The following is a 57,671-nucleotide window of genomic DNA, read 5'->3' on the forward strand; positions in this document are numbered from 1 at the left end:
ACCTCGAGGTCGACCTGTACTGGGTGGTGGACGGCGGGGTGGACCCCGTCGACTTCGTCCACTCCACCGGTGGGCGGGTCCGCCAGTACCACGTGAAGGACCGGAGCGCCTCGGGTGAGTGGGCGGACCTGGGCACCGGCACCATCGACTTCGGTCGGATCTTCCGGGAGACGCGGACCGCGGGCGTTCGGGAGTTCGTCGTGGAGCACGACAACCCGTCCGACCCGCTGACGACCGTGCGGGTCGGCTACGAGTACCTGCGGGATCTCCGGTTCTGAGCCGGCGCCGGCCGCCGGTGGTCGGTCCGCTTCGGACCGACCACCGGCGGCGCTTGCCCCACCCGGGGACGCGCCTGCGCCGTCCGGGTGAAGCACACGGTGACAGGTCCGGCAGTACACCAAGGCTGTAGTTCCCGGGTCCGCCCAGCGCACGACCGGTACCGCAGAGCAGCTTCCCCGCCGGGACCGACGCCCCGCACCCCCCGGATGGGGCAGGATATGGCCCGATGGATACCGGGCACAGGAGTTCACTCAGGTCACGCTGCGCGAGGGCCGTCCGGGCCCACGCCCCGGCACTCGTCGGTCTCTCGCACAGTATCCACGCCGAGCCCGAGCTGGCCTTCGCCGAGCACGAGAGCGTCCGCAAGATCACGACGGTGCTCGCCGACGAGGGTTTCGAGGTGCGTGGCCCCGTCGCGGGGCTGGACACGGCGTTCACCGCGAGCTTCGGGCACGGCGACCTCGTCGTCGGGCTGTGCGCCGAGTACGACGCCCTGCCCGAGGTCGGGCACGCCTGCGGGCACAACGTGATCGCGGCGGCGGCAGTCGGGGCGGCGCTCGGCCTCCGGGACGTCGCCGACGAGCTCGGCATCACCGTCCTCGTCATCGGTACCCCCGCTGAGGAGGTCGGAGGGGGCAAGGTGTTGATGCTGGAGCGGGGCGTCTTCGACCCGGTCGCCCTGGCGTTGATGGTGCACCCGGGACCCGAGGAGACGGTGACCCGCCCCAGTCGGGCCATCGCGGACCTGGAGGTGCGCTACACGGGACGGGAGTCGCACGCGTCCTCGGCTCCCGAGCGCGGGATCAACGCCGCGGACGCCCTCACCGTCGCGCAGGTCGCCATCGGGCTCGCTCGTCAGCATCTGGAACCCGGCCAGCAGGTCCACGGTATCGTGACGCACGGCGGTGCGGCGCCCAACATCGTGCCCGCCAGGACCTCCGCGGTGTTCAACCTGAGGGCACCAGAGGTGGAATCGCTGGCTCGTCTGAGCGGTCGTATCGAGGACTGCCTCCGGGCCGGTGCCGTCGCGACCGGGGCTGGGTACGAGACCTCCGAGATCTCCCCGGTGTACGCGGAGCTGCGTCCGGACGACTGGCTGGCGGAGGCGTACCGCGAGGCCGTCGTCGACCTGGGCCGAGCCCCGCTGAGCCCGGCCGAGGAGCGATCCCGGGTCTCGGGGAGCACCGACATGGGCAACGTCACCCACGTCGTGCCAGGGATCCACCCGACCCTGGCCCTCGACTGCGGGGACGCGGTGAACCACCAGCCGGAGTTCGCGGCGGCCTGCGTCTCGCCGTCCGCGGACCAGGCGGTGCTGGACGGAGCGGTCGCGATGGCGTGGACCGCGGTGGCCGCCGCCACCGACAGCGAACAACGGACAAGGCTGCTTGCCGACGTGGCGGGTCGGGCTGCCGCTTCGAGGAAAGTCGCCGCGACAGGAGGTGCGGCATGACTGTGGTGGATTCGGGTCATGAGATGACGGGAACGAACACCAGGACCGCCCAGGCGAGGCCGTCGAGGACGGACCCCGGCACCAGGGGCCAGCCGGCGGCGCGCGGTGCTTTCGCACCGGGCCACGCGCCGCTCGGCGAGCCGATTGGACCAGGGACCGACTCGGGCAGCACCATGACGGCTGTGGCGGACATCGGCGCCGGACGCGGGCCGGACTGGCTGGACTCCTGGCTGGGCCGGCACGGTGCGGACGTGGTGGCGTGGCGGCGGGCGATCCACGCCAACCCGGAACTGTCCCGGCACGAGACGAACACGACCGCCTTCCTCGTCGAACGCCTCACCGCCGCCGGCCTGCGCCCCAGGGTGCTGCCGGGCGGTACCGGTCTGATCTGCGACATCGGCAGCGGACGGCACTGCGTGGCACTCCGAGCCGACCTCGACGCGCTACCGCTGGCCGAGGCGACCGGCCTGCCGTTCGCCTCCGAGAACGAGGGGATCTCCCACGCCTGCGGCCACGACGCCCACACCACCGCCCTGCTCGGGGCGGCGCTGGCCCTGGCCAACGCGCCGTCCCTGCCCGGGCGGGTGCGCCTGATCTTCCAACCCGCGGAGGAGGTCATGCCCGGCGGCGCGCTGGACGTGGTGGCGGCGGGCGGGCTGGACGACGTGGACGAGATCTTCGGCCTGCACTGCGACCCCCGACTGGAGGTGGGCAGGGTCGGGCTGCGGGTCGGCGCGATCACCTCCGCGGCCGACCTGCTCGAACTGCGGTTGACCTCGCCCGGCGGTCACACCTCGCGTCCCCACCTGACGGCCGACCTGGTGCACGCGCTGGGCACGGTGATCACCGGGCTGCCCACCCTCCTGTCACGGCGCATCGACCCCCGGTCGGCCACCGTGCTGGTCTGGGGGGCGGTGCACGCCGGCAAGGCACCGAACGCGGTGCCGCAGGACGGCGTGCTGCGCGGGACCCTGCGGACGGGTGACCGCGACGTGTGGGCCGCGCTGGAGCCCATGGTGCGGGACCTGGTCGGCGCGCTGCTCGCGCCGACCGGGGTGACCTACGAACTCCGCCACCAGCGCGGCGTCCCGCCGGTGGTCAACGACGAGGACAGCACCCGGGTCCTGGACGCGGCCGTCCGGGCCGCCCTGGGTGAGGGCGCGGTGTCCACCACCCAGCAGTCCTCCGGCGGTGAGGACTTCGGTTGGTACCTGGAGCACGTCCCCGGGTCCTTCGCCAGGCTGGGCGTGTGGCCGGGGGTAGGCCCCCAGCGGGATCTGCACCAGCCGACGTTCGACCTCGACGAACGGGCCCTGCTGGTCGGCGTCCGCGTCCTCGTGCACGCGGCGCTGACGGCCATGACGGACTAGCGGGGCACGGGCGGGCGCACCGGGCGGTCCCCGGTGCGCGCTGGCCCCGCTCCGGTGCGTCCGGGGTGACCACCCGGGCGCATGCGTCCGGTCACGTCGGGGCTCGGCCCGCGCGAGCGCGGGGTGGGGCGGCGGTCCTCGCCGCGCAGGGGACGTGCTCCGCCGCCCGCCCGACGGGCGGTCACACCGCCCCCCGCCGGTCCCGGGCCGGTGCGACCGAGGGGATCAGGGGCCGAGACCGGTGCAGGGTCTCGTGCGGATCTCGTTGGCGTACTCCCCGGGAGCCCCGGCCGCCTCGGCGGCGTCGGCCACCACCCCCAGGTAGCGCGCGGAGGGCAGTCCCCCCTCGTAGGCGTCCAGCACGTAGAACCAGGCCAGGACCGAACGGTTCAGGGTGTCCACGCGCAGCCGGATCTTCTTGTGCAGCCCCAGTTCGCAACCCTCCCACCGGTCGAGGTTGCGCTCGTCCTCGGGCGTGACGTCGTAGAGCACCACGAAGACCTGGGAGCCAGGGTCCTCGACGATGGTGGCCAGCGCGCCCTCCCAGCCGATGTCCTCCCCACCGAAGGTGAGCCGCCAGCCCACGAGCCAGCCGGTGTCCGCCAGCGGCGAGTGCGGAGCCCGTTCCAACATCTGGGCTGGATCCATGTTGGAGGCGTACGCGGCGTAGAGCGGCACCCTGACAGGGTAGCCGTTCGGTGTGGGCACGCTGTCGGGCGCGGGCGTTGATCCGATGCCAGGATCGTGCTAGCGGCAGGGCCCGGACCAGGGCCATCGTTCGCCACGCCGGTGGACAGCGTACGGTTGCGGAGTTCGACGAATGTTCGCTTTTCTACGAAGGAGGACCTGGTGACCCGCGTCGTGATCATGGGGGGCGGCCCGGCCAGCTGGGAAGCGGCCTTGGTCGCAGCACAGCATGACGCAGAGGTCACGGTGGTCACCCAGGACAGCCTCGGTGGCGCGTGCGTGCTGTACGACTGCGTGCCGTCGAAGACCTTCATCGTCTCCGCCGCCGCCCGTTCCGCGGCGAAGAGCGCGGGCGAACTCGGCATCAACACCGGCGAGGGCCATGCCGACGTCGATCTCCCGGTGGTGCACGGCCGGGTCAAGGGGCTCGCCCTCGCCCAGTCCGCCGACCTGGAGACCCGCCTGCGCCGGGACAACGTGCGGGTGGTGCGCGGCTACGCCCGCTTCACCGACGAGCACCCCGGGCTGGCCACCCACCGCGTCGCGGTGGAGACGGAGGACGGCCAGGACGAGGTGCTGGAAGCCGACGTCGTGCTGATCGCCACCGGGGCCACGCCCCGCGTCCTCCCGGGAGCCGAACCCGACGGGGAGCGCATCCTCACCTGGCGGCAGATCTACGACCTCCCGGAACTCCCCGAACACCTGGTCGTCATCGGATCCGGTGTCACCGGCGTCGAGTTCGCCTCCGCCTACACCGAGATGGGCGTCAAGGTCACGATGGTGTCCAGCAGGGACCGCGTGCTCCCGCACGAGGACGCGGACGCCTCGGCCGTCCTGGAGGACGTGTTCGCGGAGCGCGGCACCGAGGTCGTGAAGCACGCCAGGGCGGAGCGGGTGGAACGCGTCGACGGCGGTGTCCGGGTGCACCTCCAGGACGGGCGTGTCGTCGAGGGCAGCCACGCCCTGATGACCGTCGGTTCGGTGCCCAACACCACCGACATCGGCCTGGAACGCGTGGGCATCACCCCGGGACGCGGCGGTTTCATCCCCGTCGACCGGGTCTCGCGGACCTCGGTGTCCAACGTCTACGCCGCCGGTGACTGCACCGGTGTCCTCCTGCTCGCCTCGGTCGCCGCGATGCAGGGCAGGACCGCCATGTGGCACGCCCTGGGCGGGGGCGTCCAGCCGCTGCGGCTGAAGACGGTGGCCGCCAACGTCTTCACCAACCCCGAGATCGCCACCGTCGGCATCGGTACCGGCGCCATCAACTCGGGTGAGGTGCCGGCGAGGAGCGTGATGCTCCCGCTGGCGACGAATCCGCGAGCGAAGATGGAGGGGCTGCGCCGCGGGTTCATCAAGTTGTTCTGCCGGCCGGCGACCGGGGTGGTCATCGGCGGGGTCGTCGTCGCCCCGTCCGCGAGTGAGCTGATCCTGCCGATCGCGATGGCGGTGCAGAACCAGCTCACCGTGGACGACCTCGCCTACACCTTCTCGGTGTACCCGTCGCTCTCCGGCTCCATCACCGAGGTGGGCCGGCAGCTGATGCGGCCCGCCGACGACCTGAACTGAGCCTGGGTCTCACTCCTCGTCGCCGCCGGCCCAGTCGAAGGTCCTGGTGACGGCCTTCTTCCACTCCCGGTAGCGGGCCTCCCTGGTCTGCTCGGCCAGCGAGGGGTCCCACTGGGTGTCCTGGATCCAGTTGCGCCGGATGTCGTCCTCGCTGTCCCAGAAGCCCACGGCCAGACCAGCGGCGTACGCGGCGCCCAGCGCCGTCGTCTCGTTCACCTTGGGTCGGATGACGGGCACACCGAGGATGTCGGCCTGGAACTGCATCAGCAGTTCGTTGACGACCATCCCGCCGTCGACCTTGAGGGACTTGAGCGCGACACCGGAGTCGGCGTTCATCGCGTCGATGACCTCGCGGGTCTGGAAGGCGGTGGCCTCCAGCACGGCTCGGGCCAGGTGCCCCTTGTTGACGAACCGCGTCAACCCCACGATCGCGCCCCGGGCGTCGGAGCGCCAGTAGGGCGCGAAGAGGCCGGAGAAGGCGGGCACGAAGTAGGCGCCGCCGCTGTCCGGCACGGTCGAGGCGAGCCGTTCGACCTCCGGAGCGGAGCCGATGAGCCCCAGGTTGTCCCGCAGCCACTGGACCAGCGAGCCGGTGACGGCGATCGAGCCCTCCAGGGCGTAGACGGTGTCCCGCTCACCCAGTTTGTAGCAGACGGTGGTCAGCAGCCCGTTCTGGCTCATCACCTTGTCGGTGCCGGTGTTGAGCAGGACGAAGTTGCCGGTCCCGTAGGTGTTCTTCGCCTCGCCGGGGGAGAGGCACGCCTGACCGAAGGTCGCCGCCTGCTGGTCGCCGAGGATGCCCGCGATCGGCAGCCCGTTCAGCGCTCCCCGCTGGCTGATGCGCCCGTACTCCTCGGAGGATGAGCGGATCTCCGGGAGCATCGACAGCGGGACACCCAGCTCGCCGGCGATCTCCTCGTTCCAGCTCAGGCTCTCCAGGTCCATCATGAGCGTGCGGGACGCGTTGGTCGGGTCGGTGACGTGGAGGCCGCCGTCCGGGCCGCCGGTGAGGTGCCACAGCACCCAGGTGTCCATGTTGCCGAACAGCAGGTCGCCAGCCTCGGCCCGCGCCCTGGCACCCTCGACGTTGTCGAGGATCCACCGGATCTTCGGCCCCGAGAAGTAGGTGGCCAACGGCAGTCCGGTCCGTTCCCGGTACCGCTCCTGGCCGCCGCCGAGCCGCCCCAGCTCCTCGATGATCCGATCGGTGCGGGTGTCCTGCCAGACGATCGCGTTGTAGACGGGACGACCGGTCCGGCGGTCCCAGACGACCGTGGTCTCCCGCTGGTTGGTGATGCCCACGGCGGCGATGTCCGAGGCGACGAGGTCCCCGTTGGCCAGCGCGCCAGCGCACACCTGCCGGGTGTTGCGCCAGATCTCCTCCGGGTCGTGCTCCACCCACCCGGCCCTGGGGAAGATCTGTTCGTGTTCCCGCTGGTCGACGGCGACCACCGCTCCGGAGTGGTCGAACACCATGCACCGGGTCGACGTGGTGCCCTGGTCGATCGCGGCTACGTAGTTGGCCATGCCTCGCGTGCCTCCTCGTGGTTCCGGCCGTTCGAGAGTCGTGGTGCCCGGGGCACCGTCGCCACGTCACGTCGGGACGCGACCGTCGTCCTGGTCATGCCCCTCGGGTGGTCGGGCCACACCTCGGGCGGGCGCTGGGGTCAGATCGGCAGCGCCAGGTACAGCAGGGCCGCGAGCGACGCGCCCACCAGCGGACCGACGACCGGCACCCAGGAGTAGCCCCACTCCGGGCTGCCCTTCCCCCTGATCGGCAGCACCGCGTAGGCGATGCGGGGTCCGAGGTCCCTGGCGGGGTTGATGGCGTACCCGGTCGGCCCGCCGAGGGAGGCGCCGATCCCGATCACCAGGAAGGCGACGCCGGCGTAACCGAGGGCCGAGTTGCCCAGGACCGGGACGCTGCCGGTCCCCACCTCCGCACCCGGGCTGAGCAGGATCCACATCAGCAGCACGAAGGTGCCGATCACCTCGGTGACGGTGTTCCACGGCCGGTTCTCCACCGCCGGCTGGGTGGAGAAGATCCCCAGGGTCCCCTTCGGGTCGTCGTGGGTGTCGAACTGGAGCTTGTAGGCGGCCCAGGCGATCACCGCGCCCAGGAAGGCGCCGATGAGCTGGGCCACGACGTAGACCGGCACGACCGACCACGGTGTGTTGCCCGCGATCGCCTGGCCGAGGGTCACCGCCGGGTTGATGTGGCCGCCGGATGGGTCGGCGATGCTCGCTCCAGCGAAGACGGCGAAACCCCAGCCGATCGCGATGAGCAGCCAGCCCCCCTCGCGGCCCTTGGACCGGCGGAGCACGACGTTCGCCACTACCCCGGCACCCAGGATGATCAACACCGCCGTGCCAAGCAGCTCCCAGATGAAGATCTCGCCATTGCTGATCGGATCCATCGGTGGCCTCCCCGCGTCGGCAACAGTATGGGTCGGTGGTCAGGCCTTCGCACCCGTGCCGGGCCGGGCGACGGTGCCGCAACCTGTGGGTGCACGGGAGGTTACTGTGCGGTAGCGGAAGTGTCCACACTCAACGATCATGGGTGCTGTCGGTCGCGGTGAGCGGCCCGAACGGGCACAGTAGGTGCACGGCATGGTGGATGAGCCCACTCGTGGGCTCATCCGATCGGAGTAGCGTTGACGGAGTCCCGACGTGGACGCCCTGACAGCGGAGGAGGCGGATCCGGTGGCAGACGAACACGGTGCGCACCAGCGGGGCGGGGGGCCCGGCCGTCGGCCGTCCGACGCCCAGGCCGTGGTGCCGCCCGGCGCGTTGAGCCCGGCGGAGCGTGACCGCAGCTGGTCGCGCCTCGGTGACGAGGACTTCGACGTCGTCGTCATCGGTGGCGGGGTCACCGGCGCCGGGGTCGCGCTCGACGCGGCGACCCGGGGGCTGCGGGTGGCGCTCGTCGAGGCCCGGGACCTCGCCTCCGGCACCTCGAGCAGGTCGAGCAAGCTCTTCCACGGCGGTCTCCGGTACCTGGAGCAGCTGGAGTTCGGCCTGGTGCGCGAGGCGCTGCGGGAACGGGAGCTCATGCTCACCCGGCTCGCCCCGCACCTGGTCAAACCGGTCAGCTTCCTCTACCCGCTGAGCCACCGCGTGTGGGAACGGCCCTACACGGCGGCCGGCCTGCTCCTGTACGACACCATGGGCGGCGCGCGGTCGGTTCCCGGGCAGAAGCACCTCACCAGGGCTGGAGCGCTCCGCCTGTTCCCCGCGCTGCGGCGGGACGCGCTCATCGGCGGGATCCGCTACTACGACGCCCAGTCGGACGACGCCCGGCACACGATGACCCTGGCCAGGACCGCCGCGCAGTACGGCGCCGTGGTGCGGACCTCCACCCAGGTCACCGGTTTCGTCCGGGAGGCCGACCGGGTGGCCGGCGTGCACGTCCGCGATGTCGAGTCGGGAGCCGAGACCTCGGTCACCGCGAACGTCGTGATCAACTGCGCCGGTGTGTGGACCGACGAGCTCCAGCGCCTCTCCGGCAGCCGGGGCCGGTTCCGCGTGGAGGCCAGCAAGGGCGTGCACATCGTCGTCCCCCGGGACCGGATCGTCGCCGAGTCCGGCCTGATCCTGCGCACCGAGAAGTCGGTGCTCTTCGTCATCCCGTGGCGCAACCACTGGATCATCGGCACGACCGACACCGAGTGGAACCTCGACCTGGCCCACCCGGCCGCGACCCGGGCGGACATCGACTACATCCTGGAACACGTCAACTCGGTGCTGGCGACCCCGCTGACCCACGACGACATCGAGGGCGTGTACGCCGGTCTGCGCCCGCTCCTCGCGGGGGAGAGCGAGGACACCTCGAAACTCTCCAGGGAACACGCCGTCGCCAGGCCCGCTCCTGGTCTGATCGCGATCGCGGGCGGGAAGTACACCACCTACCGCGTGATGGCGGCCGACGCCGTCGACGCGGCGGCGGCCGACCTGCCGAACCGCATCCCGGCCTCCATCACCGACAAGGTCCCGCTGTTGGGCGCCGACGGGTACCACGCGTTGGTCAACCAGGCGGACCAGCTCGCCGCACGGCACGGGCTGCACCCCTACCGCGTCCGGCACCTCCTGGACCGTTACGGCTCGCTGGTGCACCAGGTCCTCGCGGAGGCGGCCGACGACCCCGAACTGCTCAAACCCGTCCCTGGGTCGCCCGACTACCTCCAGGTCGAGATCGTCTACGCCGCCAGCCACGAGGGCGCGCTGCACCTGGAGGACGTGCTCACCAGGCGCACCCGGATCTCCATCGAGTACCCGCACCGGGGGGTGGAGTCCGCGGAGGCGGCGGCCCGGCTGATGGGCCGCGTCCTGGGCTGGGACGACGAGACCGCGCGGGAGGAGGTCCGCGTCTACGTCGCGCGGGTCGAGGCCGAGCGGGACTCGCAGACCGAGCCGGACGACCAGACGGCGGACGCCAGGAGGGCGGCCGCTCCCGAGGCCAGGCCACGACTGGAGGCCACCGCCTGACGGTCCCGCCGCCCCGGCCCCGTCACGGCGTGGACCAGGGGGCACCGACCACGTGCCCGTCCGAGGGCAGTCCGGCGGCGGCCTGTCCTCGGACCTCGGACAGCATGTCCTCGACGTGCTGGACCAGGCGGCGGGAGTCCACCGGCGACACCACCGACCAACTGGAGCCGTCGGGAGCTCCCCGTCGGGTCTGGAGGTACCGGCCCTTGGGGGTGTCGAAGAAGGCGATGACGCGGTCGAGCCGTCGCCGGCTGCCCCAGCTGTCCCGGCGGGCCACCCCGAACTGGCCTCGGTCCCCCGCCTCCCGGACCATCTCGGCGAGGGTGCGGGCGTCCTCCTCCCGCACCCCGCCGCCGCACAGGGCGGTGCGCAGGGCGTCAGCCGAACCGCCGGCCCGGGCGGCCGCGCTGTCCAGTTGCTCGGCCCGCAGGGTCACGGAGTGACCCGGCCCGGCGGGGCGGGCGGGTGCGGTGCCGACGGCGGCCCTGGCGAGGCCGCTCCCCTCCACCGCGCGCAGGGTCACTCGCTTGTGCTCGAGGACCGCCAACGCCCCTCGGCCCCTGGTGGCCGCGGCGAGGACCCGGACCCTGCGTTCCCCGAGCCAGAGCCGGCCGTCGACCTCCACGTCGGGTCGTTCCAGGCGGCGCAGCAACGAGCGCAGCTCCCCGTGGACGGCGCCGGGGCAGCCGAGGCCGCGCTGTCCGAGGTCCCGCCACGCCGCCTCCTCCAACCAGGACCGTTCCTCGAACGTCCGGCCCGGCGAGTCCACCCTGATCACCAGTGGCTGGTCACCGAGCCCCAGGTGCTGCCACAGCACGTCGAACTCCAGCGCGCTCAGCGCGAACGGATCGTCGGAGTGCCGGGCGAACACGTCGAGTAAGGCCATCAGGCGGTGCCTCCGCCGATCACGGGCGCGGCGACCCGGTGGTCGCGGCCGTAGAGGTCGACGGTCTCGGTGGCGCTGGGGTCGCTCGGGGGGACGTGGGAGTCGGGCTCGCGTCCCGTGTTCGGGGTCGGGGCACCGGGCCGCACGGGGAGCCGGGGGAGGTGGGCCGGGCGGCGCGCGGTCGCGCCGCCGGGCTCCCGGAACGACGACGGTGTCCCCTGGGGGGCCGGGCGCGCGGGCCGGGCGCCCGGCCCCGGCGTCCGCAGGGAGAGCAGGGGCCGCCCCGGGGCAGTCCCGTCCCCCCGGACCAGGTCGGGGGCCTGCACGACCACCTCGGGTGGCGGGCGGAACGTCGCCAGCATCGTCGTGGCACTCGCCGTGCTCACCTCGTAGGTGGTCATCACCTCGAACGCCCGGGACTCCGCGTCCCGCCGCGCCGACTCCTGCTCCTCGTAGTCGGACTGGCCGCCGAACAGGGCGCGGAGGTTGTCCAGCAGCCCGGGTTCCTCGGCGGTGACCTGGACCGGCGGGGGCATGTCCGCGCGGGCCTTGCTGACGTTCTCCGCCTGCGCCTCGGCGGCCTTGCGCATCAGGTCGGCCAGGTCCCTGGCCTCCCGCGCCCAGTCCCGCAGCGGTCCGAGGCCGTTCCGCGCGCTCTCCGCGGCCGCGCCCTGCCAGGAGGTGGTGGAGCGGAGCAGCGCCTCGCGGACGTCCTCGTCGATCTCGCCCAACGCGTTCGCCATCGCGGCCCACCGATCGCCGGCGGTGTGGGAGGCGTCCGCGCCGGGGCCGGAGTGGAGCTGTTCGTACAGCTCCTCGTGCGTGTAACCGTTCCAGCGGTGCTCGCCGCTCATGTTCAGCACCCCCACGGGTAGATCAGCAGTACGTGTCCCAGGTAGCGGAGTTGTCCCCCTCGATGACCTGGTACTGCTCGTTGGCCATCCGGAGGGAACCGGCGGCGGACTGGAGTTGGTCGCGATACCCGCACAACGCCTCGAACGCCGCCGCACTGCTGCCGAAGGAACGTTCGTTGAAGCGCTCCGCGGCGTTCTGGCTGACCGGGTCGCCGGCCCACGGAATGATCCTGAGGTCGTTGAAGGCGTGTTCGATCTGCGGACCGAGCTGGTCGAGCGCGTGCTGGAGTGAACTGATGAGTTCCGGAATCGCCTGCGGCTCGATTTCCAGGTGGTCCCCACCGCCCGGAACCGTCGCGTCCTCCCCGGAGGGCGGCGGTCCGGAGTGGCCAGTGGGACCGGGCCCGTCGTCGGGACTGTGGCTGGATGGCACGACAACCTCCCTACCTGCGACCGTGCTGAAGCTTAGCCCGCCGTGATGACGTTGTGGAGTTACCCGATCGCGGACAGTGCGTCATTCAGTAAAACAGTCGGCTGCCCGGAACCCAATTCCCGCTGACGAGTGAAGGATGAGTTCGGTGTGTAGCGGGCCTGCTCCGTGCAGGGGGTTCGTACTGACGTGATCCGGCGAAGCTAACCCGATGGTGGAGCAGTTTCGTGTTCCTCCGCCGCGACACCGGACCGTTCGCGCAGATTCGCGGTGACGATTTCCGCCACCCGCTCGGCCCCGGCGCAGAGCTGGTCGAGACCGGGAGGTGGGCTCGCTCCGTCGTCCCGGTAGAGGACGTCGAGGAACTGCCCCTCCGCGACGTCGACCTCGACGTTGCAGACGCCCTCCTGCCCGGGGGTCCGCACCACGAGCGCCGGGAAACCGGCTGACGAGACGTGGTCCACCTCGACCTGCGCGGTGTCGTCCGTCCACACCCCGACACCCTCGATGGTGACCAGCGCGAGGCGGGCTCCCACCAGGTTCTGCGCGCTCCGCAGGCTGCACGTCGCGGCCTCGCCGAAGCCGTTCTCCACCCCGGGGACCGGAGGGCGGTCGATGCCCAGTTGGATCCGGTCCTCCCGGCCGAGCAGCGCACACGGGTCGACGCCGTCGAGCGGCATCTCGGCGGGGCGTGGCGGCGGTGGGGGGACCGACGGGGAGGGCAGTGGGGCCAGCAGGTGCGACGGTGGCTCCCGGAGGGCGGCACGGCCACCGGCCTCCGCCACACAGCCAGTCGTGAGCAGGACGGCGGCGACGGAGCCGACCAGCCGTCGTCCGGAGGTGAACCCGCGCATGGCCGTACCGTAACCCACGGAGCGGATGGAGTCAGCTACGCACGGTGCCGCCGGCTGGGAGCCGGTCCGGTTCCGGCCGCCGAACCGGTGGCGGTGATGCACCAGGGGAGTGCGCGCGCGGCACCCGCCTCGTCGCACCAGGACGGGCTGGTCGGCCGGCCCCGTCGGAACCCGATGGCCTCCGCGAGGGCGTCGGCCTCCGCCGTGGGTCGTATCCACAGCAGACCGAGTTCGAGGCCCGCGAACGCGAAACCGACCACGGCGGTGAGCGCTCCGCGCGACACGTCCGGGTCCGAGGCGCCGGGCCCGGTCCACCACCGCAGCTCGGCGGAAGCCGTCGCCGAGGAGCGATCCGCCCGGGCGGGAACCAGGATCACCTCGGCGAGCAACGCCCCGCTGGTCGGCTCGGCCACCGCCCACGAGATCAGCTCGTCGCGGCGGCCCTGCTCGTGGCGGCGGGACACGTAGGCCCCCGCGCCGTCACCGTCGAGGGGGGAACCGATCCCCATCACCGCTCGGGCCACGGGGTCGCCCGAAGCCGCGACCAGCGCCGGGCGGTCGTCGAGCCCACCGTCCGCGCGCAGCGACCGCAGGTAGGCCACGCCAGCGTTGATCTCCACCTCGTCCACGGGAGGAGGGTAGGGCCGGGCGGTGCTCCGCGCGGACCCGCCACCACGGCAGGGGGCCGAGGGCCGCTCCACGAGGGCGGTCGCGCGGGCCGCGCGGTTCTCCGGGATCCCCGCCGGAGCTCACCACCGGGGCGGGTGCGGGGGGTGCCCTGGCGAGCCAGCGGGGGGAGCGCTCCAACCCGGATGGGCGGCACCCGGCGCGCCAGGCGCCGGGTGGCCGGGGTGCCAACCGGGCGGGGTGGCCGGGGCGGCTGGCGGGTCGAAGGACGGGGCCGGACCAGCGGCGCCGTGCGGCGGACCGGCCGGGGAGCTGGGGGCGCCGGCGATGCCCGGCGGCGGAAGCGGCGCGGCGGGCGGCGGCCCCGACGAGGTTCCCGGGGTGCGCGGTGTGTGGTAGCCGTCCCCACCGTCGTTCCACACGAACTGGGGAACCCGTTCCAGGAAGTCCACCAGGTAGTCCAGCATCGACGTGGCGCGCGGCAGGTCCAGCGTCCCGCTCTCCCAGGTCACCAGGTCGACGTTCTCGAAGCGCAGCGGGAACCGGACGGCCCGCGCGTCGGCCAACATCCACTCCATCGTGCGCGGGTGCAGGACGTCGTAGGCGAACTTGTCGTCCACCGTGTTGATCCGGAAGGTGCGGTTGAAGTCCTCGCTCTCCAACCGCAGGTCGTGCCCGCCGAAGAGGTTCAGCAGCCGGTGTCCGAAGTGTTCCCGGCCGATCTGCAGGGAGGGCCACGGGATGCGGCGTTCCGCCGAGGCGCAGGCCACCAGGTTGGTGATGGTCACGGTGCGCCGGTTCTTCCCCGAGCCCCGCTTCTCCTTGTAGACGTACTGGAACGCCGCGACGCGCCAACCCCGGTGGCGTCCGACGAGGACGTGCCTCGCCGCGCGCCCGAAGCCCCTGTTGAACGGCGGCCCCTGGAACCTCCCGACCCAGCGTTGGTCGTCGGGCTGGTAGACCCAGCCGTGCTGGGCTGCCCAGGCGCTCAGCTCGGCCGCCAGTCGGCGGTCGCGTCGTCGCTGGACGATCGCCGCGATCGCGCTTCCGACGGCCACCAGCGCCATGATCACGAGCTGCGGCATCCCGGGCTCCCCTCGTCACCGGCCGGACGACGATCTCCGTCCGCCGTATCCCCCGACCGGTGGGTACCAACGGCTTCGGCACGGCGTCAAGCGGAACGGGGGAATCAGGGGGTGTCGGGTGACGGCCGTCGCGGACGCGGGCCGGGGCGGGGAGGCGAGCGAGGAACCGGGCGGAGGCCCTTCGGGGGCCGGACGCGAGCCGGGAGCGGGTCCCGCCTCAGCGACGGGGTCGCAGCACCAGGGTCACCACCAGGGGGAGCAGCAGGACCACCGGGTTGCGCACGACGAAGGCGATCGCCAGGCCGGCGACCCAGCAGAACCCGATCGTGGACACGGTCCCGAAGTCGAGGGTCCCGCCGTGGCGCCGCGGTTCCACATCGCCCCGTGGACGGGGTGGCGGGCGTAGGAACTCGGGACGGGGTTCCGGCAGGTCCACGAAGAGCCTGGCGAGGTCCCCGCGCGTCACGGCGGAGGACGCCCGCGCGGCGCGGTCCCCGTAGTCCTCCGCCCCCAGGCGCCCGGCACTGAGGTGTTCACCGAGCAGCCGCACCGCCTCGGCTCGTTCGGCGTCCCCGATCCGGACGTCTGGTGACGGGAAGTCCTCCACGAACGCCGATGTTACGTTCGCCGGCGCGGTGGAGCGGACGTCGCCCCGCGCCCGTCGCCGTGGCGGCCCGGGCGACGGGACGACGTGCCACCGGTCAGTCGAGGTCGCTGGTGAACCCGTGGAGGGGATGCGCCAGCTCGTCCAGGCGGTTCCGCAGGGCCGTCGCCGGTTCTCCTGCCGGCGTGCTGAGCAGCTCGACGACCCAGTCCGCGTCCTCGGCGTCGTCCTCGCCGGCCAGCAGCTCGCGGTGCACGGTCGCTGGTCGCCAGCCCTCCTCGGCCAGGCCGTCCGCCAGCAGCTCGGCGTCGGCGCGGTCGGGCAGGACCACCAGGACCCCGCCGGTCAGTCCTTGATCTCGCACAGCACGGTGCCCTGGCTGACGGTGTCGCCGGCGCTGGTCGTCAGCCCGGTGATCGTCCCCGCCCGATGCGCGGTGACCGGGTTCTCCATCTTCATGGCCTCGAGGACCGCGACCAGGTCGCCGGCCGAGACCTGGTCGCCGTCGGCGACCGCGAGTTTGACGACGGTCCCCTGCATGGGGGCGGTGACCGCGTCCCCCGACACGGCGACGGTCCGACCACCACCACGGCGACGCGGCGCCGGTTTCGTCGCGGCGGCACCCGAACCACGGCCGGGCCCGGCCGTGAGACCAGCCGGGAGGGACACCTCGAGCCGGCGACCACCGACCTCGACGACCACCGACTCCCTCGGCTCGTCCTCGCCCGCCGAGGCGCCTCCGGAGGTGAAGGGCTCGATCGTGTTGTCGAACTCCGTCTCGATCCACCGGGTGTGCACGGCGAAGCCGTCCTCGGCGGTGAAGGCCGGGTCACGCACCACCGCGCGGTGGAAGGGGAGCACGGTCGCCATCCCCTCGACCTCGAACTCGTCCAGCGCGCGACGGGCCCTGGCGAGTGCCTCCGCCCTGGTCCGACCGGTGACGACGAGCTTGGCCAGCAGCGAGTCGAACTGCCCGCCGATGACGCTGCCGGACTCGACGCCGGCGTCGACCCGGACACCGGGTCCGCTCGGGGGCACGAACCGGGTCACGGTGCCGGGAGCGGGGAGGAAGTTCCGCCCAGCGTCCTCGCCGTTGATCCGGAACTCGATCGAGTGGCCGTGTGGCACCGGGTCGGCGGCGAGCTCGAGCGGCAGGCCCTCGGCGATCCGGAACTGCTCCAGGACGAGGTCGATGCCGGTGGTCTCCTCGCTCACCGGGTGCTCCACCTGGAGGCGGGTGTTGACCTCGAGGAAGGAGATCGTGCCGTCCGTGCCGACCAGGAACTCCACGGTTCCCGCACCGTGGTACCCGGCCTCGAGGCAGATCGCCCTGGCGGCCTCGTGGATGGTGGAGTGCTGCTCCTCGGTCAGGAAGGGCGCGGGCGCCTCCTCGACGAGCTTCTGGTGGCGGCGCTGGAGCGAGCAGTCCCGGGTGCCGACCACCACGACGCGGCCGTGCTGGTCCGCGAGGACCTGGGCCTCGACGTGGCGCGGCCGGTCGAGGTAGCGCTCCACGAAGCACTCGCCCCGGCCGAAGGCCGCCTCGGCCTCCCGGACGGCGCTGTCGAACAGCTCGGGGATCTCCTCGAGGGTCCTGGCGACCTTGAGACCACGACCGCCACCGCCGAAGGCCGCCTTGATGGCGACGGGCAGGCCGTGTTCGGTCGCGAAGGCCACGACCTCCTCGGGCCCGGAGACCGGGTCCTTGGTGCCTGGCACCAGCGGCGCGCCGGCCTTCGTCGCGAGGTGCCGGGCGGTGACCTTGTCCCCCAGGTCCCGGATCGCCTGCGGCGTCGGGCCGATCCAGGTCAAGCCGGCCTTGGTCACGGCCTCGGCGAAGTCGGCGTTCTCGGAGAGGAAACCGTAGCCGGGGTGGACCGCGTCGGCGCCGCTGCGCTCGGCGGCGTCCAGCAGCTTGTCGACGGACAGGTAGCTGTCGGCCGCGGTGTCCCCGCCGAGGGCGAAGGCCTCGTCCGCCAACCGGACGAACGGAGCGTCCCGATCCGGGTCGGCGTACACCGCCACGCTGCTCAGACCGGCGTCCCGGCAGGCCCGGATCACCCTGACGGCGATCTCGCCGCGATTGGCGATCAGCACCTTGCGTAGGGGACGGATCTCGACACTCGACCCGGTTCCGGTGCCGTGTTCGGCTGCCAACTCGGGCACGCTCAACCTCCTCGCCTGGCACGTCGTCGCCGACGGCCGGCCCGACCAAAGTTTGCTGGGGCCCTGGCCGTCGCCGTTACGGCGAGTGGCGGACCGAAGGACGCGTCCGGGCACAAAACCCCTGATCGATGCTCGCTGCCCGGAGGGGCGATCGGTCATGGCGAAGCCCTACCAAAGGCGGGGCCCGTTTCTGTCGCTGCCCGACAGCTCCCCGGGTGGCACGGGCCCGAACGGTCCGCCGAACGCGAACCGGATCACCCATTTGGCGATGGATGATCCGGTTCACGGGTGGCCGTTCGGTGCTCAGCCCGTTGCCGGGGAGCGCCCCTCACCGGCTGGTACCGGGGATTGCCCGCTGGACGACCCCCCGTCGTGGGCACCGGCCGGCGCGGTCTCCTCGGCCAGCGGCGGTGCGGTGGGGTCGAGCAGTGAGCTGTCCCGGGAGAGCAGGGTCTCCCGGTCGAGAAGCCCCTCGCTCCGGGCGACGAGGACCGGGACGACGATCTGACCGGCGACGTTGGTCGCGGTCCTGATCATGTCCAGGATCGGGTCGATGGCGAACACCAGGGCGACCCCCTCCAACGGCAGGCCGACGGTGCTCAGGGTCAGGGTGAGCATCGTGAACCACCCCGTCACGCCGGCCGTCGCCGACGAGCCGACCACCGCGACGAGGACGATGAGCAGGTAGTCCGTGGGGGTGAGCGTCACACCGTAGAACTGGGCGATGAAGATGGTCGCGATGGCCGGGTAGATGGCGGCGCACCCGTCCATCTTGGTGGTCACGCCCAGGGGCACCGCGAAGCTCGCGTACCGCGAGTCCACGCCGAGGTTGACCGCGGTCCGGGTGCTCAGCGGGAGCGTCGCCCCGGAGGAACGGGAGACGAACGCGAACTGGAGGACGGGCCAGGCCTTCCGGAAGAACAACAGCGGGCTGACCCCGGCGACCAGTCGGAGCAGCAGCGGGTAGACGGCGAGCAGCACGACGAAGCACGCGACGTAGACGGAGACGCCGAGGCGCAGCAGGGGGGCCAGGGTCTCCCCGACGCCGTAGGTGGCGACGGCGCGGCCGATGAGCCCGAGGACGCCGAGCGGCGCGAGCAGCACCAGCCACCACAGCACCTTCTGCACGATCTCCAACGCGGACCGGTTGAAGGCGATGAAGGGAGCGGCCTTGTCCTTCAGCGCGTAGGCGGCGATGCCGGTGACCACGGAGATCACGACCACCTGGAGCACCGCTCCGTCGGCGAACGCGGCGAAGAGGTTGTTCGGGACCAGGCCCGTCAGGAAGTCCAGCCAGGAACCGGGCTGCCGCTCGGCCAGCGACTCCACCGTCTCGGGATCGGGCTGGATCGCGACGCCCTCCCCCGGGCGGCTGAGCAGGCCGGTCGCCAGTCCGATGAGCACCGCGATGAGCGAGGTGGCGGCGAACCACAGCAGGGTCTTCCCGCCGAGGCGGGCGACCGCTCCCGGGCCCCGCCCGAGGTCGCGGAGGTTCGCGATGCTCACGACGATCGCCGTGAAGATCAGCGGGACCACGGTCACCTGCAACGCGCTCACGTAGGAGGAACCGAGGGTGGCCAGGGTGGTGGTCAGCCAGTCCCACTCGAGGGACCTGGCGGCCAGGCCGAGCAACAGGCCGAGCAACAGGGCGGCGAGCACCTGGATGGCGAGGCTGGGACGGAGGGATCTGCGGCGGACGGTCGCCTCGGACATGGGAGGACTCCTGGACGAGTGCGGGCGGTCGGGTGCTGAGTCGGATCAGCGACCCGGACAGGTGGCACTCGCCAACCGGCAGTAGTCGACGTGGCGACGGCGGGTCAGCAGGGGAGTCCTGTATCGGCTTCGCATAGCGGGGGCTGTAACCCGATCGTGTGAAGATCTCTTCCCGTTCCGCGCCGATTGTGGTTGCGGTCACCGCCGTCCGACACCGCCGCTCGGACCAGCGGGGCATGAGTTCTCCATCACCCGGTCGTGGCCGCGCGGGCGTTCACGCCGTCCGCCCCCACCTCGCCCGGGCGTGACGGCCAGGGCCGCGAACGACATCCAGGGGGGCCGGAACGGGCCTCGACCCCATCGGACAGCGGTCGGGCACGTGGCGGAGCCGCCCTCGATCCGGGCACGCGGCGGAGCGCGGGCACCCGGTGCTCACGGCTGGCGGGGGAGGGGTGGATCCGGTCGGAGGCGGGGACGGGGCTGGCAGGCCGGCGACGGGGCACCACGGCCGGTGGTGACAGCCCCCGCCGTCAGCCTCCGAGACGGGCGTCGGGGGGCGGGGCCGGCCGTCGGGCGGCCCGCGAACCGGTGCCGACGACCGTCGTCACCGGGCGCCGGCGGAGCCGGTCACCGCCTCGGAGACGCGGGTGCTCGCCGACCACAACATCCACTCCAGCGGCCCCCGGCGGAACACCAGCGACCACCCGACCGCCACCACGGCCGTGATCAACACGAACAACCCCAGCGCCGGCCACCGGTCGCCCTCGTCGAGGGGATGCGCGGCGGCCAGCGCGACCAGGTGGGCGCCGTAGACGGTCAGCGGCATCGACCCGATCGCCCGGAGGGGGGTGAGTGCCGCCGCGACCACCCCCCACCGGCAGAGCAGGAGACACCCGCCCAGCACCAGCAGACCGACTCCGGTCGCCCCCACGACCTCGAAGGGAGTTCCCGAATGCGGGGAGGAGACCAGCAGCCACGCGGGGTCGGCGCTGGGCACGGTGCCGAGCATGCCCCACTGGACGAGCTGGTCGAGACGGGCGGCGAACTCCTCGGTCGGCGGCGTGCCCAACCCGTACTGGTCGAGGAGGAGTCCACGCAGCCGGTCCGCGTTCCCCGAGGCCGATATCCAGACCGACAGCCCGTACCCGGCCACCGCCAGGCCCGCCCCGACCAGCGACAGCGTCCTGGCGACCCGGGTGGAGGAGAGGTCCAGCCGCCCCACCGCGACGCCGGCGAGCACGAACGGCATCCACGTCAGCGCCGGGTAGGACCCGGTGACCAGCAGCGCGGGCAGCCCGTCGGGATTCGACCACTCCAGTGACTCGAACACGTGGTACTCGTACGGCTGGTCGCTGGGCGCCCACCGGGACCGCAGCCAGAAGGACACCAACGGTCCGAGGACGGCCCAGGCGGCCGCGACCGCCCAGAGCGCGGCCGGTCGGAGCCAGAGCAGCGGCAGGGCCAGCGCGAAGTACACGGCGTAGTAGCAGAGGATCACCAGCACCGGGGTGCCCAGCGCGCCCAGCACCAGGCCGATCAGGAACAGCAGCAGGGCTCGGACGGCGAGCCTGACGACGACGGCACCGCGGTCCCCACCCGCCGCGGGGGTGCGGCCGCCGCTGAGCAGGGCGAGCGAGACGCCCGCGAGCAGGGCGAACAGCGCCGCGGACCGGCCGTGGAACACCTCGAGCACCACGGCGCCCTCCGCGCCGTCCCTGGGGTGCGGGCCGATGTGCGCGGCGAACATCCCCAACACCGCGAGGGCGCGCGCCACGTCGAGACCGAGAACCCGCGACGTGGGGCCGCTGGCCCTCGCCCGGCGTTCGCCGGTCAGCTCCACAGCGCCACCACGTCGACCCCGGCGGCGGCGAGGAGTTTCCTGGTCAGGGGCAGGCTGATCCCGACGACGTTCGACGGGTCCCCCTCCACACCCTCCACGAACCACCCGCCGCGACCGTCGAGGGTGAAGGCCCCGGCGACCTGGAGCGGTTCGCCCGTGGCCAGGTAGGCCTCCAACTCGGCCTCGGTCGGCTCACCGAACCGGACCGTGGTCCCCGCGATGCCCTCCAGCGACTGGACCCGCCGACCGTGTTCGACGCGCACCACCGCGTGGCCCGTCAACAGCTCGGCGCTGCTCCCGGACAGGGACTTCCACCGTTCCCTCGCGCGCTCGACCGAACCGGGCTTGCCCACGGCCGTCACGCCGTCCGGACCCGTCACCGCCAGCATCGAGTCACAGGCGACGACGACGGAATCCGGGTGCTCCGAGGCGATCTCGGAGGCGACCGCGTCCGCCTTCGCCCTGGCCAGCTCCACGACGACCCGAGCCGGGTCCGGCCGGGACATCCCCGCGATGAGCGCGTCCTCGTCGACGCCGGAGACCCGGACCACCGGATCGACACCGGCGGCCCGCAGCACACTGCGTCGGGCGGGTGAGGCCGAGGCGAGAATCAGCTGCACGGGTCGAGCGTAGAGGGGTGCCGCGACCCGCCAGGGCCAGGGGCGGCACCAACTCCGGGGGCGGGAACGGCGCCGGATCGCGATGCCCGGCCACCGTTCCCCGCGCTCGACGGCCTCCGGCCGGCTCGCGCCCAGCGGCCCGTCACCCCCGGGGGAGCGTGGAACGCCGCCACGCCCCGGGCCCGGGGCTCAGGGGTTGGCGGAAGGAGGCGGAGCGCTCCGCCCAGGGCGACCGCTCCCGCCGGCCGCCCTCGGCCGGACCGGCCGAGGCCAGTGAGGCCACCACGCTGGTCAGCGCCGCCAGCTCGACGTCGTCCGGGGTGCCCCGGACGATCCGCAGCAGCGGACGCGCCGGCTGGCCCTCGTCGTTCGTGCTCATGCGTTCACCTCCGTTGACCGTCGGCCCGCCAGGGTCAGAGCGGGATGTTCCCGTGCTTCTTGGGGGGCAGCGCCTCCCGCTTGTCCCGCAGCATCCGCAGGGACCGGGCGATGTACCCCCGGGTGTGGGACGGTGGGATCACCGAGTCCACGTAGCCCCGTTCCGCGGCCACGTAGGGATTGCACAGGGTGTCCTCGTACTCCTGCTGGAGACGGGCTCGCACCTCGGCGATGTCCTCTCCCCGGTTCGCCGCCTCGACCAGGGTCCGGCGGTGCAGGATGTTGACCGCGCCCTGCGCCCCCATCACCGCGATCTGGGCGGTGGGCCACGCCAGGTTCATGTCCGCGCCCAGGTGCTTGGAGCCCATGACGTCGTAGGCGCCCCCGTACGCCTTGCGGGTGATCACGGTGATCTTGGGGACCGTGGCCTCCGCGTAGGCGTAGAGCAGCTTCGCCCCGCGTCGGATGATGCCGTTCCACTCCTGGTCCGTGCCTGGCAGGAAGCCGGGGACGTCGACGAAGGTCAGCACCGGGATGTTGAAGGCGTCGCAGGTCCGCACGAAACGGGCGGCCTTCTCGCTGGCGGCGATGTCCAGCGTGCCGGCGAACTGGGTGGGCTGGTTGGCGACCACTCCGACGCTGTGCCCCTCGACGCGGCCGAAGCCGATCACGATGTTGGGTGCGAACAGCTCCTGGACCTCGCAGAAGTCACCCATGTCGAGCACGCGGGTCACGACGTCCCGGATGTCGTAGGGCTGGTTCGGCGAGTCCGGGACGAGGGTGTCCAGCTCCAGGTCGCTCTCGGTGAGCGTGTCGGCGACCGGGCCCTCGCCGGTGTCCTCCCCCTCGAAGACCGGGGCGTCCGACAGGTTGTTCGAGGGGAGGTAGCTCAGCAGCGCCTTGACGTAGGAGATCGCGTCGTCCTCGTCCTCCGCCAGGTAGTGGGCGTTGCCCGACCGCGAGTTGTGCGTCTCCGCGCCGCCCAGTTCCTCGAACCCGACGTCCTCACCGGTCACGGTCCGGATGACGTCCGGGCCGGTCACGAACATGTGCGAGGTCTTGTCGACCATCACGGTGAAGTCGGTGATGGCGGGGGAGTACACCGCACCGCCCGCGCAGGGCCCCATGATCAGCGAGATCTGGGGGATGACGCCCGAGGCGTGGGTGTTGCGCCGGAAGATCTCGCCGTAGAGCCCCAGGGAGACCACGCCCTCCTGGATCCGCGCGCCCCCCGAATCGTTGATCCCGACGATCGGGCAGCCGGTCTTCATGGCGAGGTCCATGATCTTGACGATCTTCTCGCCGAGCACCTCGCCCAGCGAACCGCCGAAAATCGTGAAGTCCTGGGAGTAGACGCACACCTTTCGGCCGTCGACGGTGCCGAATCCGGTGACGACACCGTCGCCGAGTGGGCGGTTCCGCTCCATGCCGAAATTGGTGGACCGGTGACGAGCGTGCTCGTCGATCTCCACGAAGGACCCCGGGTCGAGCAACATGTCGATCCGCTCACGGGCGGTCTTCTTGCCCTTCGCGTGTTGCTTCTCCACCGCTCGGGCCGAGCCGGCGTGCACCGCCTCGTGGCTCCGGCGGTAGAGGTCGGCGAGCTTGCCCGCCGTGGTGTGGATGTCCGGCTCGGCATCCGGCACTTCCCCGATCGGCTCCGTCGCGCTGCTCATGAGGAGGCAGCCTAGCGTTGTCGGAGCCACTTCTCCGCACCCTTGCCCGGACTCCTCCTGCCAGGACCGCACCCCATACCACCTGCCGCGATGCGGTAGTTCTGTGGAACTGGACCAAGAACGGACCGCTCGCTTTGTCGTCCACGCACGGGTCGGTGCTGAGCGGTTCGCGCGGGGGCCGCGGGGGCCTGCCCGTACCACCCACCGGGGGTGCGGCGCTCGTCGGGCCGAGGTGGGGGCCCGGGCCGTGCCGCCGGGAGGGCCGGCGCCGCGCCCGCGGCGGCCGGCGGGTCGCGCGGCCGCGGCCTCGGGGCCTGGCGGCGTGGCCGGGCCGACGGCACGCGGCACCGCGGTAGCGGATTCAGGACCCGCGTTTCACTCGGAAGTGGGGGAAAGGGGAAGTTGGCGCGTCCGGTTGTCGCGGAAGGCGAATGGTGTCGTACGAGCGGAAATCGGCCGGCGGACCACCACCCCCCGGGGACGACGACACCGGGACGGTGCTTTTCGATTCCGGGTCCGGTGCCGTTCCGGGCGGAACCAGGAAAAGGCGGGAGCGGGAACGGGACAGGCGGCGTCGGGTGGCGGCCCGCCCCGACCCCAGCGTGACGAGGCGGGCCCGGCGCGCCGAGCAGCGCCAGGGCCTCGGATGCGGGACGCCCGTCCCGGGGGCCGGCCCGACCGGTGGGCGGCCGGTCGTTCGTAGGCTGGTGCGGTGCGCGCTCGACTCGACAGACCCCCGCTCGACGCGGTCCGCCTCCACCACGAGCTGGTGGACGGCGGCCCGTTCACCTCCGTCGACGTGGTCGGGGTGACGGGGTCGACCAACGCCGACCTCGTGGACGCCGCCCGGCGGGGCGCTCCTGACCGGAGTGCGCTGCTGGCCGAGGAACAGCGGTCCGGGCGCGGCCGGCTCCGGCGGGACTGGGAGTCCCCGCCCCGGGCGGGTCTCACCCTCAGCGTGCTGTTCCGGCCGGCGGACGTGCCGGGAACGGCGTGGGGCTGGTTGCCGCTGCTCACCGGCCTCGCCCTCGTGCGGACGGTGCGTGAGCGGTGCGGGGTCCGGGCGGCCCTCAAGTGGCCGAACGACCTGCTCGTCGGGGCGGAGGGCGCCAAGTGCGCCGGCATCCTCGCCGAGGTGGCGGTGCCTCCGGCCGGCCCGGGGGGAGCGAGGGCCGCATCGGAGGGGCAGCGGCCCGCCGTGGTGGTCGGTGTCGGGCTCAACGTCACCCAGGAGGCCGAGGAGCTGCCCAGCCGTCCAGGCGCGGTCCCGGCGACGTCGTTGGTGCTCCAGGGGGCCACCGAGACCGATCGCACCACCCTCGCCTCGGTGTTCCTCCACGAGCTGGCCTCGGCGGAACGGCGGTGGCGGGATCACGCGGGAGACGTCCGCCGGTCCGGTCAGCTCGCCGCCTACCGCGAACGGTGCGCGACCCTCGGCACCCGGGTGCGGCTCGACCTGCCCGGAGGCGGGCACCTGACGGGAGTCGCCGAGGACGTCGACGACCTGGGCCAGCTGGTGCTGCGCACCGACGACGGCGCGCGCGCCCACTACCCGGCCGGGGACGTCCACCACCTGCGGGCCGAGCAGGGGCCGGGCGGTGCCCCCACCGGGGGTGGGACGTGACGGAATCGGGTCGGTTGCCGTCCCGCGCGGGCTGGCGCGCCGGTACGGTGATCAGGTCGGCAGCGGTACGGGCAGAGCGGGGAGGGATCCGTGGGATACCCGGAGAACATGCTCACCGACGACGAACGGGTGGTCATCCACAAGCATCCGCACTGGAAGACGCTCGTCTGGCCCACCATCGCCTTCCTGGTCATCGTGGGGGGTGGCTCCTACCTCGCCGCGCTGGCCCAGGACCTCTCCTGGAACCAGATCGCCTGGATCTCGCTCGCGGTGCTGGGGGGCGTCCTCATCCTCTGGTTGTTCGTCACCCCCCTCGTGCGGTGGCGCAGCACCCACTTCGTCGTCACCTCGGAACGGGTCATGGTGCGGGAGGGGGTCCTGCACCGCACCGGCATCGACATCCCGCTGTCCCGCATCAACAGCGTCCGCTTCCAGCACAGCCTGATCGACCGGGTCCTCGGGTGCGGCACGCTCATCATCGAGTCCGCGTCCGAGGAGCCCCTGGAGTTCGACGACATCCCGAGTGTCGAGCGGGTGCACGGCCTGCTCTACCACCAGATCAACGACGATGACGACGGCGACTACTACTACCGGTCCCGTCCGCAACGCGACCCGGACTAGCGGCCCTGGAGCAGGCGCCGCCGACACGGTGAGGAGCCCAGCGTTGAGCACCCGCACCCCCGGCCTGCCCCAGACCGTTCCGGCACCCGAGGAGGAGGGCCTGCCCCCTCGGGTCACCATCTGGGAGGTGGGGCCCAGGGACGGCCTCCAGAACGAGTCCCGCCCGGTGGACCTCGCCGTCAAGCTCGAGTTCCTCGAGAGGCTGGCGGCGGCCGGCCTGCCCGTCGTGGAGGCCACCAGCCTGGTCCACCCGAAGTGGGTTCCCCAGCTCGCCGACGCCGAGGAGCTGCTGGCCCGCCTTCCCCGCCGACCCGGTGTCCGGTACCCCGTGCTGGTGCCCAACGAACGCGGGCTGGACCGCGCCCTGCGGGCCGGGGTCGAGGACATCGCCGTCTTCGCCAGCGCGACCGAGACCTTCGCGCGGCGGAACCTGAACCGGTCCTTCGACGAGCAGTTCGCCATGCTCGAACCGGTGGTGGCGCGGGCGGTCGCCGAGGGGGTCCGGGTGCGCGGCTACCTGTCGATGTGCTTCGGCGACCCGTGGGAAGGGGCGGTCCCGCCGGAACGAGTCGTGGCCTCGGGCGCGCGCCTGGCGGAGATGGGAGTGGACCAGCTCTCCCTCGGGGACACCATCGGGGTCGCGACGCCCGGCCACGTGCTCGCCGTGCTAGCCGCCTTCGAGCGCGCCGGAACTCCGGCGGTGACGCTCGCCGTCCACTTCCACGACACCTACGGCCAGGCCCTGTCGAACACCCTGACGGCGCTGCGCGCCGGCGTCCGGACGGTGGACTCCTCGGCGGGTGGGCTCGGGGGCTGTCCCTTCGCGGGGTCGGCCACCGGGAACCTCGCCACCGAGGACCTGGTGTGGATGCTCGACGGGCTCGGGGTGCGCCACGGCGTCGACCTGCCCGCGCTGGTCGAGACCAGCAGGTGGATGGCGGAGCGGCTCGGCCGCCCCAGCGTCTCCCGGGTGGTCGCGGCGCTGGCGCCCTGAGAGCCGGTCGGCGTTGCTGATCAACGGACCGCCGGGGTGGACGTGAAAAAGTTTCCCTATTCCGTCGGAACCGGGGGAGCCCTGCCGCCGTCAAAGCCGGAACCTGCCAGACCGGTACCCCGTGCCGTCGGCCACCCCGGAGGCGACCTTGGCCCACATGGACCACCAGGCCGACGTGAACGCGCTGCTGGCCGACTACCGGCGCAGCCGGGAGCAGCTGGGCACCGTGCGCCGTGATCTCGTGGCGATCCGCGAGACCGCGAGCAGCCCGGACCGGACGGTCACGGCGACGGTCGGCTCCCAGGGCGCGTTGCGGGACCTGACGATCAGCCCGGACGCCTACCGGCGGCACCGGCCGGACGAGCTCGCGAGACTCGTGCTCACCACCGTCTCCGAAGCCTCCCAGGCCGCGAGTCGGGCCGCCGAACTCGCCCTGGCCCCCGTGCTGCCCGAACGGGTCGGCTCGGACTCGGTGCTGGCGGGGACCGGTGACCTCTCCGATCGGGACCTGCTCCCCGGCCCCGACGCGTGCGGCCGAGACCGGTACGAGGGCGCCGCCGCTTCCGGTGGCACGAGCGAGGACGACTCGTTCGACGCGGTGAGCTGGCTCCGCCCCGGCGGGTGGTCCACGTCGGGAGAGAGGAGCGGACGGTGAGCCACGACGGATACCAGGTCGACCCGGAGCTCCTCGCCGAGCGCGCCGCCGCGCTGGGCGGGGAGGCGACCACGGCTGAGCGGATCCTGGGCCGGCTGCGCGAGGTGCTGGACGCGACCGGGGAGTGCTGGGGCGACGACGAGATCGGCCGCCGGTTCGCCGCCGGTCACGTGGACCCCGCCGACACCACCCTGGAGCTGATGAGCGGCCTGCCGGGAAGGCTCACCGACCACACCGACCGCCTCCGCGCCTCGGCCGCCACCTACCGCGACGCCGAGGAGACCAACACCAGCGCGCTGGGCACCGGACCCGGTAGCCGCTGATCTCGCCGAAGGGATCTGAGGATGGGGATCGAACTACCCGGCGAGCTCGTGGACATCGCCAACCGGGCCGGGGTGCGCTGGCCGGCCGCCGACGAGGAGGCCATGCGTGACCAGGCGGAGGCCTGGCGGGAGGCCGCCGAGGACGTCGAGGTCGCGGGTCGGCGGGCCGACTCCCTCGCCGACCAGGCGTTGGACGGCTTCACCGGCGCGACCGCGGACGGCGCGCGCCGCGAGTGGCGCGCCTTCGTGGACGCCGACGCGGGTGACTACCCGCTGATCGTCCAGGGCTGCCTGGCGGCCGCCGACCGCCTGGAACACGGCGCCGAACAGGTCGGGGCCGCCAAGGTGGCGATCGTGCGCCGGCTGGTCGTCCTCGCCCAGCGCGCGGACGCCGCCGAGCAGGCGGCCGCGGCGGGGCACACCGACGCCCTGGCCGGGCTCGACTCCCTCTTCTCGGCCGCCCGCACCGAGTTCGCCCAGATCCAGGGCGGCCTGGCCGAGGCCGTGGACCTCGGGAACGGCGTCATGATGCCCGGCGCGACCCCGGTCGCCGGTGCGAGCAGCCCAACAGCGCTCACCTTCTCCTCGCCGGAGGCACTGCTCGGTGACGAGGACGGGATCGGGGAGGGCGCGCCGTTCGGGCTCGGCCAGCACGACGGGGACTTCCTCGAACGGTCCGCCTCGGACTCCGCGTTCCTGCTGGAGGAGGTGATGAGCAGCCTGGTGGCCGAGGGGGAGATCTCCGAGGAGTTCGCCGTCCGCAGCGGCGAGGAGTGGGGGCTGGACGAGGGCTTCCTGGGTGGCCGTGACGGCCAGCCGATCCCGGATGTCCCTGGCGAGGAAACGCCCCCACCACCGTCCGAACCATCGAACACCGGAGCCCCACCCCTCCCGGCATCCACCCGAGGCACCGCGCCGTCCGGAACGGACGCACCCGTCGGAACGGGTGCCGGTGTCCCGGCCGCCGTGCCCGGGCCGCCAGTCCACTCCGCCGCCCCGCCAGCCCCGCCCGTGGCGGGCACACCCCCGATCACCGAACCACCGGCAGCGGCGGCACCCCCGTCGGCGCCGCCCCCCGCTGGGGCACCCCCGGCCGGGGCAGGTCCGGGGGAGGTCACCGGACCGACCAGGGTGGACCCGAACTGGGCCGGAAGCGCTCCCGCGCAGCCGACCGCACCGGCCGAACGGCAGCCGGGTGGTCAGCCGGTGCCGCCGCCCCCTCCAGGAGGGGGACAGCCGCCTGGCGGGCACCTCCCAGCTGGCGGCCTGCCCGCCGCGCCACCGGGAGCGGGTGGTCCCGGCCTTCCGCACGGTGGGCCCGCGCCGGCGGTCCCTCCCGGTTCGGGCGGTGCTGGGGGCGCCGGCGCGCCAGGCGGCCAGGCCGACCCCGGTCGCGGCGCCGGGGCCGCTCCGCCGCTCGGCGGCCAGCCGAAACCGATGCCGTTCCGACCCGAGTTCCCGGTGGGCGGTGGAACGGCCGTACCACCCGGAGCCGCCGTCGCCCCCGCCCCAGCCCCGGCCCCCGGCCAGCAGCCGCTGGCCCCGGTTGCCGGCGCGGCTCCGGTCGCCAAGCAGGTGCTCGGACCCGGGGCCCCGGACGGACCGGCGGCGCCACCAGCCGAACCGCGCACGACGCGACGCACCGCCACCCCGCAGGGCGAACTCCCCGAGGTCGCCTCGTTCGTCATGCACCTGTTCCCCCTCGGACGCATCCCGGTCCCCGAGGTCGAACCCGCCCGGCAACGGCCCGCTCCCGCTCCCGACAGCGACTACGCCCCCGGCGGGAGGTACGCGCCCCAGGACCATCCGCGCGCGGACCTGGTGAACACCCTGGACACACCCGGGGGAGAGGGCCCCGACGGCTCCGGGCCCGCACCCGAGGGCACCTCACCCCCCGGGGCGGCCGTGGCCGTCCCCGAACCGACGCCCACCGACCGCGAGTGGGACCGCCGGTTCGTGGTGCGCGGCATCGACCTGGCGACGGGCCGCCCACCCGAGTACGCCTGGCCGCCACCGGAGCTCTTCCCCGAGGGCGCCGCCGACCCTGGTGGCCTGGAGCCCGTGGTGCTGTCCGAGGGGGCGGAACTCGACCGGTTCGGCGACGAGGAGGGACGCCTGCTCTGCCGCGCGGGGGCCCCGTTCGAGGCGCGGTCGCTGCCACCGGGCCACGCCGACCGCGAGTACGCGCGGTACCGGGTCGCCCGGCCGTTGCCCGTGTGGGCCGGCCCCGCCGCCGCCTGGTTCGCCCAACCGGGGGGCGCCCTGAGATACCGCACCACGTACGCGGTGGCCGAGTTGGTGGCGATGGGCTACCTGGATCGGCTCGGCTCCACGGCGACCGGAGGAGACACCACGTGAACATGAACTCGATCGCGGACTGGCTCGCCCGGGTGGGGGTGCCGGACGAGGTCGTGTCCGTCGGCCGGGAGGCCGAGGACGCCTGGTGCGTGCTGCACGACCCGGGGGAGAACGGCGGCGAGCCCGCCTGGGAGGTCTTCTGGCGCGAGCACGGGAACCGGTACGACTGGGCCAGGTTCTCCAACGAACAGGTGGCCTGCTTCTACCTGTTCGGGCGGCTGTCCTGGACCCAGGTGCTCCGAGGTGCCCTCGGCACCACGTCACCCACGTCCACCGTGGACGAGATCCGTCCGAGCCCGCCACCGGTCACCGCGCATGAGGCCGCCACCCCGCCCACGGGGCTTCCGGTCGGCCGGTGACCGGGGTCGCGGCGGCCGGTGCGCGTCGGGCGAGCTGTCAGCCGCCCAACACGCGCAGCGCCGCGTCGTGCAGCGGACCGTTCGAGGACAACGCGTCACCGCCCTCGTGCGTGCGTGTTCCCCGCAGGTCGGAGAAGCGGCCCCCGGCCTCCTCGACGAGCACCTGGAGGGCGGCGACGTCCCAGGCGTTCACGACCGGTTCGGCCGCCAGGTCGATCGCCCCCTCGGCGACGAGGCAGTGCTGCCAGAAGTCGCCGAAGGCGCGGTTCTCCCAGCAGGCGTCGGCCAAGGCCAGGTAGGCGTCCCGGGACGCGTACTCCACCCAGGTGCCCAGGTGGGTGGTGGACAGGTACGCGTCCTCCAGCTGGGACACGGTGGACACCCGCAGCCGCTCAGGGGGCTCCTCGGCCGTCGCCGCCCAGGCGCCGAGCCCCCGGGCCGCCCACCACCGACGGCGCAACCGGGGCGCGCTGACCACGCCCACCGCGGGCGTGCCGTCCACGACCAGGGCGATCAGGGTGGCCCACGCCGGCACACCCCGGAGGAAGTTCTTGGTGCCGTCGATGGGATCGACGATCCACACCCGATCGGTGGATGCTCGTTCCGCCCCGGACTCCCCGCTCTCCTCGCCGACGAACACGTCCGCCGGCCGATGTTCGGCGAGGGACGTCCTGATCAGCTCCTCGACGGCCCGGTCGGCGTCGGTCACCGGCGTGCGGTCCGGCTTCCGCTCCGACCGGAGGTCGAGCGCCCGGAAGCGCCGCGTCGTGATCTCGTCGGCGGCGTCCGCCAGCGCCAGCGCCAGCCGGAGGTCCGCCGCCACCGCGTCCCCCGTCTGGCCCGCCAGGACCAGGTCCTCCCCGTCAGCACCCACGGCCCGCAAGCCTAGCCGGCGGACGGCCGCCACCCGCTGGGACCTTCGGCGCCCGCTGGGAGGTGGTCACCTCGGTCGTCACCCCACCCGGGGCGGACCGGCCGCTCTAGGCTGGGAGGCGTGAGCGTGGTGCTGCTGGCTGAGGACGACAAGGCGATCGCGGAACCACTGTGCCGGGCGCTGCAACGCGAGGGCTACGTGGTGCGCGTGGTCGGGGACGGCCCGAGCGCGTTGGGCGCGACCCGGGCCGGCGGCGCCGACCTTCTCGTGCTCGACCTGGGGCTGCCCGAGATGGACGGGTTGGAGGTGTGCCGGCGGCTGCGCTCGGACGGTGTCGGCATTCCCGTCCTGATGTTGACCGCGCGCACCGACGAGGTGGACTTCGTGGTCGGGTTGGACGCGGGTGCCGACGACTACGTCGCGAAACCCTTCCGACTGGCCGAACTGCTCGCCAGGATCAGGGCGCTGCTCCGGCGGCGCGCCGTGAAGACCATCGAGGCGAACGGGGTGCGGATGGACCTGGCGGCGCGGCGGGTCCAGGTGAACGGATCCGAGGTCCAGCTGGCGAACAAGGAGTTCGAGCTGCTGCGCGTGCTGATGCAGCACGCCGGCGAGGTGGTGACCAGGGACGCGATCCTGGACGAGGTGTGGAACGGGCCGGAGAGCAGGACGAGCAAGACCCTGGACATGCACGTGTCCTGGCTGCGCCGCAAACTGTGTGACACCAACGCGAAGCCGGCGGACCAGCGCATCGCCACCGTCCGCGGCGTGGGCTTCCGATTCAACATCGACTGACGGGGTGACCCAGGTGGCTCGGCGACTGCCCGAGAGGGATCGTGCCCGGACCGGGGCGGACGACGGGGTCGGCGTCCGCCCCGGACCCGGCGCAGGGTCGAACGGCGACGGCTGAGTCCGGTGCGACGTCGAATCCTCCAGTCGATCCTGCTCGCCGTGGCGGTGACCGCGGTCGCGCTCGGCCTGCCCCTCGGCTTCAGCGCCCTGCGCCTCGTCGAGGACATCACCCGGGGCGAACTGAGCGGTCGCGTCCAGCAGATCGCCGCCAGCCTCGACGACCAGCTGGCCTTCGGCCGGGACCTCGACCTGGGCCAGATCCGGGTCGCGGTGCCGGAGGACGGCCAGATCAGGGTGACCATCCCGGGAGAGCCGCCGGTGGAGCAGGGGCCCGACCCCGGCCCGAACCCGGTGGTGGAGCGAGCCGCGATCGTGCAGCAGGGCACCGTGTCGCTGGCGGTTCCCTCCGGGCCGCTGCGCACGGCCCAGGCCCAGATGGCGGCCGTCGTGCTGCTGCTGGTGGTGCTCTCGGTCGGGACCGGGATGCTCGTCGCCAACGTGACCGCGCGCCGGTTGTCCGAGCCGCTGCGGCACGTGGGGGACCGGGCGGCCCGGCTGGGGGCGGGTGACTTCCGGCCGGACTCGCGGCGCCACGGCGTGCCCGAGCTGGACCGCGTCGCCGAGGCCCTGGACACCTCGGCAGCCGCGCTCTCACAGCTCGTCGAGCGGGAGCGTGAGCTGGTCGGGGACGTCTCCCACCAGTTGCGAAGCCACCTCACCGCCCTCCAGCTGCGGTTGGAGGAACTCGCCGACCCCCGGCACCAACCCGAGCCGGGGGAGGCGAGGGCGGCCCTGGAACAGGCCGAGCTGCTGGCCCGGGTGCTGGAGGACCTGCTGGCGACGGCGACGGCGGTGCGTTCGCTCAGCGCCGAGCCCCTCGAACTGAGCGCCGAACTGCCCACGATGGTGGCCGAGTGGCGTGACCGGCTGCGCGGGGCGGGCCGCGCCCTGCGGGTGCGGGTCGAACCCAACCTGCTGGCCAGGGCGACACCCGCTCGGTTGCGGGAGGCGATCGGGGTGCTGCTGGAGAACGCCGTCGTCCACGGCGCCGGGACCGTGGCGGTGACCGCGCGGCTGACCGGGGGAATGGTGACCATCGAGGTCACCGACCAGGGCAAGGGCGTGCCGGAGGAGCTGGTACCCCACGTGTTCGAACGCGGCGTGTCCGCCGCCGGCTCGACCGGGGTGGGGCTCGCGGTGGCCCGGGCGCTGGTGGAGGCCGACGGGGGCCGGTTGAAGGTGAGCCCCGAACGCACGGCGGCGTTCGTCATCTACCTCCGGGTGCCCCGCGTCGACGACGTCCTCGGCGTGTCCTGGCGGGCGGAGGCCCCGCGCTGAGTCCCCGGCACGTGGTGCCCACTGGCGCGGGCGGCTGATCGGGACGGGGGCGCCCACCGTCGTCGACGACGGGAGCGAGGTCGGTGGCCCGCGCGTCCGGGCCCAGGGGAACGGCAGCGGACCGGTGGGTCGCCGGCGTCAGCTCCCCCGCGCGCGTTCGCTCACCTGCGACGGATGCGGTTCCGGTCTCGTGCCTCCTCGGCCGGCTGCTCCTCCGACTCCGGGTGGGCTCGCCGCCCGTGCTCCGGCGCCGAGGCGGCCGGCACCGCCCGGGCCGGGGGCGGGCCGTCGAGGGTGTCGGTCTCCGACCCGGCCGTGTCGTAGCTCGTCTCCAGGTTGCGGACCCCGCTCTGGGGGAAGACGAACCGGCGGAACGCCCAGTACCGGAAGATCATGCCGAGGAGGACGCCGATGACCTGGCTGCTGACGAAGTCGGCGACCTGCTCCGTGACGAAGCTGACCGCCGGCTGCTTGAGGTCGAGCACGTAACGCGACACCGCCAGCGGGGCCAGGTAGAGCACGAAGGCGAGACCGCTGATGACGAAGAACAGGCTCGCCTCGTGCCCCGGGCGTCGGCCTCCCCGCGTCCGGAAGGACCACTCCCGGTTCAGCACGTAGGAGGCGGCGGTGGCCACCAGCACCGCGATGACCTTCGCGGTGAGGGGCTTGTCCAGGATCCACAACTTGACGGTGTAGAAGACGATCGTGTCGATCACCCAGGCCGTGCCGCCCACGACCGCGAACTTGAGCAGTTCGCGGTGCTTGAGCATGACGGTGCGCAGCGGCGCTGGTAGTCGATCGAGGACCTTGTGGACGACGGACACCACCGCAGTCTACGGAACCACGCTCCACGGCCGTGTGTAGCTACCGGACCCCGCAGCGAAGTGGTGAATTCCCCCTGTTCAGCCGTGCGAGCGCCCCCCGATCCCCGGTGGGTGGTCGTGCCGGTCCGCCTGGTTCCTCCTACCGAACGTATCGGACAACCGTCGCATTACGCCACTGTCGAGTGAAGGAGGTGAGGGAAGTGGTACTGACCGTGCGTCCCGACCACCGCCCGGCGGACCCCCCGGTTGGGGTGGCCCGCTCCCGCTGACCGGAGGGGGCGTGGACGGGGGCGACGGTCGGTGCGGCGCCTCCGGGGTCCGGTCGGGACGGGGAGGATCCCGGGATTCGACGCCGTGCTCAGGAGCCGGCCCCGGGGGCCCCTCCGGTGGAGCGGGGGCCCGTGGCCGCGGTTCCGGGTCCGCGGCGTCCCTCGGTGCCGGTGGTCCGTCCCGGTCGACGTCCTCCACCGGGTCCGGCGCCTCCCCGACCGCGGGACCGCCGAACGGTCGGTGGGACCACTCCACCCGCACCGACGTCGGGTGCTCGGAGTCGCCGAGCCGCGCCAGCAGTGCGACGGAGGACGCGGGTGGCACGTCCCGACCGCCCTCCGCGCAGAACCACAGGACGAGGTGCCGTGACGAGCCCGGGCTGAGGGGCGGCGTGGGCCGGGGTCGGGTCGACCCCGAGGGGCAGCCAGCGAGCCCCCTCGGCGGGTCGAGGGGCCAACCGGGCAACTGGCGCATCCGGACACCCGGCGGCAGCGTGGCCTCCAGCCTCGCCGGCGCCGTCGTCTGGCCGACGTTGCTCACCCGGACCCGCAGCACCGCGTGGTAGGAGCGGTGGCCGGCGCCACTCGGGGACGGCGTCGACCACGCGGGTCCGGTCCCCGTGGAGACCGCCACCCCGGACGGCCGTTCCGCCAGGTCCAGCCGTACCGCTGGGAGCCGGGTCAGCGCGCCGTCCACCCCTCGAACGTGTCCCGTGACCTCCCCGGCCGAAGCCGCCGCCGCCAGCGCGCGGACCACGAGAGGGAGGTCGGCCTGCTCACCGGGTTCGAGGCCGCCCGGAACGTGGCAGTGGACCAACCGTCCACGCCCGTCGCACGAGATGTCCTCCCCTCCGTCGAGGGCGAAGTGGCGCGGGACCTCGGCTCGCACGGTCACCGGGCCCGTCGGGGCGTTCCCCGTGTTCCGCAGGCGGTAGGTGACCGACCCGGCGGGGCCGCCGGGCGGCAGCGGCTCCGGAACGCCGAGGGCCTCGACCCGGAGGGCCGGGCGCGCCGCGGTCAGCCGGAGGTCCAGCGCCTCCCGCGCCGCGCCCAGCCTCGCGGTGACCCGGATCGGCGTCTCCACGGGCAGCCAGGTGCGGAGCCGCAGGCGGACGTCGTGCCGGTCGCCCGGTGCCACCTCGCCCGGTGACTCGCAGCGAACCACCGACGGGGGCAGCGCCGAGGCGACGACCCAGGAGGAGTGGGGGTGACGGAACGCGTCGGACCGCAGGTCGCACCGGGGCGGAAGGCCGTCGACCCGGACCCACCACGGCAGCCGCAGCTCCACGGAGACGGGCGCGGTGCTCGTCCCGGTGTTCGTGACCTCGGCCCTGAGTTCGGCGGGGGCGGGCCACCCGCCCCCAGGGGTGCGGAGCGCGCTCCCGCCCAGGGCCAGGTGGTCGACCGTGGCGGGGCGCACGGTGACGGTGATGGTGGCCAGGCGGAGGTGGATGGCGGTGCCGGCGTGCAGGGTGCCGCTGATGGCGCCCGCCTCGGCGTCGACCGAGGCGGTCAACTGGATGTGGAGCGTCAGGTCGCCCCCGGCGGGCACCCCCTCGACCGACCGGCAGGTGACCCTCGTGCCGGTCGGGTGTTGGACGCAGACGTCCGGCTCGCCGACGGTGGTCGGGACCGGGGAGGGGGCGGCCGGCGCGGCTCCGGTGGGATCCTCGGCGGCCCTCGGTGAGGGAGGTTCGGCGCCGGTTCGCGGTCTCGCGGCCGGGTCCGGGGCGGGCGGTTCGCCGGCCCCCGTTCCCGGGGTGTCTCCGGCGGGCCGCGATCCGGAAGGGGCGTCCGGGACGGTTCGTCCCGTTGCCGTGACCCCCTTCGGGAGGTCCAACGACACGGTGACGGGTTCCGACGCACGGTCCCCGGTGTTGCGCACCGTGATGGGGAGGTCCACCGGTTCGCCGCCGGCGACCAGGACGAGTGAGCTGTCGGGAACGGTCGCCTCCAGCCGCGCGCCCACCGGCTCCGGTGTTTCCTCCGGGGGCGGAGGTGGGTCCGCCGGCCTTGGCGGGTGGGGCGGCGACGGGGACGGGGTCGGTGGTGGGAGTGGGAGCTGGACCGGATCCCGCACGGTCGGGGGCGCGGTCGGGACCTCGGGCAGCGGTAAGGACTCGCTGGCCGGCGGGTCGGAGGGCTGCGCCACCGGGTCGGGTGCGGGACCTCCGCTCAACAGGCCGAGCACCATCGCCGCGGCCAGCGCGGCGGCCGAGGAGGCAGCACCCAACCACTGGCGGGGCGCGCCGCTGATGAGCCCGCTGACCGCACCCGCCGTCGACCCGGTCACCGCGCCGACTCCCGCGCCGGTCAGGGAGGTCGCCGCCGCCGTGGCGAGGTAGCCGCCCGCCCCCACCCCGAGGACGACGAACGCGACGCCGCGCAGCGCGCCGTTGAGGTCGGCCAGCTCGGAGGCGAGGGTCCGACAACGTTCGCAACCGTCGAGGTGGGTCTCCACCTGGGCCGTCTCCCGTCGGGAGAGGCCATCCCTCGTCCACGCGCCGAGCCGCTCGGCCACCGCGCGACACCGCGACGTCGCCCCGACCTCGCTGAGGTGCTCCTGGAGGAAGGCCTGCCGCAGCCCCTCCCTCGCCCGGTACGCGAGGGCCGCCACCCCGTTGGCGGAGAGCCCGAGGATCGGTGCCACCGCGGAGGGCGGCTGTCCCTCGATCTCGGTGTGCCACAGCACCGTCTGCCACCGTTCGGGGAGTCGAGCGAACGCCCGGGCGGCGAGGGAGCGTTCCAGGCCGGCGACCGCGGTGTCGGTGAAGGGCACCGCGAGGGCGGCGCCCGCGACGGCGCCCACGTCCTCGGACAGCTCGACCCGCCGTTCCCGCCGGGTCCGGTCGTAGGCGGTGTGCCGCAACGACGTCAGCAGGTAGGCGCGGAAGGCCGAGTCCGGGCCCCCACCTGTCCGCAGCACCTGGAGCACCCGGGCGAACGCCTCCGACACCAGGTCGTCGGCCTCGATCGGGGTCCTGGCGAGCTGGCGGGACAGGTTGCGCGCCGCGTCGACGTGCCGGACGTAGAGCTCCCCGTACGCCGAGGTGACCCCCTGGCGGACGGCATCGATCAGGTCCTCGTCACTCGTGCCGTGCGTGTTCCCCGGGTCTGCCACGCCCGCCGCCTCCTCATCACACGGAAGCACACATTGTGACCAACCGGTTACCCGTCGCGCCATCAGGGCCACCGTGACGGACGAGCGGGGCGGGGACCGGCAACGCGCGGTCCCTCGGAGCCAGGCCACCGGACCCTCTCCGCGTGGCCCCCGTTTAGGCTCCTGGAACCGTGGAGACCAGCAACGACCGACGTGCCCGCCGCGGCGGCCGTTCCACCATGCCCTCGGTCGGCATGGTGGGCGGCGGTCAGCTCGCGCGGATGACCCACCAGGCAGCGATTCCCCTCGGGCAGTCCCTCCGGGTGCTGGCGGTGGCGGAGACGGACCCCGCCGCCGTCGTCGCCAGCGACGTCGCCTTCGGCCACCACACCGACCTGGAGGCGTTGCGGTCCTTCGCCCGGGACAGCGACGTCCTCACGTTCGACCACGAGCACGTGCCCGGCGAACACCTGCGCGCGCTCGAGGCGGAAGGGGTCACCGTCCACCCGGGGTCGGCCGCGCTGGCGCACGCGCAGGACAAGCTCGTCATGCGACGCCGGCTCGCCGAGCTGGGCGTCGCGGGCCCCGCCTTCGCGGAGGTGACCTCGCCGGCGGACCTGGTCGCCTTCGGGGAGGAACACGGCTGGCCCTGCGTGCTCAAGGCCGCGAGAGGGGGCTACGACGGGCGCGGGGTGTGGATGGTGGACACCCGGGAGGACGGGGCGGCCCTGGTGGCGGAACTGCTCGCCGCCGGTACCCCACTGCTGGTCGAGGAAAGGGTCGACCTCCACCGCGAGCTGGCCGCCCTGGTCGCACGGTCCCCCTTCGGCCAGGGCGGGGCGTGGCCCGTGGTCGAGACGGTGCAGCGGGACGGCATCTGCGTCGAGGTGCTGGCGCCCGCGCCGGGCCTGACCGAGGGCCAGGCCGCCCAGGCCCAGGAGCTGGCCTTCACGATCGCGTCCGCGTTGGGCGTCGTCGGGGTGCTGGCGGTGGAGCTGTTCGAGACCCGGGACGGGAGGTTGCTGGTCAACGAGCTCGCCATGCGCCCCCACAACTCGGGCCACTGGACGATCGAGGGCTCGCGGACCTCCCAGTTCGAGCAGCACCTCCGGGCCGTGCTCGACTACCCGCTCGGCGCCACCGACCTGGCGGCGCCCGCCGTCGTGATGGCCAACGTGCTGGGCGGGGACCCCGTTCCGGAGATGACCATGGACGAACGGGTGCACCACCTGTTCGCCCGGTACCCCGACGTGAAGATCCACCTCTACGGCAAGGAGGAGCGGCCGGGGCGCAAGATCGGTCACGTCACCGCGCTGGGCGCCGATCCGGACGCCGCTCGCGGGCGCGCGGGGCAGGCCGCGGCGTGGCTGCGGGACGCCCGCTGGCCCGACGGCCACGACATCCACGGCACCTAGAACTGGTCGCCGCCGGCGTGGCACGGCCCCGCCACCACCCCGGGTCGGGTCAGGATGGCCGGGGTCGGTCCGCCCGCCCGAGGCGACGTCGTCCCGTAGCGCAGAGCGTCGGTCCCGCCGGCCCACCCTCCTGGTGCGGCCGCCCGGTGGGGCCGCGGAGGGAGAAGAGAACCAACGTGGCAGAACAACAGGCGCCTCTCGTCGGTGTGATCATGGGCAGTGACTCGGACTGGCCCGTGATGGGCGTCGCCGCCGAGACCCTGGCCGAGTTCGACGTCCCGCACGAGGTGTCGGTGGTGTCGGCTCACCGCACACCCCAGCGCATGCTCGACTACGCGCGGACGGCGGCGGAGCGGGGAATCCGCGTGATCGTCGCCGGAGCCGGTGGGGCGGCGCACCTGCCCGGCATGGTCGCCTCGGCGACCGTGCTGCCGGTCATCGGCGTTCCGGTGCCCCTGCGGCACCTGGAGGGCATGGACTCGCTGCTCTCGATCGTGCAGATGCCGGCCGGGGTCCCGGTCGCGACGGTGTCGGTGGGCGGGGCGCGCAACGCGGGGTTGCTCGCCGTGCGCGTGCTCGGTGCGGGAACCGACGAGCGCGCGGCCGGGTACCGGCAGCGGATGGCCGCGTTCCAGGCGGAGATGGAACGCCTGGTGCTCGACAAGGACGCGGCGCTGCGGGAACGGATCAGCCAGGGCGAGGCGATCACCGGCTGACCTCCACCGCACGCGGTGTCGGGGTCCGGCTGGTCACGACCGCGCTGGCGCGCGGGCTCCTCCGGCCCGGTCGGGGAGGAGCGCTCCCCTGGATCCGGTCGACCTCCCACACGGCGGCCGACCCGAGAGGCGCGCTCCGCCGGGAACCTGGGCACCCGTCACCAGCACCGGTGTCGGCACGCTCCCTCGCTACTGGCGGGTAACCCCGCTACGATCGCCCGCAGGAGCGTTGCTACCCGTCGGTAACAGGAGGACGTGCGGTGAACCGTGGCTTCGACACCTACCAGCTGGCAGAGGAGCACGAAGCGCTGCGCGCGGCGGTGCGGTCCCTCTCGGAGAAGGAGATCGCGCCGCACGCGGCCGAGGTCGACGAGCAGTCGCGGTTCCCGATCGAGGCGAAGAAGGCCCTGGTCAAGGCCGGGTTCCACGCCGCGCACATCCCCGAGGACTACGCCGGGGAGGGCGCCGACTCCATCGCGACCTGCATCGTCATCGAGGAGGTCGCCCGGGTGTGCGCCTCGTCGTCGCTCATCCCGGCCGTCAACAAGCTGGGCACCATGCCGATCCTGCTCGGCGCCTCCGATGAGCTGAAGCGGACGGTGCTGCCCTCCGTCGCCAACGGCGAGGCCATGGTCTCCTACGCGCTGTCCGAGCGCGAGGCGGGCTCCGACACGGCGTCGATGCGCACCAGGGCTCGCCTGGACGGCGACCACTGGGTGCTCAACGGCACCAAGTGCTGGATCACGAACGCGGGCGAGTCCAGTTGGTACACGGTGATGGCCGTGACCGATCCGGACGCGGCCAGGAAGGCGGACGGGATCTCCGCGTTCCTGGTGCACGCCGACGACCCCGGCTTCGAGGTCGGGGCCAAGGAGCGCAAGCTCGGCATCAAGGGGTCGCCCACGTGTGAGATCCACTTCAGCGACTGCGCGATCCCCGAGAACCGGATCATCGGGGAGCCGGGGACGGGACTGCGCACCGCCCTGCGCGCCCTGGACCACACCAGGCCGACGATCGGCGCGCAGGCGGTCGGCATCGCTCAGGGCGCCCTGGACGCGGCCGTCGCCTACGTGCGGGAGCGCCGCCAGTTCGGCCGCCCCGTCAGCGATTTCCAGGGCGTCCAGTTCATGCTCGCCGACATGGCGATGAGCATCGAGGCGGCGCGGCACATGGTGTACGTGGCGGCGGCGCGCGCCGAGCGCGGTGAGGACGACCTCGTGTTCGTCTCGGCCGCCGCGAAGTGCTTCGCGTCGGACGTCGCGATGCGGGTCACCACCGATGCGGTGCAGCTCTTCGGCGGTGCCGGTTACACCACGGACTTCCCGGTCGAGCGGATGATGCGTGACGCCAAGATCACCCAGATCTACGAGGGCACGAACCAGATCCAGCGCATGGTGATGGCGAAGTCCCTGCTCCGGGGCTGAACCGGGCGCACGAGGGCGGAGTCCGCCCCGGCCGCCTCGCCGTCGCTGCTCGTGGGCACCGCGCCGCCGGGGCCGGCACCCGGCCCTCCGGCCACCCGGAGGCGACCAGGGCGTCCTTCGGCGTGCCCCGAGCGTCCCGGGCCGGCGCCGTCCGCCTCCTGGGCTGGGGACGGGAGGCGGCGGTCACCCGGGACCACCGGCCGCCGCGCGCGGCCGGTGAGGAGGGCACGAGCTCGTGGTGCCCGGGCGCGGTGGGCGAACGAGCCGTGCGCGGGCACCCGGACCGCCTCCACACCCCAGTCCGGGCGTGGACGACGCGGCGTGGCCCGCCGAGGCCGATGCCGAGCCTCGGGCGTTCGAACCGGCCCGGTCCGTGGTCCCCGGGCCACGCCGGCCCCGGTGGGTGATCGACGACTGCGCTTCGCCGCTCGCCGTGCCGTCGCCGTGCGGTTGGCGGAGCGCCTCCGCGGCGTGCGGCGGCTGCCCAGCCCCACGGCCGGAGGCCGGCACGATCGCTCGTGCTGACGGGACCGTTCCACCGTCCGTCACCGGTCGGGCTCCTGGCGGCGGCCACGGGTGGAAGGCCGGTGGCATCCCCGGCCCGTACCGCACGCGGTAGCGGGCCGTCCGGAATCCGTGTGCTCGGGGTGGCGAGGCGTCGTGGTCGCGGGCGGTCGACGCGCTCGTGCTGGATCCCGGCTCGTGGGCCGGTCGAATCCGCCTGGTGCCGCGACACGGTACGCCGCCGACCGTCGATCACGGTATGTCGCCAAGGAGTGTCGACGGTCACTCTCCGTGGGATCCGTTCGTCGTTCGGCCGGCGTAGGAGGTGGGAGGGGGCGTGTCCTCCGCCGTTGCCGGGGGATGGCCGACCGGCCTGGTCGCCTGCCCCGGTGGGGTGAGCGGATGGCTCCACCGGTTCCCAGTATGTGGAAGTGGTGTCTTGTCTGTCGTGTTTGGCTGGGTCTCGCATGAACGAGTCGTGACATCGATCGCTCGGAGCATCACTCCCGGTGTAGGTTCACGGCAAGCTTAGTTGAGCGTTCATATAATCGGCACTCGTGAGCCCCCGCACCAAGCACAGGAGATCAGCATGAGCATGATCAAGGACATCACCCTGCTGGTGGCCAGGCTGGCAATCGGCCTGGCCTTCGTCGCGCACGGCTGGGACAAGTTCTCGAACGGGATCGGCAACGTCGCGACCGGGTTCGACGCGATGGGCGTGCCCCTGCCCGAGGTGTCCGCGTGGGTCACCGCGGTCGGGGAGCTCGTCGGTGGCGCGGCCCTGGTCCTGGGCGTCGGCCTCCCAGTCGCCGGGGTGGTCCTCGCCGCCCTGATGGCCGGCGCGGCCTTCTTCGTCCACATCGGCAACGGGTTCTTCGCCTCCGAGGGCGGTGTCGAACTCGTCCTCGTCCTGGGCACCGCCGCCCTGGCGCTCGGCTTCAACGGCGGCTCCTACGCCGTGGACCGCCTGCTGTTCCGAGGCACGCCCCCGGTCGCCGCCGCCGGCACGAGCGGGCAGCCGAAGCCGACGGCCGAGGTCAACGCCTGACCACGACGACAAGCGCGCGTCAGGCCCCGTCGACGCCGCCGGTCCGGGGGAGGACGAGGGCGGCGAGCTCGGAGTCCCGCAACGACGCCAGCCGCTCGGGGTCGACGACGCCCCCGGGCGCGGTGCCGTACTGGACCAGCCCCGCCTCCCGTGCGAACACCGCGAGGACGCCGTCGAGCACACCGGCCGGCAGCGTCCACTCGAGGGCCGAGAGGACACGTGAGCCCCGCTCCACCCCGAGGGCCGAAGCCCGTTCCTCGGCGGCGGCGAGCACCTCGTCGACCGTCATCCCCAGCAGGGCCGGGGTCGAACCCGGCACCGGTGACCACGGGACGAAGTCGTCGGGCTGGATGCGGATCTCCGAGGTGTAGTCCACGGCGTCATCGTCCTGCCCGCCTCCGGACATCCCCAGCGCGTCGAGACCGACCTTCGCGATCGTCGTCGCTGCTCCCCGGTGCGCCTCGACCGCCGTCGCCGGCACGAAGGCGACCGCCGCCTCCTCGTCCCCCAACCCGTCCCCACCGGTCGCCGCCACCACGTGCGCACCGCACCACCAGCTGCCCAACAGCACACCCAGCGTCTGCCAGTGCGCCGGCAACGCGACCACCACCGGTGTCCCCGGCTCCACGTCGCACTCGTCACGCAGCCAGTTCGCGGTCTTGGCCGCCCAGTTCGCCGCCGTCGCCACCGACAGCTCCACCCGGTAACCCCCGGGCCCGTCGTAGTAGGTGAGCATCGGCCGGCTGGGGTTGCGGGCGAGCAGCGGGCGCAACAGGTGATCGGTGACGCTCATACCGGCAAGCCTAGTGTCCGCCGCCGTCGACCCGGCCCCTGCTCCGAGCGGCGGACCCCGGGCGGTGCCGGCACGGGACGGACGGCCCCTGGCCCGAGAGGTGACGACCGGGCGAACGCCGGGGGCGGCTCAGTTCACGCAGGTCAGGCCCTCGGCGGTGATCGGGTCCTCGTCCGTCGGCGCACCAGCGGCCAGCGAGGACGCCTCCGCAGGTCGAGAGGGGCCGCCGGCCGCGGCCGGGCCGGCGCTCGGCGCGCCGGTCTCCTGGGCTTCGGACGGCGCTCCCGGCGCGGGTGTCCCGGGCCCGGACGACCGGGCGGGCGCGGGCGGGTCCTCCACGCCGTCGAGGAGGCCGGCGACGAAGTCGCGCACCTGGGTCGGGTCCACCGTGATGATGCTCTGACCCCGGTCGTTGCGGGCGCCGACCCCGGTGACGGGGATGGTGGTGAACTGGATGGCGCCGCTGGCGATGCCCTCCAGCTGTCGGGCGAAGCCCACGAGGTCCAGGTCCTCGTCGAGGACCACCGAGTCCCGGGTCGCGGCCAACAGGGCCTGGAGCTTGCCCGGATCGGTGAGGGTGCCGGTGGACAGCACCTTGTTCGCCAGGGCTGCGAGGAAGACCTGCTGCCGGACGATCCGGTCCAGGTCGCCTCGCGGCAGGTTCTTGCGTTGCCGGACGAACGCGAGCGCGTCGCCGCCGGAGATGACCTGCGCGCCCCTGGTGAAGCTGGCGCCGGAGTCGGTGTCGCTGGTGGCCTGGTTCAGGCAGACCTCGACGCCGCCGATCGCCTCCGTGAACAGGTAAAAACCGTACAGGTTCACCTCGGCGTAGTGGTCGATGTGCGCGCCCGTCAGGTCCTGGACCGCCCGGACGAGCGCCAACCGGCCCGCGTGGTCGGACTCCCGTTCGATCCGGGACCGGTCCGTGACGCCCTGGGCGGCCAACTCGTTCGCCTTCCGCGCCTTCACCAGCCCGAAGGCGCCGTTGATCTTCTCCTCGGTGCCGAGCGCCGACACCGGAACCGAGGTGTCCCGGGGAATGGACACGGCGTGCGCGGCGCTCCCGTCGTCGGGGATCCGCAGCAGGATGATGGTGTCGGTGTTCAGGCCGGCGTTGGCCTCGGTGCGCAGCTCCCGGAGCACCGACTCCGGCAGGGGGCGGCCCTGCGCGTCGGTCCTGCTGTCGTTGCCCACCAGCAGGATGTCGGTGGCGAGATCGGCCGCGTCGGGCGGTGGTGGAGCGTTCCTCTCGGCCTCCACGGGCGCCCGCCGCAGGTCCGCCAGGACGCTCGTGGTGCTCAGGTCCTCCTGGATGCGGTCGACCATGACCCAGGCGACCCCGGTCACGACCAGGGCGGTGACCGAGACGAGGATCGTCAGCGAGCGGCCACCGGCGACCAGCACCCGCCGGGCCCGACCACGTCCTCGACCACCTGGCACCACCCGGACCCGCCCGGTGGCGGGTGGGGGCGTGGGCTCCCCGGACCCGCTCGCCGCCACTCCCTCCGGCGGGTCGGTCGCCGATGTCCGCCGGCCCGGCTCCCCCTCGTCGGCCACCTGTTCCCCCTACTGTCGCCGAGCTGGCGCGGGATCGCGCCCTCACCGGTCCTGTCCCTCGCTGTCCCCCGGGCGTTACCGGCCGTGGTCACGCCCCGAGCGTTTCCCCCACGCTCATAGTGCGCATCACCGGCCCGCGCCGCCACCGTGCGGAACCCGACGGGACGAGGAGGGTGGTCAGTTGACGCAGGGAACCGTGCTCGCGGTGATGTCGCCGCCCTCGTCCGTCGCGGTGGCGTTCGGTTGGACCGCCCCGGGGTCGACGGCACCCGGACCGGGCTCCGCGCCCTCCGCCAACTCCCCACCGGAGTAGTCCAGCCCCAGCAGCACCGAGACGGACCCGGCTGGCAGGTTCGCGTCCGGCTCGATGGACACGCCACCGAGTTCCTCGGCCACGAGCTCCGCGTTGGCCTCCTCGCCCGGCGCGTGCCTGACCACCGTGGTCTCGCGCAGTTCCGCGTTCCCGGTCACGCCCTCGGTGAAACCCGCCGTCGTCAGCCGCTCCATCACCTGCCCGGCCAGGCCGGTCACCTGCGCCGCGTTGTGCACGCCGACCGTGACCGCCGCCCTGTCCGCGTCGGCGGCCTCCTCGGAACCGCCGTCCTCCGAGGAACCGGCGGTCAGCGACCGCATGTACTCCTGGACGGCCACCGGGTCAACCTCGATGTAGTTCCCGACGTGACCGACCGGGATGGTCTCGAACGCCATGTTCCCCCCGGCCATGTCCTGCATGTGCATGGCGAAACCCGGGACGTCGAGGCCGTCGTCGAGGACGACGGACCGCTGCACGGCGGACACCAGGTTGTTCAGCTTCGCCGGGTTCGTCAGGGTGTCGGTGGACAACAGCTTGTTCGCCAGCCCGGCGAGGAACACCTGCTGCCGCACCACCCGGTCGAGGTCACCTCGGGGCAGGCCGTAGCGCTGGCGCACGAAGGCCAGCGCGTCGCCCCCGGAGATGGTCTGCTCACCCGCCTCGAAGTCGGCGCCGGATTTCGGTTCGCTCACCGCGGAGTTGAGGCAGACGGTGACGCCGCCGATGGCGTCGGTGATCTCGAAGAAGCCGAGCAGGTTCACCTCGGCGTAGTGGTCGATCTCGACGCCGGTGAACTCCTCGATGGTCTCGATGAGCAACTTGCGCCCCTCGGCGGAGGACTCCTGGTGGAGCTGTTGGGGATCGGTGACCCCCTGCGCGGCGAGGGTCGCCTCCGCCGCGCGTTTCCCCCGGCCGAACGCGGAATTGACCTTGTAGGAGCCGTGGCCGGGGATGTTGACCAGGCTGTCCCGCGGAATCGACACCGCCGTCGCGCTCTCCCCACCCACCGGGACGCGCACCAGGATGAGGGTGTCGGTCAGCTCACCGTCGTTGTCGGACGCCCGCAGCTCCGCGAGGACCTCCTCCGGCAGGGGGTTGCCCTCCGCGTCGGTGCGGCTGTCCATGCCCACCAGCAGCATGTCCATGCCCCCGTCGAGCGGGCTCGGCCCGTCCGGGGTGATCGGCGCGCGGTCGCGGTCGCCGAAGACGTTCGTCGTCGTCATCCCGGACCCGAGGCTGCCCAGCGTCGCCCACGCGTAGCCGGTTCCGCCGATGACGATCGCCGAGCAGAGGGCCACCACGCTCTTCGCGGTGGCCAGCGCGGCCCGCCCGGCCCGGCTCGGGCGCACCCGGCCCCGGCCGCGCCGAGCTCGGTCGCGCTCGGCCGAGGCCCTGGCCGCGCCGCCCACCGCCCCGATCGGCTCGGTGAGCGCACCACCGCCGACGCCCACCTGGGTCGGCGCGGAAGAAAGGTCGTCATCAAGGTCGCCCGCGGCGACCCGCCGCAGCTCAGAGGGTGTACGACCAGGCTGGGGAGGCGTCGGACCGCCTCTGCGGCGGCGGGATGCCCCTCCCGGATCGGGCGGCATATCCTCCACGCGTGAACTCCTCCCCGCAGGAGCGCACGTTGCCGCGTGCGCGCCGGCACTGCCCCGACTGACCGTTGGTACCCGGCCCCGAACAAGGCTAATCCCGTGTTGGGCTGAACGGGTGTCACCTCGCTACATGTTTGACGTTTTCGAGATCCTCGAGGTTCACTCCCGACCCGAACCGCCCGTGACAGACTGTCCGGGCCGGGCGCCGCCCGGTCGGTGCGCACGCCCTTCCCCCGTGTGTCGGCGTGTCGGTCACCCTCGACGTGACGTCGTCGGCCCCCCACGAAGGAGGAAGTGTGATGCGAGTCCTAGTGACCGGTGGAGCGGGCTTCATCGGCTCCCACTACGTCCGGTCCCTGCTCGCTGGCGCGTACCCGGCCCTGGCGGACGCCGAGGTCGTGGTCCTCGACAAGCTCACCTACGCGGCGAGCGTCGACAACCTGGCCCCCGTGGCGTCCGACCCGAGGTTCCGCCTGGTCGAGGGCGACATCTGTGACCCGGAGACGGTGAACCCGCTGATGCGCGGAACCGACCTCCTCGTGCACTTCGCCGCCGAATCACACGTGGACCGCTCGATCGACGGCGCCTCCGACTTCGTCGTCACGAACGTCCTGGGAACGCAGGTCCTGCTCCAGGCCGCGCTGGAGGCCGAGGTCGGCCGGGTCGTCCACGTCTCCACCGACGAGGTCTACGGCTCGATCGCGGAGGGGTCCTGGGACGAGGGCCACGTCCTCGAACCCAACTCGCCCTACTCGGCGTCCAAGGCCGCCTCCGACCTGCTCGCGCGCGCCTACCACCGCACCCACGGGCTCCCGGTCTCCATCACCCGCTGTTCGAACAACTACGGTCCGTACCAGTTCCCGGAGAAGCTCATCCCGCTGTTCGTCACGCGGCTCCTCGACGGGGGCACGGTGCCCCTGTACGGGGACGGCGGGAACGTCCGCGACTGGTTGCACGTGGACGACCACTGCCGGGGCATCCAACTGGTCGCGGAGGGCGGCCGTCCCGGGGAGATCTACAACATCGGGGGCGGGACCGAACTGACCAACCGCGAGCTGACCGGCCGGCTGCTCACGGCTCTCGGCGCCGACTGGTCCTCGGTGGAACCGGTGGCCGACCGGAAGGGACACGACCGGCGGTACTCCGTCGACATCGGCAAGATCCAGGCGGAACTCGGCTACGCCCCGAAGGTGCCCTTCGACGAGGGCCTGGCGGGCACGATCGCCTGGTACCGGGACAACCGCGCCTGGTGGGAGCCGCTGAAGCGGCGCGCCGCGCTGGTGAGGAGCTGACGGACATGCCAGAACTCGCCCTGCTGGTGCCGGGAGGCCACGGGCAGCTCGGCCGCGACCTCGCCAGATTGGCGCCCGCCCACCTCGGCGACGCGGGGTTCGCGCACGCGCCGGGGTCCGCCGAGTTGGACATCACCGACGCCGACACCGTCCGGGACGCCGTCGGGGCGCTGGCCGAGGCGGCTCGGAACTCCGGTGTCGTGCCGGTGGTGGTGAACGCGGCCGCCTACACGGCGGTGGACGCCGCGGAGGAGGACGAGGCCCGGGCCCACGAGATCAACGCGGCCGGGGCGGCGGCGCTGGCGGCGGCGTGCGCGGCGGAGGCCGTGCCGCTGGTCCACGTCTCCACGGACTACGTCTTCGCGGGTGATGGCGACCGGCCGTACGAGCCGAGCGACCCGCCCGCTCCCCGCTCGGCGTACGGAAGGACGAAGCTCGCCGGCGAGCGGGCGGTGCTGGGTGGCACCGACCGGTCATGGGTGGTGCGCACCGCCTGGGTGTACGGGGCTGGTGGCGGCAACTTCGTCCGGACGATGGCCAGGTTGGAACGGCAGCGCGACACGCTGAGCGTCGTGTCCGACCAGGTGGGTTCGCCGACCTGGTCGGCCGATCTGGCCGCCGGACTGCTGCGGCTGGCGTCGGTGGTGGCCGCCGGCCGACCGCCGGAGAACAGGGTGCTGCACTGCACCAACACGGGCGTGACGAGCTGGTTCGAGTTCGCCAGGGCGGTCTTCGTCGAACTCGGCGCCGACCCGGAGCGGGTCCGCCCCTGCGGAACCGAGGACTTCCCCCGCCCGGCGCCCCGCCCGGCCTACTCGGTGCTGTCCCCACGGCGGTGGGAGGACGAGGGGTTGGGAGCGCTCCGCCCCTGGCGGGAGGCGTTGGCGGCGGCCTTCGCCGAGCAGGGTGAGGAACTGCGGAACTGAGCCCGGGACCTCGGGGAGGAACGCGGCCCGCTACCAGGGCGCGCCTCCCCGGGCGAGCGTGCCGAGGCCCCCGCCGGAACCCGCCCTGCCCGTCCTTCCCTCTTGGGGCGGGCGTGCCCCGGAATCCCGGCGGGAAGGGTGAGCGTCCCCCGGGGGAGTGGCAGCCGTGGTCCCCACGGCCCGGCCAGAGGTGCCGCCCGGTGGCCGTGCTGATCGTCCTCGGCTGGCCGCCCTGTCCCCATCAGGGAGTTGTCCACAGCGGTCGGTGCGGGTGGAGGCGCACGTCACCGGCCCGCCGATAGGCTTGCCGCGGGGCTGCTCCCCCGGGTGGGTGGGGGTGTGCTCCGGCTACCTCGCCGACAGGACACGGCTGCTCCCCCGGGTGGACGTGCGGGCACCACCCGACACCGAGGATGAGCGGAACAGGCGACCCGGTCGTCCCGTCGCCGCCGGGTCCCCCATGAGGGGCACGGCCGCCCCGCCCCCCAACGGTCGTCGCGCAACACGGTCTAACGCGGATGTGGCGCCGGGGTGCGTGGGGGAGGACGGGGTGCTTTCGGCTCCGGCTGGGGGTGGTCGGGTGGCGTGGGTGGCTCGGGAGGATGTGGCCCGGTTGGCGGTGGAGGTGTTGGTGGACGAGCCGCGCCCCGGGAGCCCGGACCGCCCACGGCGGCTCCGCCTCAGCCAGCCGCCCTGCGGTAGGCCGCCGCCGTCGCCTCGGCGCACCGGCGCCAACTGAAGTCGGCGGCGTGGTCCCGGCGCGCGGTCAACGTCGCCGTGTCGCTGGGGCTGTCCAACGCCTGGACCAGGGCCGCCCCGAGCGCCTCCACGTCGCCCACCGGGGCGAGGACGGCCTGCCCACCCGCCACCTCGCGCAGTGCGGGCACATCGGAGCAGACCACCGGCACCCCACAGGCCAGCGCCTCCAACACCGGAAGACCGAAGCCCTCGTTCCGGGACGGCAGCACCAGCGCCGAGGCGCCGGCCACCACCCTCCGCAGGTCCACTTCCGGCAGGTAGCCGGTCCTGATCACCCGGTCGGTCGACCCTGGCGGGTCCGCGGCGGCCGGGCCGGCGATCACCAACGGCGGCAGCTCCGGGCGCGCCGCGTGGGCGGCCAGCAGCGTGCTCAGACCCTTCCTCGGGCCGTCCGCGCCCACGAACAGGAGGTACTCCTTGGGGATGCCCAACGCGGACCGGAGGGCGGAGGTCGGGTGGCGGGCGGCGAACCAGGCCGCGTCCACGCCCAACGGCGTCACCACGATCCGCTCCTGGGGCACCCCCAGCCGTTCCGTGACCACCTCGGCCACCGCCGAGGTCGGGGTGCACACCACCGCCGCCCGGCCAGCGGAGCGCCGCACCAGTTCGGGCAGGTCCCGTTCCCCGGCCGGCAGTTCCTCGGGGGAGTCCAGGAAGTCCAGGTCGTGCACGGTGAGCACACCCCGCGCGAAGATCGTGGGTGCCAGGACGAAGTTCGTCGCGTGCAGCACCGCCGCGCGGCCGGCCAGCAGCTCCACCGGAGGCGCCGAAGTGCGGAGCCAGGCCGCCCGCAGGGCACGCGCCGGCACGGGAAGACCACGGGCCCGGACCCCGTGCGGCAGGACACCGCGCAGGGTCCGCCAACCGCGCAGCGTGAACGCGAGAGCGGTCACGTCCATGCCCGGCATCGACGCCAGTTCCTCGGCCAATGCGGCCGTGTACCGGCCGATCCCGGTGCGGGCGCCCAGCAGCGGCGTCCCGTCCAGCAGAATCCTCAGCTTGCGCCCGGAACCGTCAGCGTCGACCACGCACCGTCTCCTTCACCAGCCTGCGTAACCTGCCGGCCGCCCTGCGGGCGACCTCGCCGGGACCACCGAGGTCGAGGTACTCCCGGATCAGACCAAGATCATGCCTCAGTTGGCCGCCGGCCCCTCGCGGCTGCTCGCGCACCAAGGGAGCCGACCCGCCCAGCCGGTCCACCGCCGGCCGGGGGTCGCGGCAGAACTCCAGCAGCGGGCGCAGGGTCGCGTCCCAGGTGAACCGCTCGCGCACCTCCGCGATCCGCGTCCGGCAGGACTCGGCGAACGCCTCGTCGTAGAGCACCCGGCGCAGGGCGGCGGCCAGCGCGTCGACATCCTCGGCCGGCACGACCACCCCGAGCCGTTCCCGCCGCACGAGGTCCGCGAACGAGTCCCCGTCGGTGGTGATGATCGGCAGACCCGCCCACAGGTAGTCCAAGACCCTGGTGCGGAACGCGAACGTCGTCTCGACGTGGTCGAAGTGCGTGGTGACCCCGCAGTCGGCGTCCAGCAGCCAGTTGTGCCGCTCGTGGTAGGGCACCCAGGTCTCGTTGAAGAAGACGTGCGAACCGACCAGGCCCAGCCGGTCGGCGAGCTGGCGGGTCTGCCCGGCCATGCCCATCTCGGGCACGTCCGGGTTGGGGTGCTGCATGCCGAGGAAGAACAACCGGACGCCGTCCTCCTCCCGGCGCAGTTTGTCGATGGCCTGGACGAGGGTCAACGGGTCGAACCAGCTGTACACGCCGCCGGCCCACAGCACGACCCGGTCCCGTTGGCCGATGCCGGGCACCACGTCCCGGATCGCCGGCGCGGTGCGCCGTGGTCGGGCCGCCGGCAGTCCGAAGGGGACGACGGACAGCAGGGACCGCACGGTGGGGTCGGAGTCGTACATCCCGGGGCTGAGCCGGCCCAGGGAGGCCAGGTGCCCGAGCCAGAAGTGCCGCTGCCGCTCCGAGGCGCAGAGGAAGAAGTCCCCGCGCATCAGCTGGGTGTTCAACACCCGGGTCACCCCGTCGAGGTCGCGGGCGCGACGTTCGTCGTCGACGTCCTTGCCCTGCTCCAGGTACTCCAGGTGCATCGGGTCGTAGACGTCGCAGACCACGATCTTGCCCGAGGAGGGGTCCTTCAGCTCGGGCGCCATCTCCATGATGTGGCCCTGCACCACCACGATGTCGGACCACGCGATGTGCGTGCCCAGGTCCCTCGGCCTGGCGTGCACCACCGGGAAACCCGCCTCCGGCGGCTCGTGGTGGTTGTTGACGCTGACCAACCTGACCTCGTGCTCGGTGGACAGCGCCTCGGCCATGTGCCAGGCGCGGATCGCCGGGCCCGCCATCCGTTCGGCGATCGCGTCACCGGTGACGACCAGCACCCGCCGGGGGCGTCCGAACGCCTCGTCCAGTCCGAAGGCCCGCACCAGGGTCTCGTGGGCGGCCAGGTAGCGGGGGAGCGGGTAGGCCGGCTCCAGCGCCTTGCGCATCAGCGGAACGATGTCGCCGTCCGAGCGGACCCGCGACTCCTGCTCCACCTTCCTGGACTCGGCCAACTGGGGCAGCAGTTCGACGAACTGGTCGATCGCCAGGAAACCGGCCAGCGCCTCCCGCGACACCGGGACGGGCTCGGCGTCGGCACCCCGGTCCGCCGGGCGGCGGGTGATCTCCAGCTGGGTGGGGTCGATGTCCCCCCGTGCCGTCGACCGGCGCACCGCGAGGGCGAGCGCCGCCGGCAGCACCTTCGCCAGCGTCTCGTCCTCCAGGTTCTTGTAGAGCGTCGCCAGGGCGTTGCGTTCCAACAGGTAGTACTCACGGGACGAGTCGACCGAACCCATCGAGCCGTGGTGCCGGTGGTAGGTCACCGACGTCGGTTCGTACCGCACCCGCCAGCCGCGCAGGTTCAGCCGCCAGCCGAGGTCCACGTCCTCGTAGAACATGAAGTAGCGCTCGTCGAAGCCACCGAGGGCGGTGAACAGCTCGGTGCGCACGAACAGCGCCGAACCGGTTCCGAAGAGCACGTCCCTGGCGACCTCGTGGCTGCCGTCGTCACGTTGACCGGCGTGCCGCTTGTACCCCATCCCGAACCAGGTGAGGCCGCCGTCGACGAAGTCGATCAGCTCGCCGCCCCAGTCGAGCACCTTGCTGGCGACCGCGCCGACCGTGGGCTCCGCGCGGAACACGGCGACCGCGGCCCGCACCCACTCCGCGTCCGGGCGGGCGTCGTTGTTGAGGAACGCGAGCACCTGGCCACTGGCCTGGCGGGCGCCGAGGTTGCAGCCGCCGGCGAAACCGAGGTTCTCCGGAGACTCGACCAGGGTGACGTCGGGCATCTCGTCCCGGAGCCGTTCCACGCTGCCGTCGCCGGAGGCGTTGTCGACGCAGATGATCTCCAGGCGGTCGGCCGGGTAGTCCAGGTCGTCCCGCAGCGACCGGAGGCAGGTGATCGTGTCCTTGACCCCCCGGTAGTTCACCACCACCACGGAAACTGTCGGCAGGCCCCCGGAACTCGGCTCGGGCACGTCGCTCCCCCTCAGCTTCTCCTCGGGCCGGTCGGCGACCAGCCGCGTCTAAGCCTGCCCTATCCGCTTCGCGCCGGGGGGCGGACCCGGGGGAACCGCCGCCCCCCGCCACCATGATCGCCCTGCGGAGTCCCGTGGCAACCTTCTGTGAGGAAAACGCCCCCGGTGGCCGGCCGCGCTGTCTACGCTTCCGTCAGGGTGTCAGGTCCAGGTGAGGAGTGGACGGTGGCGGAGATCAGCAGAGGCCGGAAGATCGTGGCCGGGGTCGTCCTCGGGGTGGTCGGCCTGACCCTGTTCGCCCTCCTGTTCCCGTTCACGACCACCCTGCACACCTGGGGCGGGACCAAGGCGGACGACAGGCCGGTGGTGGACGCGGGAACCGCCGAGGTGACGAGCTGCCGGAGCACCGGGCCCATCAGCCTGGAGGGCGGCATCGGGCCGGCCGACGTGTGCACCGCGGAGATCCACTGGTCGGACGGCCGGGTGGAGCACCGTGAGGCCTACCCCCGGCAGCTGACCCGGGAGGACCTGGGCACCGAGGTCCCGGTGGAGGAGGTCCAGATCGTGGCGGGTGGCGGATGGAAGCTCGCCGTCTTCCGGACGGACCGCTCCGGAGCCCCCGTCCCGCCGCCGATCTCTATCGCCGCCTACGCCCTGGCGAACCTGCTCGTCCTCGCCGTGACCGTCGGCGTCCTGGTGCGCCTCAGGTTCCTGCCGCGTCCGGAGCGGGAGGGTGAGCAGGAGCGGAACGGCGGGGGGAGCCCCCCGAACCCCAGGTTCGGACCGCACTGGGGCAGCAGCGGCCGACCGGGGAGCCAGGGCGGACCACCCGCTCCCCCCGCCAGCCACCTACCGCCCCACCAGCAGCGAGGCACCACCGGACAGGGAGACTGAGGACACGTGCAGCCCGACACCAGCGCCGCCGACGCCATGTTGCGCGGCTTCCAGGAACAGATGCAGGCCAAGCTGCGCCAGGCCGACCAGTTGCAGGCCGCCGCCAGGGAGGCGCGCGTCAGCGAACGCAGCCGGGACGGCGCCGTCTCGGTGACGGTCGACAGCAACGGGGGCATGACCGCCCTCGACCTGACGCCGGCCGCGATGACCCGGCGCCCCGAGGAGCTGTCCGCGCAGATCCTCGACACCCTCCGCCGGGCGCAGGCCCGGATCGCCGACCAGATGCGGGAGGCGCTGGCCCCGATCCTCGGCGAGGACAGCGAGTCGCTGAACGCGGTGATGGGCGGCTACCAGGAGCGGTTCCCCCAGCTCGACGACGAGGACACCGGGGGAGCAGCCCGGAGCTCGGACGACCCCCAGGACCCGGACGACCCGGACGACCCGGACGGCGGCGCCAGCTGGCGCAACGACAGGGGGTGGTGACGGATGGACGGGTTCCACGTCTACCCCGAGCAGATGCGGCAGCACGCCGCCCGGCTCGACGGGGTGGTCCAGCAGATCGGGGTCGCGCAGGACGCCGCCACCCACGCCTCGATCAGCGGCACCACCGCGTACGGGCTGCTGTGCAGTCCCATCATGCTGCCCCTGATGGGCAGCATCGAGGCCCTCGGCCACGGCGCGATCGCCGCCGCCGGCGGAACGGTCAGCGCGACCAGCACCGCCATCACCGCCTCCGCGGACACCTACGAGCTGTTGGAGGAGGGCGTGAGCCGCCTCTTCGCCCAGATCGCCGAGCGACTGGAAGGACCGTCGACGCCATGACGAACCCGCTGATCGCCCCCGACTACAGCGGGGGTGACAAGCTCGACGCGGTCGTGATGGTGGAGGCCGCCGGCGACGCGGTGACCGCCGTCCAGAACGGCGACTGGCTCGAGGCCGGGGTGAACATCGGCGCGGCCGGCCTGGACGCGCTGGCAGTGGTCGCCGACCCTTTCGGCACGCTGCTCACCTCCGCCTTCGCCTGGTTCATCGAACACGTGCCGCCGCTGCCCGACTTGCTGAACTGCCTGGCCGGCAACCCCGACGTGGTGCACACCAACGCGGCCACCTGGGGCAACGTGGCCGACTCGCTCGGGCAGTCCTCCCAGGACATGGGCGACATCGTCCGCGCCGACACCGAGGGCTGGGAGGGGCCGGCGGTGGAGGCCTACCGCCCCGTCGCGATGGGCCAGGCCGCCGCCATCCAGGCCGCCTCGATCGCCGCCAACGGGGTCGGAGTCGCGTTGACGGCGGGGGCTACGGTGGTGTCGGTGGTGCGCACCATCGTGCGGGACCTCATCGCCGAGGCGATGAGCGAGCTCGTGCAGTGGCTCATCCGGGCGGCGGCCGCCGCCGGACTGACCCTGGGCCTCGCCACCCCGGTCCTCGTGGCCGACGGGATCCGGCTGGTGATGAAGTGGGCCAACAAGGTCCAGGACTGGATCCAGAAGGCCGTGCTGAGCATCACCGGGCTCAGCAAGCACGTCGCGAAGCTCGGTGACGTCCTCACCGACGTGGCCCAGACCCTCGCCATCGCCGTGCCGAAGAACCTCGCCGTGTACTCCACCCAGGTCGACGACAAGCCCTTCGCGACCGGGGAGAGCTCGGCCTGACCCGGGGCCGTCCCGGCGGCCAACCGCCGGGCGTTCCCCGCCCCCGCGCGCCGACCGCGCGGAGGTCGGGGCGAGACGGCCCGGTTGCCCACGTGGCGGGTGAGGTGGCCCAGGCGGGGTGCGGTTCCCCGTCGGGCCTCGGGGTCCACCCGAGTGACCAGGCGGCGGGGGATGACCGGTCGTGGCAGCACTTCCGGTCGTGGGAGTACTTCGCGGTGTGGGCCGAGCGGGTTCCTGCTCCCCGCCGGCCGGCGCCGCTCGCGCCGGTGCTCCGGGGCCGGCCGCTGAGGTCGGACGCCGAGGACCCGGTCCGCTAGGCGAGGTGATCGGGGAGGTTCGGTCCCGTCCCGACCCTGGTCGAGGAGGTGGGCCACGTTGGGCCACGTCGCATCCCTCCCCGCCGTCGTCGGGCGGGGGCTACGACGTCACGGGGGCGGGTGCCGTCACCAGGCCAGGCCGCGCTGCCGGTGCTCCGCTCGCCTGGTCGTCGGTGCGGCCATCACCGCGGAGTCGGGCCGGCGGGCCGGCGCGGCGGGGGCGGCGCGCTCCTCGTCACGAGCGGGGCGGTCCACCCGCTGGCACGGCGACCAGGGGCGGTGCGGGCGGCGCCGCTCACCGCTCGTCCCGGCCAGCCCAGGTACGCCACACCGCCGTCCGGTCCAGCACGGCCCGGCGGCCGAGTTCCCGCCGGAACCGCAGCGCCTCGGGTGTCCGCTCCAGCGTCTCGCCGAGCACGCCGAGGCGGAGCCCCACCCGGAAGTTCGCGGCGTCCGGCGTTGGTCGTCCCAGCCGGCGTCGGAGGGGGAGCGCCGCGGTGATCGCGGTGAACCGCAGCACCTCCCGGAGCGCGACCGGCAGCGGCGCGCAGCGCACCAGCGTCACGAGGCGGTTCCGTTCGTTCCACCGGTGGAAACGGGGGGAGCCCGGGGCGCTGCTCGCACCGTGCGCGTGGCGCACCCCGGCGGCGGGGGCGAGCAGTACCCGCCAGCCCCCGAGCCGCAGCCGCCACGCGGTGTCGGTGTCCTCGTAGTAGCAGAAGTAGGACTCGGGCACGCCGCCGAGCGCGCGCAGCGGCTCGGTGCGCACCAGGGCGGCGCCCCCGCAGAAGGAGAACACCTCCACGGGTTCGGCGGTGCCGTCCACCCCGGTGGTCGCACCGAGATCGCGTCCGTGGCCGTCGGGGGTCAACCCGACGCCGGCCGACTGCACGGTGCCGTCCTCCGCGCGCAACAGCGAACTGACCGCCCCTGCCCCCGGGTCGGCGTCGGCGGCGTCCTCCAGGGCCGCGAGCCAGTCGCGTGCGGGGACGGCGTCGTCGTTCAGCCACACCATGAACTCGGTGCGGACCCGGCGCAGCGCGGCGGCCATCCCCCCGGCGTACCCGGAGTTGGCCGGTAGCCGCAGCACCTCCGGGGCGGTCGGGTGCGCCCTCAGCAGGTCGGCCGTGCCGTCGTCCGAAGCGTTGTCGACCACCAGCAGCCGGTG

Annotated in this window: 51 protein-coding genes (2 of these 51 only partly in view); 24 read left to right on the forward strand and 27 right to left on the reverse strand. The window is 73.2% G+C overall.

Features of this window, described 5'->3' with window-relative positions; translation table 11 throughout:
- The 3 genes from C1701_RS14375 to C1701_RS14385 all read left to right on the forward strand — a co-directional run.
- Nucleotides 1-278, forward strand: the final stretch of a protein-coding gene (locus C1701_RS14375; RefSeq protein ID WP_030227616.1) for a sugar phosphate isomerase/epimerase family protein. Its footprint begins 595 nt before the window's first position; 278 of the gene's 873 nt are visible here — the last part of the coding sequence; the start codon falls outside the window, past its left edge; the stop codon is at nt 276-278.
- 227 nt (nt 279-505) lie between these two features.
- Nucleotides 506-1,732, forward strand: coding sequence for a M20 family metallopeptidase (locus C1701_RS14380; RefSeq protein WP_026419361.1), 1,227 nt, complete (start codon nt 506-508; stop codon nt 1,730-1,732).
- Between the two features lie 23 nt (nt 1,733-1,755).
- Nucleotides 1,756-3,102: an amidohydrolase gene (locus C1701_RS14385; RefSeq protein ID WP_211237570.1), complete on the forward strand. Its 1,347-nt coding sequence runs from the start codon at nt 1,756-1,758 to the stop codon at nt 3,100-3,102.
- 225 nt (nt 3,103-3,327) lie between these two features.
- On the opposite strand, the gene C1701_RS14390 is transcribed toward C1701_RS14385, so the two are convergent.
- Entirely contained in the window at nt 3,328-3,780 is a 453-nt protein-coding gene (locus tag C1701_RS14390) for a gamma-glutamylcyclotransferase (RefSeq protein WP_026419359.1), read from the reverse strand.
- A gap of 171 nt (nt 3,781-3,951) precedes the next feature.
- Between C1701_RS14390 and C1701_RS14395 the strand changes: the two genes are divergently transcribed.
- Nucleotides 3,952-5,358: an NAD(P)H-quinone dehydrogenase gene (locus tag C1701_RS14395; RefSeq protein ID WP_026419358.1), complete on the forward strand. Its 1,407-nt coding sequence runs from the start codon at nt 3,952-3,954 to the stop codon at nt 5,356-5,358.
- Nucleotides 5,359-5,367: 9 nt separating this feature from the next.
- Here C1701_RS14395 and glpK read toward each other — a convergent pair whose 3' ends face one another.
- Both glpK and C1701_RS14405 read right to left on the reverse strand, forming a co-directional pair.
- On the reverse strand, nt 5,368-6,885 hold the full coding sequence (gene glpK / locus C1701_RS14400; protein ID WP_026419357.1) for a glycerol kinase GlpK: 1,518 nt from the start codon (nt 6,883-6,885) through the stop codon (nt 5,368-5,370).
- A 140-nt stretch (nt 6,886-7,025) separates the two neighbouring features.
- Nucleotides 7,026-7,775, reverse strand: a complete 750-nt coding sequence (locus C1701_RS14405) for an MIP/aquaporin family protein (protein ID WP_035292474.1) — start codon at nt 7,773-7,775, stop codon at nt 7,026-7,028.
- A 358-nt stretch (nt 7,776-8,133) separates the two neighbouring features.
- Here C1701_RS14405 and C1701_RS14410 point away from each other — a divergent pair, with 358 nt between their 5' ends.
- Nucleotides 8,134-9,843: a glycerol-3-phosphate dehydrogenase/oxidase gene (locus tag C1701_RS14410; protein ID WP_035292553.1), complete on the forward strand. Its 1,710-nt coding sequence runs from the start codon at nt 8,134-8,136 to the stop codon at nt 9,841-9,843.
- 22 nt (nt 9,844-9,865) lie between these two features.
- Here C1701_RS14410 and C1701_RS14415 read toward each other — a convergent pair whose 3' ends face one another.
- The 15 genes from C1701_RS14415 to C1701_RS14480 all read right to left on the reverse strand — a co-directional run bounded on the left by C1701_RS14415 (nt 9,866) and on the right by C1701_RS14480 (nt 23,576).
- On the reverse strand, nt 9,866-10,729 hold the full coding sequence (locus C1701_RS14415) for an ESX secretion-associated protein EspG (protein WP_026419354.1): 864 nt from the start codon (nt 10,727-10,729) through the stop codon (nt 9,866-9,868).
- Nucleotides 10,729-11,583, reverse strand: a complete 855-nt coding sequence (locus C1701_RS14420; protein WP_155886191.1) for a PPE domain-containing protein — start codon at nt 11,581-11,583, stop codon at nt 10,729-10,731. Before C1701_RS14420 ends, C1701_RS14415 begins: the two co-directional genes overlap by 1 nt.
- A gap of 22 nt (nt 11,584-11,605) precedes the next feature.
- The gene (locus C1701_RS14425) at nt 11,606-12,016 is read right to left on the reverse strand and encodes a hypothetical protein (protein ID WP_026419353.1); all 411 of its coding nucleotides are present in this window, start codon (nt 12,014-12,016) and stop codon (nt 11,606-11,608) included.
- A 200-nt stretch (nt 12,017-12,216) separates the two neighbouring features.
- Nucleotides 12,217-12,867, reverse strand: coding sequence for a DUF3558 domain-containing protein (locus C1701_RS14430; protein WP_103056028.1), 651 nt, complete (start codon nt 12,865-12,867; stop codon nt 12,217-12,219).
- Between the two features lie 35 nt (nt 12,868-12,902).
- A complete protein-coding gene (locus C1701_RS14435; protein ID WP_051713298.1) occupies nt 12,903-13,496 on the reverse strand; it encodes a GNAT family N-acetyltransferase in 594 nt (197 codons plus the stop codon).
- A gap of 120 nt (nt 13,497-13,616) precedes the next feature.
- Nucleotides 13,617-14,579 (reverse strand): hypothetical protein, encoded by a 963-nt coding sequence (locus tag C1701_RS14440; protein WP_051314097.1) that lies wholly within the window; start codon nt 14,577-14,579, stop codon nt 13,617-13,619.
- A gap of 217 nt (nt 14,580-14,796) precedes the next feature.
- Nucleotides 14,797-15,186 (reverse strand): DUF1707 SHOCT-like domain-containing protein, encoded by a 390-nt coding sequence (locus C1701_RS14445; RefSeq protein WP_103056029.1) that lies wholly within the window; start codon nt 15,184-15,186, stop codon nt 14,797-14,799.
- Between the two features lie 94 nt (nt 15,187-15,280).
- A complete protein-coding gene (locus C1701_RS14450; RefSeq protein WP_030104805.1) occupies nt 15,281-15,547 on the reverse strand; it encodes a hypothetical protein in 267 nt (88 codons plus the stop codon).
- Nucleotides 15,529-17,340, reverse strand: coding sequence for an acetyl/propionyl/methylcrotonyl-CoA carboxylase subunit alpha (locus C1701_RS14455; protein ID WP_248783799.1), 1,812 nt, complete (start codon nt 17,338-17,340; stop codon nt 15,529-15,531). Before C1701_RS14455 ends, C1701_RS14450 begins: the two co-directional genes overlap by 19 nt.
- Before the next feature lie 312 nt (nt 17,341-17,652).
- On the reverse strand, nt 17,653-19,062 hold the full coding sequence (locus tag C1701_RS14460; protein ID WP_103056030.1) for a dicarboxylate/amino acid:cation symporter: 1,410 nt from the start codon (nt 19,060-19,062) through the stop codon (nt 17,653-17,655).
- A gap of 45 nt (nt 19,063-19,107) precedes the next feature.
- Nucleotides 19,108-19,197, reverse strand: a complete 90-nt coding sequence (locus C1701_RS28135; protein WP_372492994.1) for a putative leader peptide — start codon at nt 19,195-19,197, stop codon at nt 19,108-19,110.
- 469 nt (nt 19,198-19,666) lie between these two features.
- Entirely contained in the window at nt 19,667-20,902 is a 1,236-nt protein-coding gene (locus tag C1701_RS14465; RefSeq protein ID WP_103056031.1) for a DUF418 domain-containing protein, read from the reverse strand.
- The gene (locus C1701_RS14470) at nt 20,893-21,522 is read right to left on the reverse strand and encodes a Maf family protein (protein WP_026419348.1); all 630 of its coding nucleotides are present in this window, start codon (nt 21,520-21,522) and stop codon (nt 20,893-20,895) included. Before C1701_RS14470 ends, C1701_RS14465 begins: the two co-directional genes overlap by 10 nt.
- A gap of 142 nt (nt 21,523-21,664) precedes the next feature.
- Nucleotides 21,665-21,901, reverse strand: coding sequence for an acyl-CoA carboxylase subunit epsilon (locus C1701_RS14475; protein WP_030104809.1), 237 nt, complete (start codon nt 21,899-21,901; stop codon nt 21,665-21,667).
- A 34-nt stretch (nt 21,902-21,935) separates the two neighbouring features.
- The gene (locus C1701_RS14480; protein ID WP_026419346.1) at nt 21,936-23,576 is read right to left on the reverse strand and encodes an acyl-CoA carboxylase subunit beta; all 1,641 of its coding nucleotides are present in this window, start codon (nt 23,574-23,576) and stop codon (nt 21,936-21,938) included.
- A gap of 712 nt (nt 23,577-24,288) precedes the next feature.
- Here C1701_RS14480 and C1701_RS14485 point away from each other — a divergent pair.
- The 7 genes from C1701_RS14485 (at nt 24,289) to C1701_RS14515 (ending at nt 30,510) form a co-directional block, all read left to right on the forward strand.
- Nucleotides 24,289-25,200: a biotin--[acetyl-CoA-carboxylase] ligase gene (locus tag C1701_RS14485; protein WP_043509828.1), complete on the forward strand. Its 912-nt coding sequence runs from the start codon at nt 24,289-24,291 to the stop codon at nt 25,198-25,200.
- Nucleotides 25,201-25,290: 90 nt separating this feature from the next.
- Nucleotides 25,291-25,821: a PH domain-containing protein gene (locus tag C1701_RS14490; RefSeq protein WP_030104812.1), complete on the forward strand. Its 531-nt coding sequence runs from the start codon at nt 25,291-25,293 to the stop codon at nt 25,819-25,821.
- A 43-nt stretch (nt 25,822-25,864) separates the two neighbouring features.
- Nucleotides 25,865-26,815 (forward strand): hydroxymethylglutaryl-CoA lyase, encoded by a 951-nt coding sequence (locus C1701_RS14495; protein ID WP_026419344.1) that lies wholly within the window; start codon nt 25,865-25,867, stop codon nt 26,813-26,815.
- Nucleotides 26,816-26,972: 157 nt separating this feature from the next.
- Nucleotides 26,973-27,470: a YbaB/EbfC family nucleoid-associated protein gene (locus C1701_RS14500; RefSeq protein WP_103057051.1), complete on the forward strand. Its 498-nt coding sequence runs from the start codon at nt 26,973-26,975 to the stop codon at nt 27,468-27,470.
- Nucleotides 27,467-27,793, forward strand: coding sequence for a WXG100 family type VII secretion target (locus tag C1701_RS14505; RefSeq protein WP_051314094.1), 327 nt, complete (start codon nt 27,467-27,469; stop codon nt 27,791-27,793). Before C1701_RS14500 ends, C1701_RS14505 begins: the two co-directional genes overlap by 4 nt.
- A 21-nt stretch (nt 27,794-27,814) precedes the next feature.
- On the forward strand, nt 27,815-30,151 hold the full coding sequence (locus C1701_RS14510; protein ID WP_103056032.1) for a TNT domain-containing protein: 2,337 nt from the start codon (nt 27,815-27,817) through the stop codon (nt 30,149-30,151).
- Entirely contained in the window at nt 30,148-30,510 is a 363-nt protein-coding gene (locus C1701_RS14515) for a hypothetical protein (protein ID WP_026419342.1), read from the forward strand. The genes C1701_RS14510 and C1701_RS14515 overlap by 4 nt, the downstream gene beginning before the upstream one ends.
- 37 nt (nt 30,511-30,547) lie before the next feature.
- Here C1701_RS14515 and hisN read toward each other — a convergent pair whose 3' ends face one another.
- The gene (gene hisN, locus C1701_RS14520) at nt 30,548-31,384 is read right to left on the reverse strand and encodes a histidinol-phosphatase (protein ID WP_248783795.1); all 837 of its coding nucleotides are present in this window, start codon (nt 31,382-31,384) and stop codon (nt 30,548-30,550) included.
- A gap of 120 nt (nt 31,385-31,504) precedes the next feature.
- Here hisN and C1701_RS14525 point away from each other — a divergent pair, with 120 nt between their 5' ends.
- A complete protein-coding gene (locus C1701_RS14525; RefSeq protein ID WP_026419340.1) occupies nt 31,505-32,179 on the forward strand; it encodes a response regulator transcription factor in 675 nt (224 codons plus the stop codon).
- A gap of 120 nt (nt 32,180-32,299) precedes the next feature.
- On the forward strand, nt 32,300-33,574 hold the full coding sequence (locus tag C1701_RS14530) for a sensor histidine kinase (protein ID WP_026419339.1): 1,275 nt from the start codon (nt 32,300-32,302) through the stop codon (nt 33,572-33,574).
- Between the two features lie 161 nt (nt 33,575-33,735).
- Here the strand turns inward: C1701_RS14530 and C1701_RS14535 are convergent, their stop codons facing one another.
- Both C1701_RS14535 and C1701_RS27400 read right to left on the reverse strand, forming a co-directional pair.
- Nucleotides 33,736-34,398 carry a GtrA family protein gene (locus C1701_RS14535; protein WP_337662273.1) on the reverse strand — a complete coding sequence of 221 codons (663 nt, stop codon included), beginning with the start codon at nt 34,396-34,398 and terminating at the stop codon, nt 33,736-33,738.
- 78 nt (nt 34,399-34,476) lie between these two features.
- A complete protein-coding gene (locus C1701_RS27400) occupies nt 34,477-37,788 on the reverse strand; it encodes a sigma-70 family RNA polymerase sigma factor (protein ID WP_337662274.1) in 3,312 nt (1,103 codons plus the stop codon).
- 218 nt (nt 37,789-38,006) lie between these two features.
- Between C1701_RS27400 and C1701_RS14545 the strand changes: the two genes are divergently transcribed.
- The 4 genes from C1701_RS14545 to C1701_RS14560 all read left to right on the forward strand — a co-directional run bounded on the left by C1701_RS14545 (nt 38,007) and on the right by C1701_RS14560 (nt 42,874).
- Nucleotides 38,007-39,182, forward strand: coding sequence for a 5-(carboxyamino)imidazole ribonucleotide synthase (locus C1701_RS14545; RefSeq protein WP_026419338.1), 1,176 nt, complete (start codon nt 38,007-38,009; stop codon nt 39,180-39,182).
- Nucleotides 39,183-39,394: 212 nt separating this feature from the next.
- Nucleotides 39,395-39,898 carry a 5-(carboxyamino)imidazole ribonucleotide mutase gene (gene purE / locus C1701_RS14550; protein ID WP_030104820.1) on the forward strand — a complete coding sequence of 168 codons (504 nt, stop codon included), beginning with the start codon at nt 39,395-39,397 and terminating at the stop codon, nt 39,896-39,898.
- A 260-nt stretch (nt 39,899-40,158) separates the two neighbouring features.
- Nucleotides 40,159-41,322 carry an acyl-CoA dehydrogenase family protein gene (locus tag C1701_RS14555; RefSeq protein ID WP_026419336.1) on the forward strand — a complete coding sequence of 388 codons (1,164 nt, stop codon included), beginning with the start codon at nt 40,159-40,161 and terminating at the stop codon, nt 41,320-41,322.
- 1,093 nt (nt 41,323-42,415) lie between these two features.
- Entirely contained in the window at nt 42,416-42,874 is a 459-nt protein-coding gene (locus C1701_RS14560) for a DoxX family protein (protein ID WP_026419334.1), read from the forward strand.
- 19 nt (nt 42,875-42,893) lie between these two features.
- Here C1701_RS14560 and C1701_RS14565 read toward each other — a convergent pair whose 3' ends face one another.
- From C1701_RS14565 to C1701_RS14575, 3 genes are all read right to left on the reverse strand, one after another.
- The gene (locus tag C1701_RS14565; RefSeq protein WP_026419333.1) at nt 42,894-43,667 is read right to left on the reverse strand and encodes a TIGR03089 family protein; all 774 of its coding nucleotides are present in this window, start codon (nt 43,665-43,667) and stop codon (nt 42,894-42,896) included.
- 129 nt (nt 43,668-43,796) lie between these two features.
- A complete protein-coding gene (locus C1701_RS14570; protein WP_245588853.1) occupies nt 43,797-45,224 on the reverse strand; it encodes an LCP family protein in 1,428 nt (475 codons plus the stop codon).
- A 177-nt stretch (nt 45,225-45,401) separates the two neighbouring features.
- A complete protein-coding gene (locus C1701_RS14575; RefSeq protein WP_245588852.1) occupies nt 45,402-46,988 on the reverse strand; it encodes an LCP family protein in 1,587 nt (528 codons plus the stop codon).
- A 443-nt stretch (nt 46,989-47,431) separates the two neighbouring features.
- Between C1701_RS14575 and rfbB the strand changes: the two genes are divergently transcribed.
- Both rfbB and rfbD read left to right on the forward strand, forming a co-directional pair.
- Nucleotides 47,432-48,424 carry a dTDP-glucose 4,6-dehydratase gene (rfbB, locus tag C1701_RS14580; protein ID WP_026419331.1) on the forward strand — a complete coding sequence of 331 codons (993 nt, stop codon included), beginning with the start codon at nt 47,432-47,434 and terminating at the stop codon, nt 48,422-48,424.
- 5 nt (nt 48,425-48,429) lie between these two features.
- On the forward strand, nt 48,430-49,350 hold the full coding sequence (gene rfbD, locus C1701_RS14585) for a dTDP-4-dehydrorhamnose reductase (protein WP_026419330.1): 921 nt from the start codon (nt 48,430-48,432) through the stop codon (nt 49,348-49,350).
- A gap of 680 nt (nt 49,351-50,030) precedes the next feature.
- On the opposite strand, the gene C1701_RS14595 is transcribed toward rfbD, so the two are convergent.
- Both C1701_RS14595 and C1701_RS14600 read right to left on the reverse strand, forming a co-directional pair.
- A complete protein-coding gene (locus C1701_RS14595) occupies nt 50,031-51,137 on the reverse strand; it encodes a glycosyltransferase family 4 protein (protein WP_026419329.1) in 1,107 nt (368 codons plus the stop codon).
- Nucleotides 51,124-53,640, reverse strand: a complete 2,517-nt coding sequence (locus C1701_RS14600; protein WP_030104975.1) for a glycosyltransferase — start codon at nt 53,638-53,640, stop codon at nt 51,124-51,126. Before C1701_RS14600 ends, C1701_RS14595 begins: the two co-directional genes overlap by 14 nt.
- A gap of 198 nt (nt 53,641-53,838) precedes the next feature.
- Between C1701_RS14600 and C1701_RS14605 the strand changes: the two genes are divergently transcribed.
- From C1701_RS14605 to C1701_RS14620, 4 genes are read left to right on the forward strand one after another with little or no spacing between them, the layout of a single operon-like run.
- Nucleotides 53,839-54,534 carry a DUF6346 domain-containing protein gene (locus C1701_RS14605; protein ID WP_337662275.1) on the forward strand — a complete coding sequence of 232 codons (696 nt, stop codon included), beginning with the start codon at nt 53,839-53,841 and terminating at the stop codon, nt 54,532-54,534.
- A gap of 6 nt (nt 54,535-54,540) precedes the next feature.
- Nucleotides 54,541-55,017 carry a YbaB/EbfC family nucleoid-associated protein gene (locus C1701_RS14610; protein WP_103056034.1) on the forward strand — a complete coding sequence of 159 codons (477 nt, stop codon included), beginning with the start codon at nt 54,541-54,543 and terminating at the stop codon, nt 55,015-55,017.
- 3 nt (nt 55,018-55,020) lie between these two features.
- On the forward strand, nt 55,021-55,356 hold the full coding sequence (locus C1701_RS14615) for a type VII secretion target (protein WP_030104978.1): 336 nt from the start codon (nt 55,021-55,023) through the stop codon (nt 55,354-55,356).
- A complete protein-coding gene (locus C1701_RS14620) occupies nt 55,353-56,186 on the forward strand; it encodes a hypothetical protein (protein ID WP_026419325.1) in 834 nt (277 codons plus the stop codon). Before C1701_RS14615 ends, C1701_RS14620 begins: the two co-directional genes overlap by 4 nt.
- A 612-nt stretch (nt 56,187-56,798) precedes the next feature.
- On the opposite strand, the gene C1701_RS14630 is transcribed toward C1701_RS14620, so the two are convergent.
- Nucleotides 56,799-57,671: the 3' portion of a glycosyltransferase family 2 protein gene (locus C1701_RS14630; RefSeq protein ID WP_103056035.1), read on the reverse strand. Its footprint extends 117 nt past the window's final position; the window shows 873 of its 990 coding nt (coding positions 118-990); its start codon lies beyond the right edge, outside the window — the gene reads right to left on this strand; its stop codon occupies nt 56,799-56,801.

It is taken from the genome of Actinoalloteichus sp. AHMU CJ021, from assembly GCF_002895405.1.
GTDB lineage: Bacteria > Actinomycetota > Actinomycetes > Mycobacteriales > Pseudonocardiaceae > Actinoalloteichus_B > Actinoalloteichus_B caeruleus.

Coding starts and splice junctions, on each gene's coding strand:
- C1701_RS14380 (WP_026419361.1), top strand. CDS start 506: ATGGATACCGGGCACAGGAGTTCACTCAGGTCACGCTGCGCGAGGGCC.
- C1701_RS14385 (WP_211237570.1), top strand. CDS start 1,756: ATGACGGGAACGAACACCAGGACCGCCCAGGCGAGGCCGTCGAGGACG.
- glpK (WP_026419357.1), bottom strand. CDS start 6,885: ATGGCCAACTACGTAGCCGCGATCGACCAGGGCACCACGTCGACCCGG.
- C1701_RS14405 (WP_035292474.1), bottom strand. CDS start 7,775: ATGGATCCGATCAGCAATGGCGAGATCTTCATCTGGGAGCTGCTTGGC.
- C1701_RS14415 (WP_026419354.1), bottom strand. CDS start 10,729: ATGGCCTTACTCGACGTGTTCGCCCGGCACTCCGACGATCCGTTCGCG.
- C1701_RS14420 (WP_155886191.1), bottom strand. CDS start 11,583: ATGAGCGGCGAGCACCGCTGGAACGGTTACACGCACGAGGAGCTGTAC.
- C1701_RS14430 (WP_103056028.1), bottom strand. CDS start 12,867: ATGCGCGGGTTCACCTCCGGACGACGGCTGGTCGGCTCCGTCGCCGCC.
- C1701_RS14440 (WP_051314097.1), bottom strand. CDS start 14,579: ATGCCGCAGCTCGTGATCATGGCGCTGGTGGCCGTCGGAAGCGCGATC.
- C1701_RS14460 (WP_103056030.1), bottom strand. CDS start 19,062: ATGTCCGAGGCGACCGTCCGCCGCAGATCCCTCCGTCCCAGCCTCGCC.
- C1701_RS28135 (WP_372492994.1), bottom strand. CDS start 19,197: ATGCGAAGCCGATACAGGACTCCCCTGCTGACCCGCCGTCGCCACGTC.
- C1701_RS14475 (WP_030104809.1), bottom strand. CDS start 21,901: ATGAGCACGAACGACGAGGGCCAGCCGGCGCGTCCGCTGCTGCGGATC.
- C1701_RS14480 (WP_026419346.1), bottom strand. CDS start 23,576: ATGAGCAGCGCGACGGAGCCGATCGGGGAAGTGCCGGATGCCGAGCCG.
- C1701_RS14500 (WP_103057051.1), top strand. CDS start 26,973: ATGGACCACCAGGCCGACGTGAACGCGCTGCTGGCCGACTACCGGCGC.
- C1701_RS14510 (WP_103056032.1), top strand. CDS start 27,815: ATGGGGATCGAACTACCCGGCGAGCTCGTGGACATCGCCAACCGGGCC.
- C1701_RS14545 (WP_026419338.1), top strand. CDS start 38,007: ATGCCCTCGGTCGGCATGGTGGGCGGCGGTCAGCTCGCGCGGATGACC.
- purE (WP_030104820.1), top strand. CDS start 39,395: ATGGGCAGTGACTCGGACTGGCCCGTGATGGGCGTCGCCGCCGAGACC.
- C1701_RS14560 (WP_026419334.1), top strand. CDS start 42,416: ATGAGCATGATCAAGGACATCACCCTGCTGGTGGCCAGGCTGGCAATC.
- C1701_RS14565 (WP_026419333.1), bottom strand. CDS start 43,667: ATGAGCGTCACCGATCACCTGTTGCGCCCGCTGCTCGCCCGCAACCCC.
- rfbB (WP_026419331.1), top strand. CDS start 47,432: ATGCGAGTCCTAGTGACCGGTGGAGCGGGCTTCATCGGCTCCCACTAC.
- rfbD (WP_026419330.1), top strand. CDS start 48,430: ATGCCAGAACTCGCCCTGCTGGTGCCGGGAGGCCACGGGCAGCTCGGC.
- C1701_RS14615 (WP_030104978.1), top strand. CDS start 55,021: ATGGACGGGTTCCACGTCTACCCCGAGCAGATGCGGCAGCACGCCGCC.
- C1701_RS14620 (WP_026419325.1), top strand. CDS start 55,353: ATGACGAACCCGCTGATCGCCCCCGACTACAGCGGGGGTGACAAGCTC.